Origin of the sequence: Brevibacillus brevis (assembly GCF_022026395.1) — a bacterium.
In the GTDB taxonomy this organism is placed as follows: Bacteria; Bacillota; Bacilli; order Brevibacillales; family Brevibacillaceae; genus Brevibacillus.
The window spans coordinates 4,158,715-4,205,000 of the sequence record NZ_CP041767.1; the positions used below are offsets into that span (position 1 = coordinate 4,158,715).

Sequence of the window (46,286 nt, forward strand, 5' to 3'; positions counted from 1 at the left end):
AAAAATTCGATAAGGTTGGACACGCTAACCCTGGACAACGCAAAAGACCGCCAGAAAGCGCTGACGGTCTTTGCCTCTCCTTTTATAAAACAACTTCGATACGATCAACTATTTCTCCCTGTTCGTTCCATTTCACCGCACGGTAAACGCTATCATGGTAAAACGTGAACCAAGCGCCTTGCTTGATCCCGTTGATGATCCATTCTTCTTTTGCATAGATGGAGGTCATCGGGTAATCGTCGTAGGCCATCACCCATAATGGATTTTGGTGAGCGTGTGTAGGCATGATGTCCGCCAGATGCAAAAGCACCTGCCCCTCTGTCTCCATCCGGACGATAGCATGTCCCTGGCTGTGACCACCTGTATGATGAAGCGTGATTCCTGGCACAACTTCGTGCGAAGCTCCGTACGTCTTCACCTGATTCTCAATCGGACGCCAGTTTTCTTCCCAATATGTATTTTTCGAGCGAACATTCGGCTCTCTCATCTCCGCCCATTCCTGCTCCTGTACGTAGATGACGGCTTTTTGAAATGTAGAGACAAGTTGTCCATCACGTATAGAGACAAGTCCGTTGGCATGATCGTAGTGCATATGTGTCATTATGACAATATCAATACCGGCAGGAGTCAACCCTTTCGCGGCAAGGGATTCCACCACTCGAGACTCTTCTTCCAAGCCAAAATTGCGCTTCTGTTTTTCCGTTAGCCGATCATTCCCTATACCTGATTCAATCAAAATATGCTTGCCATGAGCCTGTACCAGGATCGGGTCGGCACGCAAAGGGATTTGATTGAGATCATTCGATGGGTATCTTTTGCTCCATAGCGGCTTGGGCACCACTCCAAACATGGCGCCTCCATCCAGCTTCGTGAGCCCCCCTCTCAGCCAAGACAATTGAAACTGACCTACCTGCCACTCGTTCCCTACCATGATCCTGACGCCTCCTCGATTGCTCGGAATGATGATTGAAGTTCGAAAGCGAAAAGCACCCCGTTCAGGGTGCCTACAGCTTTTCTGCTACACTTACAGTTCTAGTCGCCGGGGCGATTTCTAACAGGAGATCACTCGATACAGCCTGCACAGTGACATCTGAATCACTTCGTCTATGATGAAGCACGAGTTGCGCTACCTTTTCAGTCTCTCGGTAAACGCTGATTAATGTCTGTAATGGATTGGCACTCCCGCCCGCGATCAACTTAAACCCCGGGGCTATCGTAAACGTCCATCCCTCCACCTCTACTAACGGTGCTAACGAGTACAGGAAGTAACGTTTCCCTAAGAGAATGCCATTATGGTTCATCAAGGCGAGAGCCCCCAATCAAATGAATTTGAACAGTATAACTTCATTTTGCAAAAATTAGCGGTGGTTGAAAAGCGATTCGACAAAACTTCTAAAAAGACGACATACTTTTCTTAATCATATCCGATTCGCCTTGTTTTCGAAATAGAAAATCTTTTCAGCACCTTAAATCGCTCTTCCGACGGTCGCACCCTCCAAAATAGCTCGCTTGGCATCGAGCTCTCCCGCTTCTTTCGCCCCGCCTATGAGGTGCACAGGCAGCCGATCAAGCAATGCGTGGTATAGAGCATTGTTGGAGGTCGCTCCAGCCGCTACAATGACCGTATCAGCGGGTATCATGCGTTCCTCGCCGTTCTGAATAAAATATACCCCTTCTTCTGCAATCCGGCTATATTCAATTTGTGTCAGCATCTCCACGCCACGTTTCTTCAGGTTGGCGAGAACTGCCCAGCGCGTCGTCTTGCCCAAGCCCGATCCGACATGCTTCCCACGCCGCAGCATGCTGATTTTTCGTTTTCGCTGTTGTAGTTGCTGTACAGCTTTTCCATCCAGTATTCGATACTCCTGCAAGTATTCCGCTGCCTTCGGTGAGATCGTTTCGTCGTGCATCAGCAAATGGGACAAATCACACGCGATTCCTCCCGCACCGACGATGACCACTTGTCTACCTACCTTGGCGCGCTTTTCAAATACCGCATCATATCCCTTCACATGTCCGAGCTCCATACCTGGAATCTCTGGACGCCGTGGAATGACTCCCGTTGCCACCACAACTTCTGCAAAGCCCTCTTCGATCAAGGCTTCTGCCTCTGCCAGTGTTCCCAGCCTGATTTCGACACCAAGACGCGCAAGCTCTGTCTGATAATAGCGAAGCGTTTCATTAAATTCCTCTTTACCAGGCACCTGTTTGGCGTAGTTTAATTGTCCACCGATCTGTTTTTTGGCCTCCATGATGACCACCTGGTGCCCTCGTTCAGCCAGCACACGAGCTGCCTCCAAGCCGGCAGGACCCGCGCCGATTACAGCTACCTTCTTGCAGTTTTCCGCCGGAACCAACTGCCACTCTGCTTCTCTGCCGACGAGAGGATTGACCAGACAGGAGGCTACCTTCCCATCAAAAATATGGTCGAGACAAGCTTGATTGCAAGCAATACATGTATTTACCTCATCAAAGCGTCCTTCTTTGCTTTTCTGAACGATATACGGGTCCGCTAAAAATGGACGGGCCATCGAAACCATATCACTGCATTCTTCATACAAAATCTTTTCAGCCTGACGTACGTCGCTGATTCGATTGCTGGCGATAACCGGGATGTTCACGACCTGCTTGACTTGCTGGGCTACCCATACATATGCTCCACGCGGCACCATCATGCCAATCGTCGGTACTTGTGATTCATGCCAGCCAATTCCGATATTGAGAGCATCAACACCTGCCTCCTCCAGCATTTTGGCAAATTGCAATGTCTCTTCCATCGTCGTACTATCTGGCATCAAGTCCAATCCCGACATACGGTAGATGATCGGATAATCCGGTCCCACTGCTTGGCGGACACGCTTAGCCACCTCAATGCCAAAACGTGCTCTGCGTAAAAAGTCCCCACCCCACTCATCTTCTCGCTTATTGGTCACAGGGGACAAAAATTGATTGATCAAGTATCCTTCCGAACCCATGATTTCTACGGCATCAAAACCAGCTTTTTTGGCGCGGACGGCACCATCAGCAAAACATTGGATCGTAGATTCGATCTCCTCTGCGCGTAACTCTCTCGGCTTCCAACGGTTAATCGGCGCCTGCAATGGCGATGGGGCTACCGGGTCTAATCCTGTCGCTTCCTTGTACGCATAACGCCCGGCATGGAACAGCTGCAACGCAATTCTTCCATTGGCTTGATGAACCTCTTTCGTGATCAGGCGCAATTTCTCGATATCCTCGTCCTGGTATACATTGCAATACTCGTCGCCCATGCCGCCTTCTGGATGTACGGCAGCCCCTCCAGTCACGATCAGACCTGCCTCTCCATTTGCACGCTCTGCGTAAAAGGCAGCAAGCCGCGCTACACCATTCTGCAGCTTTTCAAATCCAACGTGCATGGACCCCATCATAATGCGATTTGCCAACGTCATCGAACCAATCTGAATCGGTTCCCATACTTTTGAAAGTTCCACGTTAAACGCCTCCCAACGAGTGAATGCTCATTCATTTTCATTATCTATACGATTCTCTCTCTCCTCCTCATATTCCTCCTTACTCGCCTTTCATGCTAAAAGCTCAGGACATTACGCCTGAGCTTTCCTTATGTACAACCTATTTTCTTATGTGCCGAGTTTGACGAGCATCCCCAAATCCCCGGAAAACCTGGCGATGGTTTCTGTAAATGCCATATCCTCCGCTTCTGTTCGCGGCATCTGCACGATAAAGTGATAATCCAGCACGACATTCGCTTCTGCCTGCATGCCAGACTCCACAAAGCGGCGCTTTTCTGTCAGTGAGCACTCAGCTACCAAGCTTTTTGCTTGCGTCCATAATTTTTGAATCTCCTCATCTTGCAAGCTATAAGGATAGACAATTTCCACCTCAATTTCACAGCTGTCCTCTTCCGCAAGTGGAAACAAATGAATGGTAGCCGTTGGTTGCTTCTCGTTCTCCGCCTCGGAAAATGTGATCAGAACCTCTTGCCCTTCCGATTCTTCCAACAAAGAATGATCAGAGCGCAAAACGATATCTGAGATCATTCCATGCATATGTAACTGTTGATTTAGTTTTTCCACCATAAATTGTAGCACGTACTTCTTTCCTCCTGTTTCACGATATCCTCTCGTAGCAGTATAGCATGACTTCTACAGATGCGAAAAACCCCTTCACGAGGAAGGGGTCGGTGTATTGTTCATATTTTTTTGATTCATGAATTCTGACAGCCACGCACGACGTACTTCTTTGTTTGGACAGTAGCCTAAAATGTAGCTTTCTCCGCGCATATATTTTTCCTTAATCCACTCTTTATGCTTGCGGAAAAAGGCGTGCTGGAAATCAATCGGCATCTGCTGATATTCTTCCAAAGCTGAAGGATTCTGGAGGAAAAAATCTTCATCGTACACAAACTCTTCATTTTGTTGGCGGCTGATCAGGTACACAAAAGCAATCACCAAGAACAGGTTCACCAAGAAAATCGTCATAGAAATCCCTCCAGTCAGTAATAATTATCTGATTAATCTGTCTTATCAGCATATTATTATTGTACCACGAAATTGGTGTTTTCTAAACCTTTTCCATAAACGAATTTTTAAAAATTTATATGAATCGACAAATAAAAAACACCCGCTCGTGATGAACGGGTGCTTTCGTACTTGTTAGGAGTTCGTGCTCGGACCATCTGTAGTTGAAGGACCAGCATCCTGATTGGACGGCGGGATGTCCGGCGGTGGAGTAGAGTTGTTGCCGTTATTACCTGTTGGTACAGTTTGTGTTGGATCAGTCGCAGGCGTCTGTGCTCCCTGACCTTGATTTGTCGACTGACCTTGCCCTTCTGGGTTTACGACATCAGGTGGCGGCATTGCGCCTTCATCTGCTGTACCATCTTGATTGCCTGTTGAATTTGTCGGCTCTTGTTCTTTCGGAGCCTCCGTTTTATGTTTTGCTGACGTTGACGCAGCTGATTCTGTCGTTTTCTTCTTAACGCTCTTCTTGTTGCTTGTCGCAACCGCTTCACCAGAACCGAGTATCGGGGAATTGTTAAACGCTACTGCACTCCCGGTCACTCCCATCTCAGACTGCAAGGAATCGCGAACAGACTCAAGCTTTTCTTTTTCGAGATACGTATATCCTCCCTGCCAATATGCCCCATTATCCAATGCAGTGACCGTAGAGGAATTAAATCCTTTGAAATCGTAGGCCAATCCTTTGATCTGATCTTTGGAAAGATCGGTATGTATATTCTTGGCACCTACGTCCATAACGTTAAATATCTTCGTCAAGCCTTCAAGAGAAGCCGCTTTGTCCACGACAGCCTTGATGACCTCTTGTTGGCGGCGGTTACGGTCGAAGTCACTGGAATAGTACTTCGTTCCACGGTTGTCATGACGATGTCGTACATAACCAAGGGCTTGCTCGCCATTCAATTTTTGAAGTCCTGGCTGGAGATTGATGTGTGTATCGTCAGTTGGATCATCGTATACCAGTCTGCGATCCACATTGACTTCTACTCCACCCAATTCATCAATGACCGCTTTGAAACCATCAAAATCAATGGCTACAAAGTGCTCAATTGGGATACCCAGTATTTCATTCAACGTTTTCTTTGTTAAAGAAATACCATCTTCGGTAACCGTCTGGTTATTGCGCTCTGCTTGCCTGCGTTCTGCTTCGCCATTGGCATAGACAGAATTGATCTTATGGTAGTCGCGATAGCCTGGGATCTTGACGCGTGTGTCCCGCGGAATCGATACCATGGTAACTTTCTTCGTCTTCGGGTTAGCAACTGCCACGATCATTACGTCTGTATTCATGGAACCTGTTTCAGGACGGGAATCAGAACCAAGCAATACAAACGACATTGGCTTATCCGAGTGGTAAACAGGATCGACATTTTGGGATACTGGCGAAGTAAATCCATTGTTTGTAGGGCTCGTTACTTCCGTCAGAGTGTCTTCAATTTTCCAATAAATTGCTCCAGCCACACCACCAACCAGCAGCAAGGTGATCAATGTGAAGGATATCACGAGTTTACGTATTTTTCGACTACGGCTCGGCTGTTTCTTTCGAGAAGCTGAAGCGCGTGTTTTCACAACAGTATCTGGCATATGAATCAGTCTCCTTGTTCGCGCACGCTTTTTGACAAAGTAAAGGGAGGCACGATTTTGAATTGTGCCACTCGACAATATGCACCACTTTTTTCTTCAGTTGGCAATACTCTGATTCAGGTATTGTACCATAACGTTGTCTGCATTTGTAGAAAAATGTTCCTTTAAACGAAAAGTCCCCCATCTTTTTGTCGATAAGGGGGACTTTAGTTTCACATATCACTTTTGGCTTATTGCAAGCCGCGTGGTGCCTGACTAAATCCCTGCACAGGACCTTCAGGACGTTTGTTTTTGGAGCGGTGTGAATCTCCGCCCTGTCGAACATGGCTCTCTTGTTTCCCGTTCACATCATTCGATTTCTTTTCCATGACATACACTCCTCCTCTGTACCAACTAACGGGTAGTGTACGTCAAGCTATGTATTTTCATTCCCTGTCGAGGAACTGTCTTTCTTTAGCGGCATAGTAATCTTTTCGTGCCAAAAGGACATCGATATCGTATCGTCCATTTCCTTTTGTTCGCATTTCGGCCAGAGCAACGCCGAAGGCTGCTTGTTCTGCAAGGGACAACGTTTTGTTTTGCGCATAAATGATCCCGGCAGCAAACGCATCTCCCGCAGACTCTCGAATCGGCATAGCCGGGGCAGCAAGCCATTTTTTCTCCCGTTCAGTGCACAGCCACAGCCCTGCCTCCCCACAAATGACCATGACCTGATGAATACCTTCAGCCACCAATTTTTTCGCGCATACTTCTACATCATTATAGGAATGAAGGGTTTGGCCACCTAACACTTCCAGTTCATCAATGCTCGCGACGAGTATATGAACGCCTTCAAGTAACCCTTTCCATTTTTCTGCTTTTTTCACAGAAACAGGGTCTACGATGACCTTTTTGTCGAGTCTCCTCGCTTCCGCCAAAAATGCCCGCATAACCTCGCCGGGAAGATTGGCATCAAGAAACAAGCCTGCAGCCTGAGGCAAGCACTTAAGACCTTGCTGGACAATCTCTGCTGGCCACTCTTCATTTAGTTCCATATCAGCAACAGCCGTGTACAATTCACCATCACGATCACGAATAGCCAAGTAGCGCCCAGTCGATTTCCCTGCGATTCGCAACATGCCATGGGTAGCCACTCCACTACTTGCTGTGACCTGTCTTAACCACTCGCCATCTGCATCTTCTCCAACCAAAGCAAACAGCTGCACTTCTTCTCCTAGCCATCCCAGATTTTCCGCCACGTTTCGAGCTACGCCGCCTGCCGCTTGATGCACTTCACCCGGATTACTTGTTCCGGGCAACAGTCTGGCAGAAGTGACTCCCTGCACGTCAACATTGGCTCCACCCACGCATAGCCAGTATTCTGTTATACCTTCCAGCATTCCAGCATTCCCCCTAGCCTTCTGCTCATGGTCTAGTCCATTGTGCTTCTCTCTTTTTTCGACAGCGTCTTCCTTTTTACCTACCTTTTTAAAAACTTCCTGACAGATCAAATCCTTTATATCCAACCATCATATTCCCAGCATTCATGGATGACGTCCTGTAGAATCCGTGCTACATTGAAAAAAATGAAAAAGTAAGTTACGAAAGAAAGGTTGGGATGAACTGACATGAGTGCCTCATCGACACCCATTCAATCTACACCTGCAGGGACTGCGGCACCGACTGTCTATCGCATGCTCTTTGCCATTAGCATTGCGCATCTGTTAAACGACAGCTTGCAAGCAGTCATCCCTGCATTGCTTCCTATTGTAGAGAAGAATCTAGCATTAACGTTTACACAAGTCGGAATGATTTTGCTTGTCATGAATCTTACTTCATCTGTTTTGCAACCATTCGTCGGTTACTTCTCCGATCGCAAATCGATCCCTTTATTGCCACCTCTGGCGTTGATCGTATCGGGATTGGGGATGCTTGCACTCGCTTTCTCTGGCAATTACTATTTCGTACTCGCAGCAGTCGCCTGTGTTGGAATTGGTTCAGCCATCTTCCACCCAGAAGCCTCACGCTTCGCCCACTTGGCATCTGGTCCTCGCAGAGGGCTGGGGCAATCTATTTTTCAAGTTGGGGGAAATGCTGGTCAAGCACTCGCTCCCTTGATGACGATCTTGGTCTTTGCGAACCTGGGACAGACAGGAGCTGCCTGGTTTCTGCTGCCCGGGCTATTAGCTAGCGGCATCTTGCTCTATGTTGCGCTCTGGTATCGTGGACAACAGCGTTTGAAAAAGGCCACTGCCGCACCTCTCACGTATACCAATCGAAACAAGCGGCTGATTGCTCTCGGCCTCCTGATTGTCATCGTCAGTGTGCGTTCCTGGATGAATGCTGGTTATCAAAGCTTTTACCAGTTTTATTTGATGTATGTGAAAGATATGGATTATGCCAACGCACAGCTTGTCATTTTTGGTTTTCTTTTCGCAGGAGCGATTGGGACATTTTTTGGTGGACCGCTGTCGGACCGGTTCGGAAAAAGGAATTTGCTCATCCTCTCCACACTCGGTTCACTGCCGCTGACATTGCTGACCCCTTACGTCTCCGGCTTTTGGGCCTTTCCATTACTGGTGATCAGCGGCTTTATCATGCTTTCCAGCTTCTCCGTCACGGTCGTATATGCCCAAGAGCTATTGCCTGGCAAAATCGGTACCGTATCCGGGCTGATTATCGGACTTGCCTTCGGAATGGGAGGCATGGGCGCTCTCGTATTCGGCTATCTCGCCGATCTCTACAGTCTGAGCTTTGTCATTCTGTTATGTTCGTTCCTCCCGTTGATCGGGTTTATGGGCTTTTTCTTGCCGAAAGACAAAACACTCCGCGAATGGGCTCACTAATCTATACCAATAAAAAGTCAAAACAAAAACCCGAGGACACACATCCTCGGGTTTACTTCATGTTAGGGAAGCTAGACCAATACACCTGTTGGTGCGCCCAGCACTTGGGCAATGACTGGCGGATACACTTCAGGCGTACCATACAGTCTCCAAGTACCATCCTCACCTTGACCGAACAAGCCATGGATCATCCAATCTGCTGACAGCATAGTACCCCAATCAACGCCAATAGACAGCTTGATTGTCTCGCCATTCGCACGTTTTGCCGTACAACCAGATGCAGTGATCTCTTGCACGAGCAAGGATTCTTCCGTGATATTTTTGAGCGCCACCGTGTTGCTGTAAAGATTTTGAGTCGCTTCTTTTTCCAGCACACCACGCAAGCGATAGGATTCCGGCAATGTTTCCTTCAACTCGGCGAACAGTGGCTGCATGACAGGATAAAGCGTGTATGGTCCTTGCTTATCCAGCCACTTGAAGAACGCCGTCAAAACAGACATCAGATTGGTTGCCAACGTTTTGGTCGTTGCGTCCGTGCGCGTGAAAATGTCGTGGACGAGGAAGTATACCAGGTCCTCTCTGCGCAACTGCTCCCATGTGAAAGATGGGCCAAACGCTCCTCTGACGAATGAACGGAAGTTGTTCATGACCTCATCGTACTTTTTGACGGTTGCTTCCGACTTGCCATCGGTCATCTCTTGCACGAAGCGATTGATGTCCGCAAGTCTGTCAGGATGTACAGTGTACACACTCTCCGGCAATCCCTCGATCAACGGACGGCGCAGCAGGTTATGCACATGCAGGCTGTCATTTGACAACGAGAGACGAGGACGAAGCATGTCCATTCGGATAAAGCGAGCCAATCCTTGTCCAACTTTATGATCCTGTTCCATTTGCTCCATCAGTTTGTGGAGTTTTTCATGCAGCTCCTCGTTTTCAGTAGCCGCAACCAAGAGCGGAGCCAAATCATCGAGCTGTTCATGGGAAGTAACCAGCCATTTTTCAGCAAAATAAGTTTGGACTGCCCACTGCAGCACTTTTGGTGGCAAAGTAGGCTGACTCGTGATAAACAGAGTTCCTTTGGATAAACGAGAGCCCGTTGAAGTAAGAACGCGGATCTCCTCTTCGTTCTCAAATGCAAGCAGCAGCAAAAGCTCTGCGACTTCGTCCAACTGCCGTGCATACCCTTCCAGAATCAGGCTGTCATCTTGCAAAATCACTTCTGCTTGTACTTCGTATAGCTCCAGCAAGGCATCCTTTAAATTCGGGAACAAATGCTCTTCCTTGCGTGTCGCATATACCCATGTCTCACGAGCACCATCCCGTTTTTTCAGCTCAAATGAAGGATTCGACTCGATTACTTTCAATAGCTGTTTACGGTCTGGCATAGCATAGGTACGACGCAGAAGCGATTCTTGCTTCGGCGCTTCCGACTCACTTGCCGCTTCACCAAATTGAACGATGAAATGATACAGCTCTGTCGTATAGCTTCTCTTGCCCGTATCTGTCTTCGCAGCTTCTACTTCTGGATGCTGTTGTAACCACTCGAGCAGGCTTTCCTTGACATGTGGCTGCAAGATGATGCTGCCAGAGAAGAGCATATCACGCAGACCCAGATTCAGCAGGCGCCCTACGATCAATTGTCCAGGGACAACATTCAACGTATTGGCACGAAGCAGATAGTGTTTTTCTTCCGAAATCGGGTGTTGAACCGTGATGACATCACGCTCCACTTCCACGATTTCATAAACATTCAGGTGCAATCCAGCAAACGCACGGCGAAGATCAGGCTCCATCCGACGTCCATGCTGTTTGATATAGTTCTCAAGCAGCGTGCTTCCACCTGTTTTGACGTCCAATACACACCAGTTGAAGAAATGGGCAGCCCATTCAGGACGTGCGACGCTCTCTTGGGTCAAGCCTACTTCTTCGGCAAAACGATTGCGTGCTTCTTGAATCGTCTCACTGGTTACGTTTGCGCCGACAAAATGATTCAGTCTTTCGACCCAGCCAGCGTATTCTTTTTGCAGCTTTTGCTCGTGGCGGCTACGCAGCTCCGTAATAGGAGTAACAACCCCACAGCATTTTTTGTATTTTTTTCCGCTCCCACAAGGGCACAGTTCGTTTCTTCCTACCGACATAGAGGGTTTGGATCTCCTTTCCATCCCACGCGGCATGCGCGGGGAATCATGCACAATCCCCCTATTTTACCGCATTACTCGTCATGTGTTCAAGTGTTCTCGCTTTGGTTCATGTGCGATACCCACATCCGTGTTGTTGCTTTCCCATTGGACAATAAATTGTTCCAGACGATTCATCAACCTGACGATGCGCTGCTTCTCGCCCATGCATGCTGAAATAGCAGAGAGTTGGTTCGTGGCAAAAAGCTCCACCACTTCCTTCTCCATTTCTTGAAGGCGAATCCGATAGCCCGCGATAACCTCGCGCAGGATGGCAAATCTCTGCTCTAACCGGATCGTAGCCTCAAGTTGACTCATTGTTGCTCACTGGTCGCTAGCACCTGTTGAATGCCAAGTACGATCTGCTCATGCTTATGTTTCTCTTTCATGAGCACTTCTATAGCTTGCATATTGCTTTGTTGAAAATGAGCGACAACTTCTTGGGACATTTCTTGGTTTCTTGTCTCCAAGCGGCTGATAGCTTCTTGCATCAGTTTTTGTACTTCCTCGAGAACTTGCTGGTTGGTAATGGTAGACATAGTAGCTTCCTCCTTAGTAAATAATCGTTCTTGTTGTTCTTCCACCTGGTGTAAGGGATTCGCTGGTTCTTCCGATGCAATTTCTTCTGAGACGGACTCGCTGTTTCCTATCGATACAGAAGGGGCAGCAACAGCAACCTCGAGGGCCGCCTGCTCTTCCTTGGAATCTTCGCTACGAGCAATGATGTACATGGTATCACCGTCAATGCGGAAGCGGTCATCTTGCGCTGGGAGAAAAGCAGCATCTGCAGCAATGCCTACTTCCTGCTCCAGAAAATGGACTAATGTGCGAGCAGAAACCTGCGTAATGCCATTGTCGCGGCAAAACTCATACACTTGGTCATTGCCCAAAGTCCACTCTGCCAAAAACCATCTGCTGTCGCCTTGATATTGCACAAAGCGAGGATCGCGTTCCAATTGCAGCATACGAAGAATCTGATTCCAACCAAACTGCGTTTGACGACGCAGCTCTGCGACAATTTGCTCAAGCTTTTTTGGTGTTTGGCTATCGCGCAAATAGCGATGAGCCAAGTCGTACACTTGATGCGGCTGGTGAGTGACCTCTACGATCGCCTCTGAGCTTCCAACTCGCACTGGAGACTGCTCCATGTTCAACACTTTATCCAGTATTGTCTTGCAGTCCAGATCCAAAAAAGCATTCAGCTCATTCGCTTCCATCCGGGAGCAGATCTCCGTACGTGGAAGGGAGCGCTCACCGGGCCGGAATACCTTTTTTACAATACTTGGTAGGGTATAAGTTGGCCGTTTCATTGCACTTTCTCCTTCTCGTGATCGGCATTGTTTGCCAAATCAAATGGGAATCAAGAAGTTATTCTACAAAAAGAAAAAAAATCCTACCTGCCTTGAAGTGTTTATGAATTCCGATAATGATGAAAAGGAAAACCCGACGTGGCTTCTACACCATATCGGGTATTGGTTATTGGGTAGCTTTCCATTCCAGCCAGGTTTCCTCCACCGCACCCGTTGCAGCATCAATCTGCAGAGACTTGGCATCGGCTGTCGGTAAATAGGCCAGCTGCGGCAGTTTCGCAGAATGCGTCCCTACCTTCGGATACCAGTAAGCCAAGCGCAGATTTGCTTCTTTGACATACGCATCCTTTGCTTTCTCACCCTTCACAATACCGTCTTTACTGAAGGTAGCAGGCATGGACGGCAGGTCATTTACTTGAGCAAGGACTACATTGCCCTTCTTTGCGTCCACTTCCAGGTAGAACAGTGGTCTCTTGGTAGGGATACCGTCAATCTCAGGGTGAAAAGCAAAGCTACTGATCGGCCGCACCAGATTTTGATCTGCCCAACCTGGCAGATTTTCTACAAGACTCGTCTCCTTTACAAAGAAGGATTGTTCTTTGGATGATAAGTATTTCTCCACAAATTGTACGGCGATGTTTTTTGCCTCATCATGCGTGAGCGGCTTCTCAAGCTCCTTTTCTACGGGACCGTCCAGTTTGAATTCAATAGGTGATTTTGTTTTACGGTCGAGCGTAATCCACGCGCTTTGATACGAATTCGCATTCCATTCATGGCGATCGATATCACTGTTTTTATACTTTTTGTCTTCTTTTACATTTTTGTACGTGCGTTGATTCAGCTTCAGGCCAAAATCCTTTTCGAGCATCTGCTCCATTTTTTTCGTATCTCGCCAGACGCCCATGTCTGCTGTTCCTTTGATTTTCATCGACTTATTCTCTGTTTTATAAACAGATGGAACTTCTTCACCAGACAGGGCATCTATCGTAGGCAATTGGTCAGGGACGTAAACAAGCTTGCCCGCTGACTCATCGTAGACCAATTCCAAGGATACCTTGTCTTGCCACTCCTTCATTGCCTTCTCTAGCGGTACAGCCTTGCTTGGGTCCGCTACTTCTTCTGCGGTTGGAAGCTTTAGCTTTTCTTGCTGAAAATGGACAACCTGACCCTTTGCGTCAACCATGACCCGCGCTGTCTCTTTATCCACCCATGTATTGTTCAACTGTGGGTAGACACTGACAACGGCCAGATGATCCAGCTCAGATGCGCGATCGAATGAAAGCATCGCTTGCGGGGAAATAACATGATCAACTGTTATGTAATTCCGGATAAAGTCCACAGCCTTTTGATAGGCTTCCTTTTGATTGATTTTGGTTGTTTTGTCCCGATTCACATCATACAGGACAAAACTGGTCAAATCTCCTTTTGCATTTGTGGAGATAGTGAGCGTTGTATTCGTGGTAATGACACTCTTTCGGTCCGAAAGATTAATGACATACCCCGAGTTGCTTGTCCCTCCGTATGAGTCCACATGAAGGTCTTTCATGAGAGGCACATAGTCCTCTTTCAATTCTGTTAACAAGTGGACGATGTCTTCTGGCAACTCAATCGGTTCCAGACTCGATTTGCCATCATACGCATAGGAAGACAACGGATGCAGAAGTGCCACTGGTGTCGTGACCATGCTGACTGCCAAGACAAGCATGGCAGCTCTGTTTCGCTTTTTCATAGGAATACCTCCTCATTACAAGACATTACTGTTAAGACGAGCTTCCTGCAAAAACGTTTCTGATTTATCTAAAAAAAGCCAACTGCTTCGTTTTGCTTGGCAGTTGGCTTTTTGTTCCATGGATTAATACCCGCGCCAGACTTTTCGTCTAAGCACGCCAGCATACGCCCATTCCTCTTCTTCCGGCATGTCCGCTAGTGTTTGGCTCAAAGCGTTCATTTTGCTGTCGATCTGGTCCAGGTAATGGAACATGACAGCTGTAGGCGTTTTTCCGGATACAGCACTTCCCCAGCCGTTCTCTACCTCTCCATGATGACTCAAAATGCAATGCTTCAAATGCAGAACCTCCGCGTCCCCTAAAGAAATATCGAGCTTGCGGCAAATGCCGCTTACCATCTCGACTCCCATGACCAAGTGACCAATTAGCTGACCTGGCGTGGTGTAATCCGGAGCGATGGGATCAGATAGCTCGTACAGTTTTCCAATATCGTGCAAGATGCAAGTCGCAATCAGTACATCCCTGTCTACTTGGGGATACAGTGGCAAGAGGCTCTGTGCCGCTGTCAACAGAGAGACGATATGCTCGAGCAAACCGTGATAATAGTTGTGGTGCATACGAACGCCAGCCGGATAATGGCGAAGGCGATCCTGAATCTCCTCTGTTGCCAACGCTTCTTGAATAATGGCCTTGAGCGTGGCACTCCGCAGGCTTTCGACTGCATGGGTAAGCTTTGTCCAAAGTTCATCTACTGGAACGGGCGAGATCGGAATAAGCGACTCCATCTGAACTTCGTCTGAAGCGGCAGCCGGTCTGATCCGTTGAATCACTAGTTGCTTTTTCCCACGGTACATTTGGACGGCAGCGTCGATCTTCACGACAGACTTGACGTTAATCCATTCCTTCATTTCTGCATTGACATCCCACAGCTTTGCCATGATCGTACCGGAGCGGTCTCCCAGCTCCAGATTTAAGTATTCACTCTGATTACTCGCTACGCCCGCTTCCTTGTTTTTGATCAGGCAAAAGGCGACAACACGCTCTCCCTCTTGATAATCCAATAAATATTTCATCTATTTGCCCATCCTAGCTTATTTTTTTCGGAACAGGGTTTCTTCCAGCTTTTTCACTATTTTTTTGCCGACCAAATCATCCGCTGATCGAATCACCTTCGTAATGACGGCCAAGAGGTCTTCTTCGCCATTCCAATGCTCGCGTACAATCGACTCATCGATATCCACCAAAATCTTGCGCAAAGCATAAACAGCCAGAATGACGTCGTCCAGAAGTCCGAATCCGCCGACTAATACCTCTGGAATAAAATCAATCGGCGTAATGAAGTAGGCAACCGCTACACCCGCTAACGCTTTTGATTGAACACCTACGCGCTTGTCCAGCAGAAGGCGGGCCAAGAGAACAAACAAATCTGGTGCAAGCAAAATAAAGTTGGCTACAGAATCATTGACTCCCTTGTCTTTAATGAACGCTTCGATTTTTTCACGCAATTTATCATAAAATCGCTGATGTTTTTCCGGTAATACTACAGGAACCAGTTCGGTTGGCTTGTGAACCACAGGCAGTAGATTTTCGTTGCGGTTTTCTTCACTCATTCTGATCCCTCCGTAATTGCTTTTTTACATTTGCCTTGTGCCTGAAATACGACCAGGCTGCGATCAATGCCAGCAAAGCGATAAAGAAGATCGCAAGGTTACGGGCAATCAAATCAAACAGCTCATCCCAGCGTTCTCCTAATTGCCAGCCCAGCGTCACGAAAAGCAAGCTCCAAAATAGCCCACCCAAATAGGTATAGAGCATGAAAGTCGGAAATGGCAATCGCGTGATCCCGGCAAAATAGGCCGTAAACTGGCGAACACCAGGGATGAAATAGCCTAACGGAAGCGCCCATTTACCGACGCGATTAAACCATTCTTCCGTTTTTTTGTAAACGGTATAGCCCATCCCCAATCGTTTTCCATATCGTTCGAGAAAAGCGTAACCTAATGTTCTGCCGATCCAGTATGCCACCGTCATCGCCGTAACAGAACCGAGAAAGCAGACGAAAAAAGTAGGCCAATAATCCAATTTTCCCGTTGAGACAAGAAATCCGGAAAAAACGAGCAGCGTTTCTTCAGGCAAGGGCATTCCCAAAATTCCCAGAAAGAACAATCCAAACAAGGCGCCATACCCATATTGCGAAATATAGTCACCAAAGGTTCCCATTACACCTTCCACGAATGTCACCACTTTTCCAGCAAGCTGCCCTCTTCCATTATGCCAAAAGAAAGGCGCATTCACAAATCAGAGCTCCTATGGCAACTATTAATTTTTGCCAATTGGGAGATACTCTACAACAACAACCAAAAAACGAATCCAGCTTCACCATTCGCCATACCCTTAGGGAATTTTGCGGACAAATGACTTGGGACAAACGAGGGATAGCACGGATGTGGAAAAAAGCATATCGAAAGCTAAAATTCGAATACTACAAGGTGCTGAGAATGAAAGGGGCTCCAGCTTTTGTCGCCCGCGGATTTTCGCTCGGAATCTTCATTGAGTTCATTACTCTGCCTACTTTTGGCATCGCGTTTCTGTTGCTTTTCCCGCTATGCAAGCTGTTTCGTGCCAGTTTGCCTGCTGGTTTGGTTGCGTTTGTCATCGGAAAGCTCATCTTACCGCTTTTCATTCTTTTCAATTACAATATTGGATACGTGTTGATCGGCAAACCGTTACAAGGGCATTCGAACCATCACGAGTCTGGGATGCAATGGCTTGTCTGGCTGAGGGAAAAAGGACTTGTCTTTTTCACCGGGAGTGCCATCATGGGGCTTTTTGTCGCGTTCGCGAGCTACTTTCTCGTTTTAACTGGCCTTCAATGGTATCGCCGCAAGAAACTACGGCGCTCATTACCTGAGGAAAGTCCTAATCCCTAATTGCTCGAACGAAAAAGACCGGTCCGACAATCGATGTCAGTCCGGTCTTTTTTGCTCGCAATGTTATGCAAAGTAGCCTTTATCGTGCAGGTGCTCCATGATTTCGGCAACAGTTTTGTCTTCTTTCAAGAGCTCCACGGTTACTTCCACTTGCTCTGGGGACAAACCGTTCGCTCCGAGGCTTTCCTTGATCAACACGTCGTTAGGGCGACGGAAGTACGTTTGCAACGTACGCTTCACACGTCCTTCCAGACTTGTTCTCAGCATCAATTCAGTCGTAGACATCTGTTCCACCTCTTTCCTAGAAAGATTTGCGTAACCCCTATTATCTTATAAAACCGTGGAATAATCAACCTTTCTGCGAAAGAGCTTCCTTGCATAGTTGATCCCAGTTTTGCTCATGGGAAGAACGGAGATGTTCATCGATCGATACACCATCATACGTCAGTTGGGAAAACTGTTCTTTGAGTACATCTTCCTCTACGTTATTGGCGATACCCTCGAAAACAACTGCACGTGCATCCAACAAATACTGGCGATCCCGTTCAATCCGATGCAGGATTTCCTCGCGTCCTTTGGCAGGTACTCCGTGCCCAGGAATGACTTCTTCCACTTCTCCTTGGAGAACCAACCGTTCGATCTTTTCCAGACTTTCTAAATAGGCACCGCTGTCATCGATAAACGGAAACTCCAAATTGGATAGCATGTCACCGACAACAAGCAGCTTCTGCTCCCGGAACAAGGTCGCCATCTGATCGGCTGTATGTCCTGGTACAGGCAAGAAAAAGACTTCCTGCCACTCTTGTGCATCGTCCACTAATTTCGTGAATGTCGGCATTCCTACTTCATACGATCTGACCACGTAATACGACCCGTCAAACTTTTTCGCTTTGTTTAGCTTACTCTCGATCCGTCCATCGGTCAGGATTTCCTTTTGCGCAATGACTGTGGCATCCGAAAACTTGCCTACTCCGACAACATGATCCCAATCTCCGTGAGTGAGGACAAGTACGAGCTCTCTTCCATTCCTCTCACTTTGCACATAGTCAGCAATCGCCTCTATCTCATGAGGAAAATAGGCCGGATCAAACAAGTAGAGACGTTGCTCGGTTGCTACGACTGCACTGGTCGTTTGCCATAGACAACTTGTAAACAGCTTGTAGGATTTTGCCATATCTATATGCCTGGCATGATATTGCGCTTATGCTCAGAGATTCGATGCAGGTAATCGATGCGTTCTTTGGCTTCCGGTCGAGTTTCCCCTGTAATCAGCAAACGATCCAGATCCTCATAAGTGAAACCCATCTCCTGTTCATCCGTCTGTCCTTCCCACAAATCGGCAGAAGGCGGCTTCGTGATGATTTCTCCAGGCACCCCGAGCTCAGCAGCAAGAATTCGCATCTCATGCTTCGTCAAGCTAGCTACTGGATTAAAGTCGGCAAGACCGTCTCCGCCTTTTGTCATATAACCAACATGAATCTCGCTGCGGTTGCACGTATCCGCTACCAAGTATCCTTTTTGGTTAGCGATGGCGTACAGCACTGTCATGCGCAAGCGAGCCTTTGTATTTCCCTTTGTTTTGTCATCAAGCCCAAGTACAGCCTCGATCGCAGGTACCAAAGCATCGTAGGCAGGCCCTACATCTACCGTGTGCAAATTCAATCCAATCGCTTCAGCAAGTCGCTTGGAATCTGTTTCATGAACGGTTTGCGAGTAAGCAGGCAACCAAATGCCAATGACGCGTTCTGAACCTAATGCACGCACACACAGCGCTGCTGTAACGGCACTGTCAATCCCACCAGAGATACCAACGACTGCACCGCCAAGGCCATTTCCGTCAATTTGCTCACGAATAAAGGCAATACGTTTTTCCACGTCTTCTTTTACATGAATCTGGTAGTTCGCCAGATGTTCTTGAAACTTGTCCACGCTACCTACCCCCAAGGTTGATTATTTCTTCCTCATCCTACCATGCCGTTTTCGGTGTGGCAATTGGCGCAGAACAGGACTACACTATATACTATAGAGAGTTCTTGACTAACGAGGAGAAGGAGAGAGTCGATGATTATCCTCAAGACACCTGAAGAAATTGAACTCATGCATGCAGCAGGTCAGATTTTGGCTGCTTGTCATCGTGAGATTGCCAAGATGATTCGTCCAGGCATTTCTACCTGGGAGATTGATCAATTCGTTGAAGAATTTTTGGCTGAAAATGGCGCGACCCCTGAGCAAAAAGGGTTTCATGGATATCCTTATGCCACATGCGGTTCAGTAAATGATGTCATCTGCCATGGCTTCCCGAAAAAAGAGCCTCTGCGTGATGGCGATATCGTTACCATCGACATGGTTGTTCGCAAAAACGGTTGGCTGGCTGACTCCGCTTGGTCTTATGAAGTGGGAACCGTGTCTCCGGAAGCGAAAAGACTGCTGGAAGTCACTGAAAAATCGCTGTATCTCGGTATTGAGCAAGCTGTCGTAGGCAATCGGATCGGCGATATTTCACACGCCATCCAAACGTATGCGCAAGCACAAGGCTACTCCGTCGTGCGCGATTTTACCGGACATGGTATCGGTCAGGAAATGCATGAGGAGCCGTTCGTTCCTCACTTTGGCCCTCCCGGGAGAGGTCAACGCCTCAAAGAAGGCATGGTCATTACCATTGAACCCATGCTGAACATCGGGACGTATCATGCAACGGTCGATGAAGATGGTTGGACAGCACGTACTCGCGATGGGAAGCTGTCCGCTCAATACGAGCACACCCTCGCTATTACCGCGAATGGACCTCTTATCTTAACAAAACAATAAGGATGTACGAAGAGCCCTTGCATTGTCAGGGCTTTTTCTTTTTCTCCCAATGTGCTCTGTCGCACATCCAAACGTTGACATCCCTTCTGCCGCTCCGTATGATTCAAGTACGCTTTGTTACTACTCAGTAACAAACTTATCCGACCAGCAACCGCTAAGCACAAGGAGGGTTCCATCCCATGTCCGATACAATCTCATCTAAGCAACTGCGAGATATCCCATTGTCTGTTCTCGATTTGGCACCTATTACGGAGGGTAGCAACGCTGCTGAATCGTATAAAAACAGTCTCAATCTGGCGCAACAAGTGGAAAAATGGGGCTTTACACGTTATTGGCTCGCTGAACACCACGCAATGCCCAGCGTAGCCAGCTCTGCCACCTCCGTTCTCATTGGTTACATTGCCGGCGGCACCAGCAAAATCCGTGTAGGTTCAGGCGGCATTATGCTGCCCAACCATGCTCCACTCGTGATCGCCGAGCAATTCGGGACATTGGAGTCCCTCTATCCAGGCCGGATCGACTTAGGTCTAGGACGGGCACCCGGGGCGGACCAGCGAACAGCACGTGCGCTACGCCGCGATTTGCGGGTTGGCGGAGAGGATTTTCCAGAGTTATTGGAGGAGCTGCGTGAATATCTTCGTCCACGAACAAGCGAGTCGGCATCTGCCATCCGCGCTATCCCTGGCGAAGGTCTGAACATCCCGATCTGGCTGCTCGGTTCCAGCGATTTCTCAGCGCGACTCGCGGGCATGCTCGGATTGCCGTTTGCTTTTGCTGGGCATTTTTCACCGAACTTCACCTTGCCCGCCTTGCAGACGTATCGCCATTGTTTCCGTCCATCGGAAGTACTGGATCAGCCATATGCCATGGTTGGGGTCAACGTGATGGCAGCCGATACGGATGAGCTCGCGAATCGACTCGCCACTTCCCATTACCAGGCATTCTTAAATCTCGTCCGCGGTGATCTCAAGCCAATCCAACCACCTGTGGACAATATGGATGAACTGTGGAGCGAATTCGAAAAACTGTCTGTCCAAGCTCAACTGCGTTCCTCCATCATTGGTAGCCCTGTTACCGTGAAAAGCAAACTGCAAGAGTTGCTCGATGCCACAGGAGCAGATGAGCTCATGATTACAACGCAAATGTACCATCATGCCGATCGTGTGCGCTCTTTTGAAATTGTCGCCGACGTCTGGAAGTCCTGAATGGGGGATGGTATATGACGGAAGCAAAACGGCCTCGCGTGCCTCGTGAAAAAGCACATGAGATCATCTTGAACGCTGCTGAAGAATTGTTTTATCAAGAAGGGATCCATGCCGTCAGTGTAGACGCCATCGTTGAGCGTGCCGGAATGAATAAAATGAGCGTCTATCGGCAGTTTTCCTCGAAAACAGACCTGATTCTCGCCTACATGAAGCGCAAGCAAGACGTTTTTTGGCAAGAGTGGGAAGAGAGCATCGCCAAACATCCCAATCGGCCACGAGAGCAACTTATTCAGTTTTTTGCTGATCTGGCTGCGCGCGCGTCCAACGAGCAATTTCGCGGCTGTTGCTTTATTAATATAGCTGTCGAGTTTCCTGATCCGGTTCATCCAGTTCGCGAGCTGGTTTGCTCCCATCAGAAACGAATCCGCGACGCTTTTTTGGAACGCACGACTGCCCTTGGCGCTGCGAATCCATGCGAGTTGGCCTATACGCTGATCTTGTTGATGGAAGGTACTTACGCGGATAGCCAGACGTACGGAACCGATAGTGCAGCGATCCGCATGGTTCCTGGCATCGTAGAAAAAGTTTTGGACCAAGCGCTTCCCCATTAAAAAAGTGGCTCCCTGCCTTCTTCCGGCAGTTGCCACTTCCTCTTTTTGTCGCTCATGAAAGATGCTTTAGCGCTGAGCACTGGTCGCATACTTTTCTTGTTTCGCCGTCATTGCTTCTAATTCTTTGACGTCTTGTTCCAAGTCATGGATGTCTTCTTCAATCAGTTTTTTCAGATGTTGCTTTTCCCGCAGGATTTTGCGGGTTTGCTCCAAACGCTGATTCAAATCGAACACGCCGAGATACACTGCTTTTCCCTCCCTATGTAGGTTTTCCACCTTATATGTTATGCAGCGATTTCCGGAAGTTGCCGACCATTTTTTTGGTGGGATCAAAATAGGTAAACGTGAAAAGAGACTTCCCGTGAGCGTAATGCCCAGGAAGTCTCTTATTTGCTTTAAAGCCCTTTGTATTTGCCCAATTCTTCGCGCAGGCGATACACTTCCTGTACCAAAGCACGCTTTTCCAGACGGTCAATCTCTTGATCCAAATCATTCATACGTGCATGTCCACTATATGGCGCATCATACATTGGGAAGCTGTCAGAAGCGTATGACCACTGCTGTTCTTTTGGCATGATCATTGCCATCAGCAAGTAAAGCAGAATCGGTACTCCTGTAAAAACAGTAAGAACGACAACTCCTATACGTACCAGCGTAGAGTCAATGCGCAAAAACTGCGCAACCCCACCACAAACTCCAAATAACCGTTTATCATGATGCGAACGATATAGTCGTCTTTCCATCATTGCTTCCACCCTCTCTACAGTATCCGCTTGCCTTGTATCTACAGGATACCCGATAGGCGATTTCGGTAAAATGGTCCGTAGAGGGATTTGTCCTCCGTCGCTGGACGGAGATCAATCATTTGACAGGTGGCTCATAAACGGGACGTGGACGATCAAACTGTTCGCCCAGCGTCGCATACGTATGACCCGCTAATCGGCTGACGGGTGCAAATGCTGTAGCATCAATCCGTCCTGCATGATACAACTCATCCACTACATGTACATGCACCACTTCCCCGATAATCAAATCCGAAGTCGTTGGACTCCCTAATTCCACAATCTGATGCAGCTTGCACTCAAAATGGATGCGGGATGCACGCAGCCTTGGCACCTTGACGCGAACGGATGGTGCGACTTCCAGCCCCAATGCCTCTACCTCACTGATCTGCGGTGGATAATCAGCAGAAGTCTGATTGACTGCATCCACATTGTGTACGTCCACCATATTGACCACGAATTCTCCCGTTTGCATGATGTTTCGTGCCGTATCTTTTGGGACACTTCCCGGCTTGCGCATGACCGCAACCGAGACCATCATCGGTTCAATGCTGGCAACATTAAAATAACTGAAAGGAGCGGCATTGACGATTCCTCCCTCCGCTAACGAGGTAACCCAAGCGATCGGCCGCGGGACGATACACCCGATCAAAAGCTTGTATTTTTCCTGCCGCTCAATCTCATGAATGGCGATTTCCATTGCGTTTTTGCACCTCTTTCTATTCCTTCGGTGGCAACCAGCTTGCCATGTATGCGTCATCCTCAATTTCCAACGCTTGCTTTGTGACGTGTAGCGGGTGGAATGTGTCCAGCATGACAGCCAGCTCCTGCGTTTCTTTTTTCCCAATGCTCGCCTCTACCTTGCCTGGATGCGGCCCATGTGGAATCCCCATTGGATGCAGGGTGATAGACCCCTCATAAATCCCTTTTCTGCTCATAAAATTGCCATCTACGTAGTATAACACCTCGTCACTTTCTACATTACTGTGATAGTAAGGCGCAGGGATCGCTTGCGGATGATAGTCGTACATCCGCGGAACGAATGAGCAGATGACAAAGTTTTGACCGGCAAAGGTTTGATGGACAGGTGGCGGTTGATGAATGCGTCCAGTAATCGGTTCAAAATCATGAACACTCAGTGCATACGGATACAAATAACCGTCCCACCCCACCACATCGAACGGATGGAAGTCAAAGAAGTAGCTGTAGACCACGGACTGGCGTTTGACTCGCACCTCGAAGTCTCCGCTTTCCACATGCGTCACCAATTTTTCCGGTACACGAATATCACGTTCACAAAACGGCGAATGTTCCAATAATTGACCATGCTCGTTGCGATAACGCTTTGGTGGCACGATCTCATTCTGGGACTCAATGACAAGAAAACGACTCTGCACAGACGGTACTATCCGGTAGGTCGTGCCAATCGGAATGACAAGGTAGTCGCCAGGCTTGTAAGTGAGCGTACCGAAAATCGTTTGCAGCTCTCCCTCACCTTGATGGACAAAAACAACTTCATCCCCATCTGCATTGCGATAAAAGTAATCCATCGGTTCTGTTGGTGCGCACACAGCCATGACGACGTCGTTATTCCCCAGCATGTAGCGACGTCCGAAAATCGGGTCTCCGCCCGGCTGAACATCAAACGTTTTAAAATGCTGATGCTTCAAATCAACCTGCTCCACATATTCCAAGCGGACGTCTGCATATTTGCGCGTCTCCCTCACTTGGGTAGGTGGATTGTGGTGATACAGAATCGATTGAATCCCAGAAAACCCTTTTGTTCCCATCACTTGCTCGCGGTACAGTCCCCCATCCGGCTTGTAAAACGTCGTATGCCGCTTTTTTGGAACTTCCCCCATTCGTTGATAAAAAGCCATACGTTCCTTCCTCCTTTTTTCATCCTTATTCACAAATCGTATTGCGAAGCACACCGAGGCGTTCCACCTCTAGCTCCACTACATCACCTGGCGCAAGCCAAGCATACTGCTCTGTTCCCAGCTCCAAAATGCAGCCAGTCCCTACTGTTCCCGATCCGATAACATCTCCGGGATACAAGAAGCAATCCTCCGAAGCACGGGCAATCATTTCTGCGAATGTATAGTGAATGTCCTTGAAGTTTCCTTTTGAATACTCTCTGCCATTAATGCGTGCCACCATTTCCAGATTGTAGCGGCTGCCCTTCTCGCCTGTGATGCGTACATCCGCAAGCTCCTCCGGTGTAACCAGCCAGGGACCCATGGACGTTGCGAAATCTTTGCCCTTGGCTGGCCCCAAGCCAACCTTGACCTCCTCCCGTTGTATATCCCGGGCGCTCCAGTCGTTTAAAATACAATATCCAGCGATGTGCTCTTCCGCTCGTTCTACTGGAATGTTTACTCCAGCTTTTCCAATCACGCAGGCAATTTCCAGCTCATAGTCCAGCCACTCGGTTGCTTTGGGTCTGCGAATATTCGCTTGCGTCCCCGTAAAAGCTGCTGCATTCGAAAAATAAAAGACGGGGAAATGGTACCATTCGGGCACCATCGGAAGTCCGCGTTTGGCTCGCGCTGTCTTCACATGAGCCTCGAAGGCGTAAAAGTCACGAAAGCTGGCGGGACGCGGAAGTGGCGAGCCTAGCTCGACTTGCTCCAAATCCCAGCCTTCCTCTGCCTCGTACGCGGTTTGAATAACGGGTAGCCAGTTTGCCCACTCCTCGAGCAAACCTAGCACTGTACTCGGCGCCCCCGGACACGCATGCGCAATATCTTTGACTTTTCCTTCGCGCACGAGCCCCGCTCGCCAAGCATCCCTTTCCCTTTCTCGATAGGAAACCAGCTTCATGAAACCCTCTCCTTCTCTTGGGCAATAAGAAAACCTATATCGATGCTTGCTCAAGGATGAGCGACCGCGTATTAGCGGAATGTTTTCCGTACTATCGGGAAGAAACCCGAAGAGGTGTATGCTTTCCGATATGACAAGAAAACCCAGCTCACCCCCAAGGCATTTCCGGCGCATGACAAATAAAAAAGGAAGCCCTCTTTGTCAAAACGATCCGAAACAGGCATCAGGCGCAAGCTGGGTCTCGTCTGCTACTGAAAAAAATCTTTGCGGGATTTTCCCCCGCAGACAGCCAGCTATTCTCTGTTATGTTTCCACATATTTGAATTGAATTTCTTCTATCATATCGAAAACGCTTACAGCTTTCCAGAGGGAAATGACGAAATTTTTCGCCTAAGTCATTTCCTTGCATGGATCATCGGGAAAAAATTGTTGAACTAGCTGTTCCATATCACTTGGCAGCGGCTCCTCCCAGCTCATCGCAAGACCGCTGCGCGGATGGACAAAAGATAGCCCCCATGCATGCAAAGCTTGTCTGCCGATATGCTCCCGTTCTCCTCCGTACAGATCATCTCCGGCGAGTGGGTGCCCTTTACTGCTCATATGTACGCGAATCTGATGCGTGCGCCCCGTCTCCAGCTTTACCTCGACAAAACTCATACCTTCCCCTCGGGCAAGCACACGATAATGGGTAACAGCCGTCTGCCCATCCGGTCTTACCTGTCTGGTGATAAACGAATTTTCCGCAAGGCCAATCGGCGCATCAATCGTACCTTCGTCTGACTCCACGATTCCTTGAACAATTGCTCGATAAGTCCGCTGCAACGTCCGGATCTGCTGCATACGACTGAATTGTTCATGTGCCCATTGATTCTTGGCTACGATCATCAAGCCTGATGTATCTTTATCCAAACGGTTCACCGCTCGGAACTTTCTGTTTTCGCCACGACTTTTCCAATAAGCGATCATCCCGTTTGCCAAGGTTCCGCTAGGATGATTTCCTGTCGGATGAACAACCAATCCCGCTGGCTTTGCAATGACCATCAAATCCTCGTCCTCGTAACGGATGGAGAGCGGCATATCCTCTGGCGCGACGGTCTCTTCCGCCTCTTCTTCAACCATGACTGCTATTTTATCGCCGGCTTGCAATTTTTCGTTTACAAATACGAGGACGCCATTCCGTGTAATGGAGCCTTTAAACTTGGCACGAATGAGCAAGCGCCGCGATACACCATACCGCTTTTGCAATACTTCTCGCACGGTTTGCCCTGCATCTGCCTCATCAACCGTGAAGCTAATTAATTCTTCCAGCATGTTGTCTCTCCTTTAAGTCTTCCCTTCTCCTCAGTATAGCAAAAAACGATCAGGCTGTTTGGCCACGACCGTTTGGATGTCTATCATATGTTGTCTTTCACTTCGATAACAAATGCATGACCTGCATCGCCTTGGGTCCACTGACCGCGAACATCGAACAAATACCAGCCCGGCTGTTCGGGTGCCTTCCACTGATTGCCGTTTTCCACTGCTTGCTCAACTTCTTTCACGCCGTCCCATTGGGTTACCTTGAGCGTATTTGCAGTTGGCTGCTGGGCAAAAGTGACAGTCAGCGTCGCCCCGGGCTTTACTTGCAGGGGTGCAGGCTTTTGCTCTGCGACGAGTTCCGGTGGTGCCGCCGTATCCTTGCAGATCGCCTCGCTATTATAGCTCCAGCAGGAAGATGCCGGCACCGTCGCAGCTGTTTTTCCGCGCCATTCAATGACTGGCTGTGGTGGTTCCGCAAGCTGCGCAGTCCCTTGCGCGGACGATCCATTCCCACACCCCGTCAATAACAGTGTCGCTATCAGAAATAGTTGACCAAGCCATTCTACCTTTTTCATCCAATCACCTCAAACCTATGACGCGAGAAAAAAGGCATTCGTTTCATCCGACTTGGCTCCGGTCGATCATTTCCTTATGATTGCCAAACACTTGTTGGAATCGAAAAAGAAGTAGAGACCTCTTTCAAATAATCATCGAGCTGCTCTGCCGGATTTTGGATTGGCTTGCCATGGCATACTTCCAAATGCCGTGGTCGCAATTGGCGGACGATCAGACTGCTTTTGAGTGCTTGCGCCATATCCGCCGTAAACATCGGCATGGGACGATGCAATCTGCCGTGTTTGGAAGTAAACAAATCTCCCGCCAAAAGCACTCCATCCTTTTCGTGAAAATAAACCACATGCCCCGGAGAATGACCGGGTGTCAAATAAGGTTGCAGCCCGCCAACGGCAGCTATATTTCCTTCGGCATCCTCTGGCAAAGGCTGCGCCAAGCCAGGCTGTACGTTTGCTTCCAGCTTTTTACGACGAGGATATAGCTCTTTCCCTTCCATATACGGAATCTCGATTCGATGCGCATAGACTGGTACAGATTCTGCCTCCGTGATTTTTTTTAACGCCCCAACATGATCCGAATGACCATGCGTCAGCAAAATTCGCTTGAGTGGGCCTGCATTCAACTGCTTGATAAAAGCCATAATCCGTTTCGCCATAAATGGCATTCCTGCATCGATAAGCGTAACGCCATCCTCCTCCCTGACAATCCAGACCCGCAAAGGAATCAACAACCACGCTTTGATACACCAAATGTTCGCTGAGATTTGCTCCACTCTGATCATTCTCTCGTCACTCCCTGTTCATTATTTTTTGACTGCCTGCAAGAAAAACATCTATGGATAAAGCGAATGTAGGGGCTAGCCTTTCCATTAAGCTGTCCAATGGTTCCTCGGAATGTGTATACGTACCGACGATGCCATGCAACATGTAGAAGTATATCCGTGCATGGGCAAGCGCTTTTTCTTCCTCTATCTCGCTTGGCAAGCAACGTCTTACAGCCTCCCTCAACAAACCAAACAATTGATTGCGCAGCGTTTGCAATTCTTTTTCCGGTTCCTCTACATCAATACGAGAGGCTTTGATCATGAAGAATAAGGTATACATGGTTCGATTGCGCAAGCAAAAGTGAATGAACTGACTGCTGATTTCCCGCAGAATCTCTTCTGGTGTTCTTCTTTGTTTGGACAGTGTTTCTTCCATTTGTAGAGCCAAGCTCTGCAAAGGTTCTTTAGACAGATGATGAAGCAGTGCTTCTTTGTCCTTGAAATAAATATAGAGGGTTGTATGGGAACAGCCGGCTGCTTTGGCGATTTCCCTGATAGATACCGTATCAAAGCCTCGGGTAGCGAAAAGGTCTGCTGCCGCCGTCAAAATGGCCCGTTTCGTTTCTTCCGAGCGTATTTCCTGTTTGCTTGCCATGCGAGATATTCAGCTCCTTACCTCTTTAAAAACTTTATAACCGATGGTTAGTAACCGTTGGTTATAATATAACCACTGGTTATAAAATCCGTCAAGACTAATTTTCCCACTTGCTGCAAATAAAAAAAACTCCCTTCTCGTCCTTGGACAAAAAGGGAGCTTACTTATGAAAATTGCTTATTTCGCAGCTTGTGCAGCAGCAATCGCAGCTTCGTAGTTTGGATGCTCACCAGCGGCAGCCACATACTCAGCGTGTACAACCTTGTCGTTTGCATCGATTACGAATACAGCGCGAGACAAGAGACGGAATTCTTTGATCGCTACGCCGTAAGCTGTACCGAAGCTCAGGTCTTTGTGGTCAGATACTGTTTTCACTTTGTCGATGCCAGCAGCACCGCACCAGCGGTTTTGCGCGAATGGCAGGTCAACGGAAACAGTCAGCACAGTAACGCCTTCCAATTTCGCAGCCTCTTCGTTGAAACGGCGAGTTTGTGCATCGCACACGCCAGTGTCAATAGAAGGGATTACGGAGATGATGCGAACAGTGCCTTTGGAATCTTCCAAAGTTACAGGGGACAGATCGCCACCTACTACAGTAAAGTTAGGAGCAGTATCTCCTACTTTGATTTCAGGACCGAGCAGTGTTACAGGACCACCTTTGAATACAAACGCGCCTTGACGCTCAACAGCAGTTGTCATGATTTCTTCCTCCTCACCAAATCTTTCAGTATGTACATCAATTATCATACCCTATCATTCACTTTTTTTCACTATGCCAATAGTAGAAATTACAGATTCACTTGCACTTTCCCGCTTCGTTTGGCTTGGACCTCAGCGATTCGCTTCACTTCATGCTCGTACTCCCAATCCGTTTTCGCATTCAGCTCATGACAGCGCATCAGCGCGTGATAGAGGGCAAATGCAAAGGTCACCTGCTTCATTTCGTACCGCGTTCCATAAGCTTTCGGCAATGCCGTGTTGATAATCTCAATTTGATATGTGGCTTTTTCCCGCTTGTCCCTGACTGGCACGATATACCCCATATGCTTTAGGACATGACCGTAATCGAATTGTCCTTCATCGTCAAAATCAATGGTGTCGTCCGATGTTGCCAAATACTCCAGCAAGGTCCCCATATCGAGCGTATCGAAGCAAGCGGGCTGTGGCATGGACAAAACTGAGCCGTCATTGTTTACAAAATAAATATGGTCGCGATAATGAAAGATCAGTTCATCTTCTGGAACTTCGTCGGCAAACATCCAGTGATTTTGCGGAATCAGGTAACGCCAGATTTGTGCGGGTTCACAATGGAGTAATTCCATGGCAGGGTCCCTCCTTTTCCCTACCAGTTTTGGCAAAACTAGCACTGGCTATTCAGGCAGCTCCTGCATGTAGCGTCGCCAATTTCCATCCGCAATGTGCACCCCTGTTTGCTTGACCAGGTCTTGATCCAAATAACGATAAACAAAGACATTCACGACCTGACCTGTTCCTTCCATGGTCGCTGGAATGATGATCCGTTCATATTCATTGCGCGGATCACCCTCGCCATAGTACGTCTCCAGCTCGTCCAGTCCAGCTAGCGCTTGCTCGTACACGTCAGGGGCAAACGTAACGATCTCCCCCACAACCTCCTGCTCTCCTTTCAGCAATCCCGGATAGCCTGCCGGTAAATGATAGATCTCACCTTGAATCGTCGCAGATGTTGCCTCATGTTGATACGGTTTCACGTAATTCCTATGATTTCCAAAGCCCGCCAAAAGTGTGCCGTACACAAATACAGGCAGCTTGTCGTTCTGATTGTTCACGCTCATCCATCCTCCTGTGATCGAAAAAAGTGTGTCTTGCGTCGAGAAAATTTTGTATATTTGTTCTATATATAATTTTAATACGTCTTTTTTTCCGAGACGTTAGGGGGAGAGAATAATGAAAAAGAGAAAAATCAATCGCCTACTGGTAGCAAACCGCGGTGAGATCGCCATTCGAATCTTTCGCGCAGCAACGGAGCTCGGCATACGTACGGTAGCCGTATACTCCGAGCAGGACAACGTTTCTATCCATCGCTTCAAGGCTGACGAGTCTTACTTGGTCGGAGCGGGAAAAGGGCCTATCGAGGCTTACCTCGATATCGAGAGTATCATCGAAATTGCCAAGCGCAACGATATTGATGCCATTCACCCAGGCTACGGATTTCTTGCTGAAAATGCTGATTTTGCAAAGCGCTGCCAAGAGGAAGGCATTATTTTCATTGGACCATCCCCTGAGCTGATCGACAAATTCGGGGACAAGGTAGAAGCACGTCGTCTGGCGATTGAAGCGGGAATCCCAGTGATTCCAGGCACTCCTGAGCCAATCGAAACACTCCAAGAGGCGCTTCTCTTTGCCAAAGAATACGGCTACCCCATCATTATTAAAGGCGTATCTGGCGGCGGGGGCCGTGGCATGCGCATCGTTCGCAGTCAGGAGGAATTGCAAGATTCGTTAGATCGTGCCCGTTCCGAGGCCCGCTCTTCCTTCGGCAATGCCAAGGTGTATTTGGAGCGATACTTGGAACAGCCCAAACACATCGAGGTCCAAATTCTCGGTGACAACCACGGAAACATCGTCCATCTGTATGAGCGCGATTGCTCTGTTCAACGGCGCCATCAAAAAGTGGTCGAAGTAGCACCGAGCCTATCTTTGGATGACAAGCTGCGTGAAGATATTTGCCAGGCTGCTCTCACACTCATGAAAAAAGCCGGCTATTCGAACGCTGGTACTGTCGAGTTTTTGTTAACGCCGGACAAGCGTTTTTATTTCATAGAAGTCAATCCACGCATTCAAGTAGAGCATACCATCACGGAGCTCATCACTGGAATCGACATCGTTCAGTCGCAGATTCGTGTAGCCGAGGGTCATGCCCTCTCCGATGAAGAGATTGGCATCAGTGGGCAGAACAATATCCAAATGAGTGGTTTTGCCATCCAATGCCGTGTCACGACAGAAGACGCAGAAAACAACTTCCTGCCAGATGCTGGTCGCTTGTCCGCTTGGCGTTCCGGTGGCGGTTTCGGAGTAAGGCTCGATGGAGGCAATGGTTATCCAGGCGCGATCATTACACCGTTTTATGATTCGCTACTGGTCAAAATCTCCACGTATGGCGCGAGCTTTGATCAAGCCGCTCGCAAAATGCTCCGCACATTGCGAGAGTTCCGTATTCGTGGCGTGAAAACGAACCTGCCGTTTTTGGAAAATGTCGTGACACATCCTGATTTTTTGAGTGGCAACTACGATACGTCGTTTATTGATACCAAACCAGAGCTGTTCGTTTTCCCTGGCCGTCAAGACCGGGGTACCAAATTACTATCTTATATCGGAGACACGATTGTCAACGGATATCCCGGTCTCCAGAAATCGGAGAAAAAGCCGCACTTCGACTCGCCCCGCATCCCGCGGACACCATTTACCCAGCCATATCCGGACGGTACGAAGCAAATTCTGGATAAAGAAGGTGCCGACGGTCTGGTACGGTGGATTCAGGCGCAGAAACACGTGCTCGTCACAGACACGACTTTCCGCGATGCCCACCAGTCTTTGTTTGCTACGCGTGTGCGTACCTACGATCTCGCTTCCATTGCAGAGGCGACAGGCAAGCTCGGTTCTGGCCTCTTCTCGTTGGAGATGTGGGGCGGCGCCACTTTTGACACAACGATGCGCTTTTTGCAGGAATCTCCCTGGGAACGGCTGCAAATCCTTCGCCAGCGCATACCAAACGTCCTGTTCCAAATGCTCTTGCGCGGAGCAAATGGCGTAGGCTATACCAACTACCCGGATAATGTGATTCACGCTTTCGTCAAAGCCTCTGCTGAAAATGGCATTGATGTCTTCCGGATCTTTGACAGCCTGAACTGGCTTCCCGGGATGCAAACAGCCATTGAAGCCGTTCGTGAATCCGGCAAAGTGGCCGAGGCAGCGATTTGCTACACTGGAGATATTCTGGACCCGACCAAGACCAAGTACACCTTGGCCTACTATGTCGATCTGGCAAAGGAATTGGAAAAAGCAGGTGCCCATATTCTCGCAATCAAGGATATGGCAGGTCTTTTGAAGCCGTATGCTGCTTATTCGCTTGTCTCTGCTTTAAAACAAGAAATCAGCATTCCGATCCATCTGCACACGCACGATACATCAGGGAATGCTGGCGCCATGCTTCTGAAAGCCATCGAAGCAGGCGTGGATATCGTCGATGCTTGCGTCAGTTCCATGTCTGGACTCACTTCCCAACCAAGCTTGAACGGATTGATCGCAAGCCTTGCCCACACGGAGCGTGAGACTGGTTTATCTCTTGAATCGTTCAACAAGCTGTCTGATTACTGGGAGGATGTACGTCCGTACTACCAAGGCTTTGAAAGCGGCATGAAAGCGAGCAACACGGAGGTCTACGTACACGAAATGCCAGGCGGACAATACACCAATCTGGAGCAGCAAGCCAAAGCGGTTGGACTGGAAGGTCGTTGGGACGAAGTGAAGCACATGTATGCTGTCGTCAATCAAATGTGCGGCGACATTGTAAAAGTGACCCCTTCTTCCAAGGTCGTCGGTGATATGGCACTGTTCATGGTCCAAAACAACTTGAATGAAGAAAACATTTGGGAGAAAGGAGCACGCCTCGACTTTCCGGATTCCGTCATTCAATTTTTCCAAGGGTATCTTGGCCAACCGCCTGGCGGATTCCCTAAGAAGTTGCAGGAACTCGTGCTAAAAGGTCGCGATGCCTTTACTGCTCGTCCTGGTGAATTGCTCGCACCCATTGACTTTACGCAAGTTGCTGCTGAGCTGGAAGCCAAAATCGGACGTGAGCCCAGTCATTTAGACGTCCTGTCTTATATCATGTATCCGCAAGTCTATTTGCAATTTGAACAACGCCTAAAGGAATACGGTGACTTGTCGGTATTGAATACGGGAACATTCTTCTACGGATTGCGTCCGGGTGAGGAAACCGCCATTACGATCGAGCGCGGTAAAACGTTGATTATCAAACTGGTCGCAGTTGGAGAGCTTCATCCAGATGGCCGACGCATCATCTATTTTGAACTGAATGGACAGCCACGTGAAATCTTCATCCGAGATCAATCGGCAAAAGTCTCTGAACTGATCCGCCGAAAAGCAGAAGCGCAAAACCCTGCCCACCTCGGTGCCTCCATGCCAGGAAAAGTGCTCAAGGTGCTTGTAGCAGAAGGTGACAAGGTTCGTAAAGGCGAACATCTTTTGGTGAGTGAAGCGATGAAAATGGAGACGACGATTCAGGCTCCACTCGACGGAAAAATTAAAGCCGTCTATGTGAAAGCAGGCGAAGCCATTCAAACTGGCGATCTGCTCATTGAAATGGAGTAGGCATCGTCTATAATAAGAGATAGTAAATTGTTCCTGGGGATTCATTCCATTAGATTTTGAGGAGGTGACCGACATGAAAACGAATCGAGTCAGCCATGTTCCATTTACGCAGCGGGTAGGCCGCTATCATTCCCATATGCTTCAGGCAAAATTAAGCACGCCAGTCAATCCGATTCTCAGTTTTAATTTGCAGCCGTTCTACACTCGTCAGCAGCAATGGACAACGGAGCTTTCCGATTCCTTATCGCGTCTGTACCGGTTTTCCTCAGATTTGGAGAAGAGTGCAGGAGAATTTATTGCCGCGGGGAAAGACAGCGAGGCTGAAACTGACATTGAGCAATTACAGGAACGCACACACTCGTTAGTAAGTAAATACAATCGCCTGCAGCTATTTCTTGCAGAAAAAGCAGATACCTTGGCGACGCAAAAGCTGGACGCATTCGCTCAAGTGGCAAAAAACGCAGAGGAAAAACTCCAATCCTTTGGAATCAAGCTGTTACCAGATGGACAACTGGAAATGGACGATGAGAAATGGTTGGAAGCTGTACGGACCCGCTATGTGGACTATACAAATTCAATGGAGCGTGTAGCTCAAGCATTCAGAGCAGGTACATTGGGATTGCAAAGCAAACCCTTTGGTTCCTTTTCACGTTACTACGAGGAAGCAATGGCCCTCCATCCTTATATCGCCTCCTCCAGCTCAAGCCTTCATTATCAGCATGTTGCGAAGACAGGTTTGTATGTAAACGAAGTCTGGTAATGCCATACGCCTACTACCGAAAAAACAGGTATGCCCCTTTTATGGAGCATACCTGTTTTGTGCTTTTCTTACTTTCGATCCATAAGGTCTTCCAAATCTTGTTCTTCTGCTCCGGCAATAATCGTATTGGAATAAACAGTGGGTTCATCTGATTTGGTAAACATCCCCTGAACTTTATCCACGATTTGCGGAACAGAATCCAAAATCCGGTCGTAGAGATGGGTCGTATTTTCAAGCGGAATCGAACGAATTCCTTGTTTGCCAACGACCAAAAAGGCTACAGGTGTGATGGAGACACCGCCCCCACTACCCCCGCCAAACGGGTGACTAGCAGGTTCAAATTGTTGATGGTTTTGATGCCCATTATGATGGTGATCGTATTGGAACTCACTACCCCCGGCCGCGAAACCAAATCCTACCTTGGAGATTGGAAGAATGACACTACCGTCAGGTGTCTCAACGGGATCACCAATGATTGTATTCACGTCCACCATTTGCTTGAGGTTTTCCATCGCTGTTCTCATCAGGCCTTGAATCGGGTGGTCTGCCATTTTTGTCGCTCCTCCTTCCTGTCTGTGTCATGTTTTATCATTCCCCCAACAAATCCGGAGCATGTACCTTGCACAAAGGAATAAATATGTTTGCTGCCACATTTGTATTTAGGCGCGCGTAGGCGAAGTCTGCCATTTTCGTTGCTTGCTTTTTCGAATCCGCAGAAATACTTTTAGCGAAGAGAAAACGAAATGACCCAAATAAAAATGCAACACCGCATGAACCTTCGTATGTAGAAGTGCTTGGTTCCAAACAGGTTGTACACTGATGGCAGGCATCGTCTGTAAAGAGATGGAGTGGGAGAGGATCCCTACAACCAGGCTTTTCACTCCCCAGACTATTCCTGTCAGCGCCCCTGTTTCAGCAGCCTGACCTGTTCCCAGCAATGTATGCCATTCTAACTTCGTACAACGAATTTGTCTGAACAAATCTTTTATCAAAGGCAGCAAATCACGTACTCTTTCCAGCACATCCCGATAATTCCGATACCATATTTTCACTTGCCTCCGTGTAAAATCTTTGACCCTCTCCCGAAGCTTGCTTCCCTGTTGGATGGTTTCTACCTTCGCGACAAGCTCAGGACCAGCTTCTGTCATTTTCACAAGGAGAATGGGTATTTCGTATTTCCTGCGAATGATTCCCCAAGCTGCTATCGTAATATCCAATTGATCATTATCGCCCTCGCGACTGTACAAACACGTCAATTGTATTGGCGTGATCACTAATAGGACAATGAAACCAAGCAATCCTAACAACACCCATACCATCAAAAAATCCCACCCCTTCCACGTTAGTATGAGTGGAAAGAGCAGGAAATATGTTCAGTATTTTTATTAATCAAGCACGTATACTTTGACGCCTTTTTGCAAGCCGTGATTTTCAGCTTCGTTCAACGTTGGAAGATACAGATCCACATGTCGTTGCTTTACCGCACCACCGATATCAGCTGCCACTGCATAACCGTAGCCATCGATGTACAAGTGTGTACCAAGCGGGATGACATTTGGATCAACCGCGACAACACCTTCGCGCAGTGGATACTCCAGATACGACATAATCTTGTCGTTCTTGTAGCTGTAAGCAGTCGTCTGTACCGTTAATTCCTGGCGAAAAGGTGTACCGTTTGCGAGGGCTTTTGATGTTCTCGGCTTATTCGGAAGCAAGTGAAGGGCAGCGTATGTGGCTACTTCGGCTCTCGTCATATACTTGTTCGGCTGTAATGTACCGTCCTCGTAGGCACTCATTAGCCCGTTTTGCATGGCGTAAACGAGTGGGCGCTGCTCTTTTTCTTTCACGTTGTTCCCATCCGGGTATTGGTTCAATGTCTGAATCGTCGTAGACCACTTCAAGTTATTGACTGCTCCGCTGTCCCCCATCGTTCTTACCAGAATAGAGGCGAGCTCCGCTCTTTTTACTGGGGCATCTGGATGCAAATACAGGTGATTCCCCTGCTTTTGCCCATGGACAATTCCCAGTCGATAAGCTGTCTCGGCATAGGACGACAGCCAGCTGTTTGCTGGTACGTCCGCAAAGGATGATTGCTTGTTACCCAGAGGTTCAATTCCTTTCGCATTCACAAACATCGTGAGCAGTTCACCCAATGTCACGTTGTCATCAGGTCGAAAATATTCGTTTTGACCAATTACGTCGGCTATGTATAGTTGTTTGATTTCTTTTTCTGCCCAATGGCCACTAATGTCTACATAAGGTGTTTCGTTCATGTGAGCTGTTTCTGCCTCGACTACTGGTGTAACTGGTGTGCCTATAAGCAAAAAGGCTGCCAGCGAGGCAAGGATCATCCGTTTCTTCATCATCAACCTCCATGGGGAAATATGCGATTCCTTTCGTATCATTTTATCGAACTATTTTGCAAAAACAATGAACAATAGTTTCCAGTAAAAAGGAAAGCCCTCGAACAGCAACATGACGAAGACTGTTTCAAGGGCTGCATGAACAATGGTTAAATGGCAAAAATGTGTTTGCCGATCTTCTTCACTTGGGTACGAGACCAAATCCAATCGGAGGTCGCCGTAACAGGGTTAAAGTAGTAAAGAGCATGGTTGGTTGGGTCCCATCCTCGTACAGCATCCCAAGCTGCCTGGTAAGCAGTCTTGTCAGGAGTCAACCAGAATTGTCCATCATCTACAGCGGTAAACGCTAATGGCTCAAAGATGACACCCGCAAGTGTATCGGGAAAGTTTTTGGACTGGACACGGTTCAACGCGACCGCTGCCACAGCTACTTGGCCCTCATAAGGTTCTCCACGAGCTTCGGAATAGACCAGCTGCGCCAGCATCTGCATCTCCGCTTTATTTACTGACACTTTCTTGAGAACGCGCCATGTATTTGGACCAGTGATACCGTCAATCTGTAATCCGTATGCTTTTTGAAACTGTCTGACGGCCTTTGCTGTATTTGCTCCGTAAATGCCATCCAATTTGCTATCATAGTAGCCCAGCATCTGCAAGCGATACTGCAAATCCCATACATCCCCGTTCACACTACCACGCTGAATCTGTGTGGCTGCCAGGGAGTCGGCCGGGAAAATAAATGCTACAGCCATAAAGGCAGCAAGCAAGGTTGTTACTACTTTCTTGCTCCACCACATAAATTGTACCCTCCTTTACCCAACCCATTCTACAAGTTGGCGAAAGTAGGTTCAATTCAAGTATTTTGGCATAAGTGGAAACATATGCCTGATGCTATCCTTTTGGTCGGAACAAGACTGCCGTGATAAATCCAAAGACGATGGCAGCCGAAATCCCCGCGCTCGTCACTTCAAAAATGCCAGTGATGATGCCAATCACTCCATGCTTCTCGGCCTCCGCCATTGCCCCGTGTACGAGTGCATTTCCAAAGCTCGTGATAGGTACGGTTGCTCCTGCTCCAGCAAAATTAACTAGTGGCTCGTATAGACCGAGTCCGTCTAGCACTGCCCCTGTGACAACAAGAGAGGACATCGTATGGGCAGGTGTGAGCTTGACGACATCCATGAGAAATTGACCGATTAAGCAAATCGTTCCTCCTACGAGAAACGCCCACAAAAACATCATGGTATCACTCTCCAAGTTGCTCCGACTCAACAGCCACGGCATGCGCGATGCAAGGAATGCTTTCTCCCTGCTGGAAGGTCAGCGGGGATAAGAGGGCTCCCGTGGCAACCAGCAAGATCCGCTTCCATTCTCCTTGCTTCATCCGCCGAAGTAGATGCCCGTAGGTCACTGTCGCGATACAGCCACATCCGCTCCCCCCTGACCACACATTCGGATTTTCTCCATAAATGAGTTTCCCGCAATCGACATAACGCTCTAGTGGGATGTGCATGTGATGCTTGGGCAACAGATCAGATAAAATGGCATGGCCCGTTCGTCCTAAATCGCCTGTTACGATCAAATCATAATGGTCGTGAGGGAGCTGAAAGTCACGGAAATGCGACTCAATCGTGGATAATGCGGCTGGAGCCATCGCCGCTCCCATATTAAATGGATCTGTCAATCCCATATCGACGACATGCCCGATGGTAGCTCCCGTAATCCGCAGCCCCTTACCCTGACTGGCTACAACAGCAGCCCCTGCACCTGTCACTGTCCATTGTGCTGTTGGGGGCTTCTGGGAGCCGTACTCCGTTGGATAACGATATTGCTTTTCCGCAGCCCCATTGTGACTGGAGGTAGCAGCCAAGACGTAATCAGCAGCTTGACTATTCACCATGAGAGCAGCCAAGGCCAAGCCTTCCATTGCTGTTGAGCACGCGCCGAATATCCCCAGAAACGGAATCGAAAGCGTCCGGGCCGAAAAGCTGGCAGATATGATCTGGTTCATTAAATCCCCGGCAAGCATAAAGTTTATTTGCTCTTTGGTGAGCCCCGCTTTCTCTACCGCTTTCGAGCACGCTTCTTCTAGCAGGACCTTCTCTGCCTTTTCCCAGCTGTCTTGCCCAATCATCAAGTCACCGTGCAGGATATCAAAGTCGTCGGCTAGCGGTCCCTTAGCCTCAAAAGGCCCACCAATTGCAGCGTGCCCGAGAATGACAGGTTTTAAAGGAAAGACCCAAGACTGATGACCTTGGCGCATCCGTCAGCCTCCCATCGTAAACAATGTTTTGATCAAGCCAACGACGAATGCCGCCGCCACTCCAAACACAATCACTGACCCTGCCAGCTTGAACATGTTACCACCGACCCCCAGCACAAATCCTTCGCTGCGGTGCTCGATGGCCGCAGAGGCAATCGAATTGGCAAAACCTGTAACTGGCACACTCGTTCCTGCCCCAGCCCATTGGGCAATCCGGTCGTATAGTCCTAGACCGGTCAAAAGGGCAGAAAGAATAATCAAGACAGCTGCTGTAGGATTCCCAGCGGTTTTCTCCGTAAAATCGAAGTAGTGAATGAACATTTCTTGTATCCCTTGTCCGATCACACAAATGCCACCACCTACTAAAAAGGCACGGGTAAAATTGCGCAAAAGCGGTCGCGGAGGCTCGTGCGTTTTTGCCAATTGCTGATATTCTTGCTGGACGGGGGTCAGCTTTTTCTTTTTTTGATCCGCCATGCCACTCACTCCTTTTTACCGTATCATGAACGGTTTTACTTGATCGATTATCTGTTGGAGCTTTTCCGAATCGGTTTGGTAGGTACGTTTCATTTGTTCATTTTTTGTATTGAGTGCATATAGTTCCAGATCCGCCTGGCATTTTTTCAACGTAGCAAAAGCCAGCTTCGTCGCTTGGGCACCAGGAACCATCAGTTTATCGTCATACAGGTCGAGATAGAGCTCTCCACCTTTGTCTACTTGGCCGAGGAACACATTTTCCAAAGCCACTCCTGCTTTTTGCAGCTCTGTGCGAACCCATCTGCGATTTAGACCTGCTGTTGCCAGGGGCTCGTCCATGATTATCCCATCCATAATGACCACTTGATTCTCTTCCGAAGGAGCCACTGTCAATTCAAGATGTTTGGGGGTTACGGGCTGACTCTCTGATTTTAAGAGGACACTGACCTCCCCGCTTGTTTCCATTAATGCAAACTCTACATCGGCTACTCGGAACACGTTTTTGATTCGTAATTGTTCCATCAAGTCTTCCGCGGTCAAGCGTTCCTTTTTCAGATTGTCTTCCAAAATCTTGCCTTCCTTGATAAGAACCGTTGATTTCCCTTCAAATAGGTCGCGGAGAAACTTGCTCTTGAGTGAGAGCCACTCCATTAAATAAGGAAAAAGCGCAAAAATCCCCATGGCGATTAAACTATGGTAGACCGGCCCATCCATTTCGGTTGCCATAAAAGCAGCAATCGAACCGATGCTGATACCGACGATATATTCGATGTATGTAAGTTGTTTGATTTGCCTTTTCCCAATGATCTTTGTCAAAAGAAATAAGTAAGCAACAGCGCCTATTGAGCGCAAAAGGATTGATAACCAATCAGGCATAAGCCACCTCCATCACCTGAGGTGATTTTTTGATTGTAAAACCAAGAGAGAGGAAGTCCCTCTCCCTTTCCCAACACTTCCACTAGAATCCCTTAAACTGTGGTTCTTCCTTTTCCAGCTCCGTTACACGCTGCTGGAGGTTATCTACGATGGATTGCGTTTGCTCTGCTGCTTGCGAATACAATTGCTTCGCTTTCTTGTTTTGCGTGCTAAGAGCAAACGTTTCAAAATCTGCTTGTGCGCCTTTCAAGCTGGCAAGCGTTTGTTTCACTTGTGCTCCTACTGTCATATCCACTCACCTCCTAACACATATAGAATCCGCCTCCACCCATTATTTATGCGGTGCTCTCCCTCATTTTCTTCTGTCAATAATTTCCCTTTTGCTGGAAAAATAAAAAGAGAGACACCATGGGTGCCTCCCTTCATCCAGCTTATTAGATTAGCCACGTCCAGCCAATTGTTGCTCAGCAAAGGAGACAAGACGTTTTGTAATCTCTCCTCCAACTGAACCGTTTTGACGGGAAGTGGTGTCTGCTCCGAGCTGAACGCCGAATTCGGATGCGATTTCGTATTTCAGTTGATCCAGAGCTTGGTTTGCTTGAGGAACCAGCAAGTTGTTACGAGATCCGCTGTTGTTGTTAGCCATCTATATCACCTCCTCGTCGTTGGTAAGTTTAATATGTGTGAAGTTTTGCTTGTTCATGCGTCCTTTTTTTCTTCCAATTTTAGTCTGTTCATTGAAGAAGGGCTTGTGCAATTTGGTAAGCTGCGTCTGGTCTCCCCAGCTTGTCCAAACATCCTGCAAAAGCGTCCCTTTTTTCAGGCTGACGCCATGATCTGATGATTTCTTTGATTTCAACCGGTGTTTCAGCCAAGATCGCTGCTTGTTGCTCGAGTAAAAAGGAACAATTATGCATTTCCTGTCCGGGCAATGGGTGGAATAAAATGAGCGGTGTCTTAAGAGCAAGTGACTCCGCGCACGAAATGCCGCCTGGCTTCGTTATATAGGCGTCAGCTGCTCCAATCCACTGCCACATTTGCGGCTCAAAACCTTTCAATATAAACCGATGGCCTTTGCTCTCTGTACTTAGCAAGCCCGCTAGGCGTCTGTACAGGCTTGTATTCTTCCCTGTCACGACTACCATCTGCAATGGTTGCTCTTCCAACAGCAACTCTCGTACGACCTGCTCCACTCCACCATGACCGCCTTCTCCTCCACCAATCAACACGGTGAATTGATCTGGCACGAGTCCAAGCTGTTTTTTCCAAGCCGCTTTGTCGGTATGAAGCGCTGTAGTAAAGGCAGGCCGAACTGGAATGCCATAAACATGGATTTTTTCAGGGGAAATCCCATAGCGCTCGATTAGCATTTGTCCAATTTGCTCATGTGCCACCATGTACGCATCAATTTCTGGATGAACCCAAAACCGATTAATATGGAAGTCCGTGGGTACACAAACGAGCTGGAAAGGCTTGGACACCCTTCTCTTCGCTTCTGCCAATGCGGACAAGCAGTATGCATGCGTAGCGATGACGACATCCGGCATCTCTTCTTGCAACAGTTGATTGATTAATCGAGCGGATAGCCACCATCCGAGTGGTTTAGTCAATGCACTGCCCAGCATTTCTTCTTGTTCATAGATGCGTTGCCAGACTGGTTGGCCGTAGCGAAGCATATTGCGATAAAAAAAATGAGAGAGTACACGTAAGCCTGGACTGGCGGTTTTCAGTCCTCCCACCACTCGTGCCGATCGTGCACCCTCACTTTCCAGTAAAACCTCTTGCAAAGCTTCGGCAGCCATGCGATGACCACTTCCTGCCCATTCCTCTGTCACTAACAGAAACCGCTTTGCCATTAATAGGACTCTCCTAGAGGCTGCTTACCGTCAGCATATCGATTGAGTAAAAATTCCTTGGACATATAAACACGCTTTAGGGGCATTTCATAATTCAATGTTTGCAATCGTCGCTTTCCATTGGGATGCACGATTCTGAGCATGAGACGCAAGTACCATCGCTTGTATCGAAAAAACCAGGTCATGGGTACATCCGAGATCGAGAAGCCCAAGGGTGTTACCCCTTTATGTAGCATAGTCGTTCCCACTATCCCTTTTATTTGATCCTTATTTTCCATCGAATTCAGGAACGCGGCCAGCTTCGGCAGGGATTGGAGGATATGTCTTCGCAAAAGAAGTGCCACGCGCAGTTCATCCTTCACTTCTTTGCACAGGGTAGCAAAGTAATAATTGTGTATATGTAACTTCAAGATCAAATCCCCGTCATGAATGGTGCAATTATCGGTAGTAACGAGTGGCTCTCCCCGATAGCGTAAAACCACAACCCGAAATATATTTTTCCCTTTCTCAATATAGGTAAGTCTGGTGCAGCGCTGGTAGATTTCATCCCAGTATCCCCATAGCATCAAGAGGCTTGTATTCATTTCGAAAAAGTTCCTTTCCCGCTATGTTTTCATTAAGCTGGATGTGACCACTTACATTTTCGCAAAACGGTCATGACCTTTGTTGTAGTATGCCCAAGAATGGGCAATCTTCATCACCTTTTCACGTCCTTTTCATGCGCCCCCAAAACATGACCACGACGGCAGCAAATACGGGCAGCCACATATGGTTGAGAAGCAAAGGATTCACCCACTTCCAGACATACGGATCCTGAAGACACATCTCCACTGCTGTAAAGGTAAGAATTCCGCCCCCAATGATGACCATACTGGGAAAACGATTCATCATGCGGGCAATCCACACACTTCCCCACATTAATAACGGAATGCTCATCGCTAACCCCAGCAAAACTAACCATAAATCGCCATGTGCCGCTCCACCAACTGCCAAAACATTGTCCAAACTCATGACAAAATCTGCTACTATGATGGTCCTGACTGCCTGACCAATTGTCTGATTATGCGATACGTCTGCGAGCTCTTCATTCTCGCCCAGCATCAGTTTACACGCGATCCATAGCAATAATATTCCCCCGATTGCCTTCACGAGAGGAATATCCAACATCCAGGTAGTCATTGTCGTTAGCACAATCCGCAAGAGGATTGCACCCATTGTCCCATATAAAATTGCCCGTTTTCTCTCATTTCTCGGGAGTCCGCGGCAGGCCATACCTATGACCACAGCATTGTCGCTGCTTAATACCAGATCGATCATGAAGATGTGTACAAGACCCAGCCAAAAATACTCGCCCATCCCTGCCTCCCTGGTCCAATAAAGTTCGTCCATTCTACTTTATGCGACTGGAATCGGACTCATGATTGAATATTTTTCCGAAAAAAGGCGGTTTTCAGCGGATTTTGTAGATAAAAACTTCCGAAAAAAATACATTTTATTGCGAAATCAGGCTAATTATACCTTGTCTAAATTAGGCATTTTCCCTTACGATTTTAGTGGGGTGGATAAGAGATGGTGGAGACTGTGACGCTAAACCTTTATGACGTTTCAAGAAAGATTTTAGACTTAACACCAAGTATCACCACAATATGGCTGCAAGAAATTGTTCGCAGCATGGAAATTCCTGTAACCATTCCTCGCGATTTTGCAGAAAAACGAACAGTGCTCTTGGCTCGCTATCTGGTTGAGGATGTAGATCATGACATGCAGACTTGGGCATTAGATATGGGAGAGTGGCTTCGTTCTCAGGAATTCCCCTTCTCCTCCATTTTGCGCACATATCAATTGTACCGGAATGTATTCTGGCGGGTTCTCCAACCAGAATTACAGAGATGGTCCCTCTCTTCACAAGAAATGCACTATTTGGAAAGCCAACTGGGTAAGGCCATGGATGAAAGTGTCTTCTGGGCTGTCTATCACTTTGAACAAATGATGAATAAAGAGCTCGTCCAGAAGGAAGAAACGATCTCCTATTTGCATAACGACAAACTGACCATGCTCGGAAAAATTGCCGCCAATATGGCTCATGAGCTGCGCAATCCATTGTGCGCCATTGAAGGGTTCCTAAAGCTGATCGGCGAGTCTACACGGGAACAGGCCCAGCTTCAGACGTATATCCAAGTCGTCATGCATGAGTTTGAGAATTTACATCGGCAACTGACCGGATTCCTCAGCTTTTCCAAAAAACCAATTCTCGATGAAATTTTTAAAACCGTTCAAGTAGAAGAACTGCTTGAAGAAGTAGAGATGCTGATTACCCCTCGCCTCGTGGGAGAAAACATACGTTTTGAAAAACAAATCCACCCCTGCTTACTCGCATGTTATGAAGAAGGCTTGAAGCAAGTTGTCGTCAATCTATTAAACAATGCCATTGACGCCGTGCAAAATCGCACAGACAAGTATATTCATGTCATTTCCACTTCTTCTGATGGATGGCTCTATTTGAGTGTGGAAAACAACGGCGAAAGGATTCCACCCGAGATCGTCGAGAATCTTTTCCAACCATTCTTTACGACTAAACAAAATGGGACGGGTATTGGCTTGTCCATCTGCAAAAATATTATCGAAAAGCATCAGGGCACGATCCATTGTGATTCCAATGAAAAACGCACACGCTTTATCGTTTCTCTGCCGATTGCAAATGCCCAGGAAGTTGGTCCGCGAATGGAAGCTCTCTAGGTCGCTCTTTTTTGAACCACGCAAAAAAGCCCCCTGACAATGCAGGAGGCAAGGCAAGAGATCCGTTACCAACTTCATCGGTAAGCGATCTTAGTTTTACTGTACACGAAAACATATGTTGCTACCATAGAAAACGTCAGACAGCTTTCGACAAACTTTTATACCTGTATTGAACAAAGGCTTATCTATTCAACTGTTGGATAAGCCTTCATACTTTTGCCTCAAGTAAAAATAGGCCTGCTTTCCTAGACACAAAAAAACAGAGAACCTATTGGCTCTCTGCTTTATGTATGGAGCGGGTGATGGGAATCGAACCCACGCGACCAGCTTGGAAGGCTGGAGTTCTACCATTGAACTACACCCGCATCAAAATAGATGCTGGTGCCGAGGACCGGACTTGAACCGGTACGGGAGAAACTCCCGACAGATTTTAAGTCTGTTGCGTCTGCCCATTCCGCCACCCCGGCAAACCTGTAAAACGTGGGCAAATCATGGTCGGGAAGACAGGATTCGAACCTGCGACCCCTTGGTCCCAAGCCAAGTACTCTACCAAGCTGAGCTACTTCCCGACAAATTATCATCTTCACTTTTGTAGTAAAGAAGCGTGCCCTGAGAGATTCGAACTCCCGACCTTTTGATTCGTAGTCAAACGCTCTATCCAGCTGAGCTAAGGGCACATGTTATGGAGCGGACGAAGGGTCTCGAACCCTCGACCTTCGCCTTGGCAAGGCGACGCTCTACCAATTGAGCTACGTCCGCATTATAAGAAGAAGTTGATTGGTGCGGTCGAGAGGACTTGAACCTCCACGGTGTTGCCACCACTAGAACCTGAATCTAGCGCGTCTGCCAATTCCGCCACGACCGCATTTTCCCATCCAAGTAGTCAGAGGTGTTAACAAGCTGACTTTCACTTTTCGGGTTGATGAAAACTGGTGAGCCATGAAGGACTCGAACCTTCGACCCTCTGATTAAAAGTCAGATGCTCTACCA

Annotated in this window: 51 protein-coding genes and 7 tRNA genes (1 of these 58 running past the window's edge); 8 read left to right on the top strand and 50 right to left on the bottom strand. The window is 48.0% G+C overall.

Features of this window, described 5'->3' with window-relative positions:
* Positions 1–82: 82 nt before the first annotated feature.
* From FO446_RS19690 to FO446_RS19725, 8 genes are all read right to left on the bottom strand, one after another.
* The gene (locus FO446_RS19690; RefSeq protein WP_237898879.1) at positions 83–931 is read right to left on the bottom strand and encodes a YtnP family quorum-quenching lactonase; all 849 of its coding nucleotides are present in this window, start codon (positions 929–931) and stop codon (positions 83–85) included.
* A gap of 73 nt (positions 932–1,004) precedes the next feature.
* Entirely contained in the window at positions 1,005–1,301 is a 297-nt protein-coding gene (locus FO446_RS19695) for a hypothetical protein (protein WP_173612308.1), read from the bottom strand.
* A gap of 165 nt (positions 1,302–1,466) precedes the next feature.
* Entirely contained in the window at positions 1,467–3,470 is a 2,004-nt protein-coding gene (locus FO446_RS19700) for an FAD-dependent oxidoreductase (protein ID WP_237898882.1), read from the bottom strand.
* 147 nt (positions 3,471–3,617) lie between these two features.
* Positions 3,618–4,088, bottom strand: coding sequence for a hypothetical protein (locus FO446_RS19705; RefSeq protein ID WP_237898883.1), 471 nt, complete (start codon positions 4,086–4,088; stop codon positions 3,618–3,620).
* Between the two features lie 75 nt (positions 4,089–4,163).
* Positions 4,164–4,478, bottom strand: coding sequence for a hypothetical protein (locus FO446_RS19710; protein WP_007717017.1), 315 nt, complete (start codon positions 4,476–4,478; stop codon positions 4,164–4,166).
* A gap of 174 nt (positions 4,479–4,652) precedes the next feature.
* Positions 4,653–6,101, bottom strand: a complete 1,449-nt coding sequence (locus FO446_RS19715) for an LCP family protein (RefSeq protein WP_237898885.1) — start codon at positions 6,099–6,101, stop codon at positions 4,653–4,655.
* Between the two features lie 230 nt (positions 6,102–6,331).
* On the bottom strand, positions 6,332–6,469 hold the full coding sequence (locus FO446_RS19720; RefSeq protein WP_007717021.1) for a hypothetical protein: 138 nt from the start codon (positions 6,467–6,469) through the stop codon (positions 6,332–6,334).
* A gap of 57 nt (positions 6,470–6,526) precedes the next feature.
* Positions 6,527–7,480 (bottom strand): carbohydrate kinase family protein, encoded by a 954-nt coding sequence (locus tag FO446_RS19725; protein WP_221868814.1) that lies wholly within the window; start codon positions 7,478–7,480, stop codon positions 6,527–6,529.
* 228 nt (positions 7,481–7,708) lie between these two features.
* Between FO446_RS19725 and FO446_RS19730 the strand changes: the two genes are divergently transcribed.
* On the top strand, positions 7,709–8,926 hold the full coding sequence (locus FO446_RS19730; protein ID WP_221868813.1) for an MFS transporter: 1,218 nt from the start codon (positions 7,709–7,711) through the stop codon (positions 8,924–8,926).
* 71 nt (positions 8,927–8,997) lie between these two features.
* Here the strand turns inward: FO446_RS19730 and FO446_RS19735 are convergent, their stop codons facing one another.
* The 7 genes from FO446_RS19735 to FO446_RS19765 form a co-directional block, all read right to left on the bottom strand.
* Positions 8,998–11,067, bottom strand: a complete 2,070-nt coding sequence (locus FO446_RS19735) for a YecA family protein (protein ID WP_221868812.1) — start codon at positions 11,065–11,067, stop codon at positions 8,998–9,000.
* Positions 11,068–11,148: 81 nt separating this feature from the next.
* Entirely contained in the window at positions 11,149–11,424 is a 276-nt protein-coding gene (locus FO446_RS19740; protein WP_173612276.1) for a hypothetical protein, read from the bottom strand.
* Positions 11,421–12,416 carry a hypothetical protein gene (locus FO446_RS19745; RefSeq protein WP_173612275.1) on the bottom strand — a complete coding sequence of 332 codons (996 nt, stop codon included), beginning with the start codon at positions 12,414–12,416 and terminating at the stop codon, positions 11,421–11,423. The genes FO446_RS19740 and FO446_RS19745 overlap by 4 nt, the downstream gene beginning before the upstream one ends.
* Positions 12,417–12,582: 166 nt before the next feature.
* Positions 12,583–14,145: a YcdB/YcdC domain-containing protein gene (locus FO446_RS19750; protein WP_237898886.1), complete on the bottom strand. Its 1,563-nt coding sequence runs from the start codon at positions 14,143–14,145 to the stop codon at positions 12,583–12,585.
* 123 nt (positions 14,146–14,268) lie between these two features.
* Positions 14,269–15,216 carry a 3'-5' exoribonuclease YhaM family protein gene (locus FO446_RS19755; RefSeq protein WP_173612273.1) on the bottom strand — a complete coding sequence of 316 codons (948 nt, stop codon included), beginning with the start codon at positions 15,214–15,216 and terminating at the stop codon, positions 14,269–14,271.
* Positions 15,217–15,234: 18 nt separating this feature from the next.
* Positions 15,235–15,753, bottom strand: coding sequence for a YkvA family protein (locus tag FO446_RS19760; protein ID WP_173612272.1), 519 nt, complete (start codon positions 15,751–15,753; stop codon positions 15,235–15,237).
* Positions 15,746–16,363, bottom strand: a complete 618-nt coding sequence (locus FO446_RS19765) for a DedA family protein (protein ID WP_255688732.1) — start codon at positions 16,361–16,363, stop codon at positions 15,746–15,748. The genes FO446_RS19760 and FO446_RS19765 overlap by 8 nt, the downstream gene beginning before the upstream one ends.
* 224 nt (positions 16,364–16,587) lie before the next feature.
* Between FO446_RS19765 and FO446_RS19770 the strand changes: the two genes are divergently transcribed.
* Entirely contained in the window at positions 16,588–17,073 is a 486-nt protein-coding gene (locus tag FO446_RS19770; RefSeq protein ID WP_237898887.1) for a DUF2062 domain-containing protein, read from the top strand.
* Between the two features lie 63 nt (positions 17,074–17,136).
* Here FO446_RS19770 and FO446_RS19775 read toward each other — a convergent pair whose 3' ends face one another.
* From FO446_RS19775 to nadE, 3 genes are all read right to left on the bottom strand, one after another.
* Positions 17,137–17,358, bottom strand: a complete 222-nt coding sequence (locus tag FO446_RS19775; protein ID WP_017250368.1) for a hypothetical protein — start codon at positions 17,356–17,358, stop codon at positions 17,137–17,139.
* Between the two features lie 64 nt (positions 17,359–17,422).
* Positions 17,423–18,247 carry an MBL fold metallo-hydrolase gene (locus FO446_RS19780; protein ID WP_173612270.1) on the bottom strand — a complete coding sequence of 275 codons (825 nt, stop codon included), beginning with the start codon at positions 18,245–18,247 and terminating at the stop codon, positions 17,423–17,425.
* 2 nt (positions 18,248–18,249) lie between these two features.
* On the bottom strand, positions 18,250–19,002 hold the full coding sequence (gene nadE / locus FO446_RS19785; RefSeq protein ID WP_221868810.1) for an NAD(+) synthase: 753 nt from the start codon (positions 19,000–19,002) through the stop codon (positions 18,250–18,252).
* Between the two features lie 132 nt (positions 19,003–19,134).
* Between nadE and map the strand changes: the two genes are divergently transcribed.
* The 3 genes from map to FO446_RS19800 all read left to right on the top strand — a co-directional run bounded on the left by map (position 19,135) and on the right by FO446_RS19800 (position 21,697).
* A complete protein-coding gene (map, locus tag FO446_RS19790) occupies positions 19,135–19,881 on the top strand; it encodes a type I methionyl aminopeptidase (protein ID WP_173612268.1) in 747 nt (248 codons plus the stop codon).
* A 179-nt stretch (positions 19,882–20,060) separates the two neighbouring features.
* Positions 20,061–21,086, top strand: coding sequence for an LLM class flavin-dependent oxidoreductase (locus tag FO446_RS19795; protein ID WP_197243633.1), 1,026 nt, complete (start codon positions 20,061–20,063; stop codon positions 21,084–21,086).
* Positions 21,087–21,100: 14 nt separating this feature from the next.
* Entirely contained in the window at positions 21,101–21,697 is a 597-nt protein-coding gene (locus tag FO446_RS19800; RefSeq protein WP_221868809.1) for a TetR/AcrR family transcriptional regulator, read from the top strand.
* A gap of 66 nt (positions 21,698–21,763) precedes the next feature.
* On the opposite strand, the gene FO446_RS19805 is transcribed toward FO446_RS19800, so the two are convergent.
* The 12 genes from FO446_RS19805 to FO446_RS19860 form a co-directional block, all read right to left on the bottom strand.
* On the bottom strand, positions 21,764–21,943 hold the full coding sequence (locus FO446_RS19805) for a hypothetical protein (protein WP_047068559.1): 180 nt from the start codon (positions 21,941–21,943) through the stop codon (positions 21,764–21,766).
* 149 nt (positions 21,944–22,092) lie between these two features.
* Positions 22,093–22,443, bottom strand: a complete 351-nt coding sequence (locus FO446_RS19810; protein ID WP_173612265.1) for a PspC domain-containing protein — start codon at positions 22,441–22,443, stop codon at positions 22,093–22,095.
* A 115-nt stretch (positions 22,444–22,558) separates the two neighbouring features.
* Entirely contained in the window at positions 22,559–23,179 is a 621-nt protein-coding gene (locus FO446_RS19815) for a flavin reductase family protein (protein ID WP_173612264.1), read from the bottom strand.
* A gap of 19 nt (positions 23,180–23,198) precedes the next feature.
* The gene (locus FO446_RS19820) at positions 23,199–24,359 is read right to left on the bottom strand and encodes a homogentisate 1,2-dioxygenase (RefSeq protein WP_173612263.1); all 1,161 of its coding nucleotides are present in this window, start codon (positions 24,357–24,359) and stop codon (positions 23,199–23,201) included.
* A 25-nt stretch (positions 24,360–24,384) separates the two neighbouring features.
* On the bottom strand, positions 24,385–25,302 hold the full coding sequence (locus tag FO446_RS19825; RefSeq protein ID WP_173612262.1) for a fumarylacetoacetate hydrolase family protein: 918 nt from the start codon (positions 25,300–25,302) through the stop codon (positions 24,385–24,387).
* A gap of 390 nt (positions 25,303–25,692) precedes the next feature.
* The gene (locus FO446_RS19830) at positions 25,693–26,613 is read right to left on the bottom strand and encodes an RluA family pseudouridine synthase (protein ID WP_173612261.1); all 921 of its coding nucleotides are present in this window, start codon (positions 26,611–26,613) and stop codon (positions 25,693–25,695) included.
* 83 nt (positions 26,614–26,696) lie between these two features.
* Positions 26,697–27,176, bottom strand: coding sequence for a hypothetical protein (locus FO446_RS19835; RefSeq protein WP_173612260.1), 480 nt, complete (start codon positions 27,174–27,176; stop codon positions 26,697–26,699).
* A gap of 74 nt (positions 27,177–27,250) precedes the next feature.
* Positions 27,251–27,955 (bottom strand): MBL fold metallo-hydrolase, encoded by a 705-nt coding sequence (locus tag FO446_RS19840; RefSeq protein ID WP_221868807.1) that lies wholly within the window; start codon positions 27,953–27,955, stop codon positions 27,251–27,253.
* A gap of 7 nt (positions 27,956–27,962) precedes the next feature.
* A complete protein-coding gene (locus tag FO446_RS19845) occupies positions 27,963–28,592 on the bottom strand; it encodes a TetR/AcrR family transcriptional regulator (protein ID WP_173612258.1) in 630 nt (209 codons plus the stop codon).
* A gap of 177 nt (positions 28,593–28,769) precedes the next feature.
* On the bottom strand, positions 28,770–29,291 hold the full coding sequence (gene tpx, locus FO446_RS19850) for a thiol peroxidase (protein ID WP_015892342.1): 522 nt from the start codon (positions 29,289–29,291) through the stop codon (positions 28,770–28,772).
* Between the two features lie 89 nt (positions 29,292–29,380).
* Positions 29,381–29,914, bottom strand: a complete 534-nt coding sequence (locus FO446_RS19855) for a hypothetical protein (protein ID WP_237898889.1) — start codon at positions 29,912–29,914, stop codon at positions 29,381–29,383.
* A 48-nt stretch (positions 29,915–29,962) separates the two neighbouring features.
* A complete protein-coding gene (locus FO446_RS19860; protein WP_221868806.1) occupies positions 29,963–30,406 on the bottom strand; it encodes a gamma-glutamylcyclotransferase family protein in 444 nt (147 codons plus the stop codon).
* A 112-nt stretch (positions 30,407–30,518) separates the two neighbouring features.
* On the opposite strand from FO446_RS19860, the gene FO446_RS19865 reads away from it, so the two are divergent.
* Positions 30,519–33,965: a pyruvate carboxylase gene (locus FO446_RS19865; RefSeq protein ID WP_237898897.1), complete on the top strand. Its 3,447-nt coding sequence runs from the start codon at positions 30,519–30,521 to the stop codon at positions 33,963–33,965.
* Positions 33,966–34,038: 73 nt separating this feature from the next.
* Positions 34,039–34,725 carry a hypothetical protein gene (locus FO446_RS19870; protein ID WP_221868804.1) on the top strand — a complete coding sequence of 229 codons (687 nt, stop codon included), beginning with the start codon at positions 34,039–34,041 and terminating at the stop codon, positions 34,723–34,725.
* Positions 34,726–34,793: 68 nt separating this feature from the next.
* Here FO446_RS19870 and ytfJ read toward each other — a convergent pair whose 3' ends face one another.
* From ytfJ to FO446_RS19935, 13 genes are all read right to left on the bottom strand, one after another.
* On the bottom strand, positions 34,794–35,276 hold the full coding sequence (gene ytfJ / locus FO446_RS19875; protein ID WP_173612254.1) for a GerW family sporulation protein: 483 nt from the start codon (positions 35,274–35,276) through the stop codon (positions 34,794–34,796).
* A 108-nt stretch (positions 35,277–35,384) separates the two neighbouring features.
* Positions 35,385–36,044, bottom strand: a complete 660-nt coding sequence (locus FO446_RS19880; RefSeq protein WP_173612253.1) for a DUF2953 domain-containing protein — start codon at positions 36,042–36,044, stop codon at positions 35,385–35,387.
* 66 nt (positions 36,045–36,110) lie between these two features.
* Positions 36,111–37,091 (bottom strand): S-layer homology domain-containing protein, encoded by a 981-nt coding sequence (locus tag FO446_RS19885; protein ID WP_237898906.1) that lies wholly within the window; start codon positions 37,089–37,091, stop codon positions 36,111–36,113.
* A 146-nt stretch (positions 37,092–37,237) separates the two neighbouring features.
* Entirely contained in the window at positions 37,238–37,885 is a 648-nt protein-coding gene (sleB, locus tag FO446_RS19890) for a spore cortex-lytic enzyme (protein WP_232773785.1), read from the bottom strand.
* A 94-nt stretch (positions 37,886–37,979) separates the two neighbouring features.
* A complete protein-coding gene (spoVAE, locus tag FO446_RS19895; RefSeq protein ID WP_007717126.1) occupies positions 37,980–38,330 on the bottom strand; it encodes a stage V sporulation protein AE in 351 nt (116 codons plus the stop codon).
* Positions 38,331–38,334: 4 nt separating this feature from the next.
* A complete protein-coding gene (spoVAD, locus tag FO446_RS19900) occupies positions 38,335–39,351 on the bottom strand; it encodes a stage V sporulation protein AD (RefSeq protein WP_173612251.1) in 1,017 nt (338 codons plus the stop codon).
* 3 nt (positions 39,352–39,354) lie between these two features.
* Positions 39,355–39,828 carry a stage V sporulation protein AC gene (spoVAC, locus tag FO446_RS19905; protein ID WP_173612250.1) on the bottom strand — a complete coding sequence of 158 codons (474 nt, stop codon included), beginning with the start codon at positions 39,826–39,828 and terminating at the stop codon, positions 39,355–39,357.
* 15 nt (positions 39,829–39,843) lie between these two features.
* Positions 39,844–40,704 carry a DUF421 domain-containing protein gene (locus FO446_RS19910; RefSeq protein WP_173612249.1) on the bottom strand — a complete coding sequence of 287 codons (861 nt, stop codon included), beginning with the start codon at positions 40,702–40,704 and terminating at the stop codon, positions 39,844–39,846.
* An 82-nt stretch (positions 40,705–40,786) separates the two neighbouring features.
* On the bottom strand, positions 40,787–40,993 hold the full coding sequence (locus FO446_RS19915) for a DUF1657 domain-containing protein (RefSeq protein WP_007717150.1): 207 nt from the start codon (positions 40,991–40,993) through the stop codon (positions 40,787–40,789).
* A 150-nt stretch (positions 40,994–41,143) separates the two neighbouring features.
* Positions 41,144–41,350 (bottom strand): alpha/beta-type small acid-soluble spore protein, encoded by a 207-nt coding sequence (locus tag FO446_RS19920; protein ID WP_047068578.1) that lies wholly within the window; start codon positions 41,348–41,350, stop codon positions 41,144–41,146.
* An 88-nt stretch (positions 41,351–41,438) separates the two neighbouring features.
* Positions 41,439–42,560 (bottom strand): MGDG synthase family glycosyltransferase, encoded by a 1,122-nt coding sequence (locus FO446_RS19925; RefSeq protein ID WP_173612248.1) that lies wholly within the window; start codon positions 42,558–42,560, stop codon positions 41,439–41,441.
* The gene (locus FO446_RS19930) at positions 42,560–43,144 is read right to left on the bottom strand and encodes a YkoP family protein (protein ID WP_173612247.1); all 585 of its coding nucleotides are present in this window, start codon (positions 43,142–43,144) and stop codon (positions 42,560–42,562) included. Before FO446_RS19930 ends, FO446_RS19925 begins: the two co-directional genes overlap by 1 nt.
* 121 nt (positions 43,145–43,265) lie before the next feature.
* Positions 43,266–43,916: a TerC family protein gene (locus FO446_RS19935; RefSeq protein WP_173612246.1), complete on the bottom strand. Its 651-nt coding sequence runs from the start codon at positions 43,914–43,916 to the stop codon at positions 43,266–43,268.
* 213 nt (positions 43,917–44,129) lie between these two features.
* Between FO446_RS19935 and FO446_RS19940 the strand changes: the two genes are divergently transcribed.
* Positions 44,130–45,296, top strand: a complete 1,167-nt coding sequence (locus FO446_RS19940) for a sensor histidine kinase (RefSeq protein WP_173612245.1) — start codon at positions 44,130–44,132, stop codon at positions 45,294–45,296.
* A 291-nt stretch (positions 45,297–45,587) separates the two neighbouring features.
* Here the strand turns inward: FO446_RS19940 and FO446_RS19945 are convergent.
* The 7 genes from FO446_RS19945 to FO446_RS19975 all read right to left on the bottom strand — a co-directional run.
* Positions 45,588–45,661, bottom strand: a tRNA-Gly gene (locus tag FO446_RS19945).
* A 14-nt stretch (positions 45,662–45,675) separates the two neighbouring features.
* Positions 45,676–45,763, bottom strand: a tRNA-Leu gene (locus FO446_RS19950).
* Between the two features lie 25 nt (positions 45,764–45,788).
* Positions 45,789–45,865, bottom strand: a tRNA-Pro gene (locus tag FO446_RS19955).
* Between the two features lie 34 nt (positions 45,866–45,899).
* A tRNA-Arg gene (locus tag FO446_RS19960) sits at positions 45,900–45,973 on the bottom strand.
* A gap of 6 nt (positions 45,974–45,979) precedes the next feature.
* Positions 45,980–46,055, bottom strand: a tRNA-Gly gene (locus FO446_RS19965).
* Between the two features lie 19 nt (positions 46,056–46,074).
* Positions 46,075–46,161 (bottom strand) — tRNA-Leu (locus FO446_RS19970).
* Between the two features lie 65 nt (positions 46,162–46,226).
* A tRNA-Lys gene (locus FO446_RS19975) sits at positions 46,227–46,286 on the bottom strand; it runs 16 nt beyond the window's last position.

What these genes read in the sequence shown, in the direction of transcription:
- FO446_RS19690 (WP_237898879.1), bottom strand. Translation starts at nt 931, where the DNA reads ATGGTAGGGAACGAGTGGCAGGTAGGTCAGTTTCAATTGTCTTGGCTG.
- FO446_RS19695 (WP_173612308.1), bottom strand. Translation starts at nt 1,301, where the DNA reads ATGAACCATAATGGCATTCTCTTAGGGAAACGTTACTTCCTGTACTCG.
- FO446_RS19710 (WP_007717017.1), bottom strand. Translation starts at nt 4,478, where the DNA reads ATGACGATTTTCTTGGTGAACCTGTTCTTGGTGATTGCTTTTGTGTAC.
- FO446_RS19715 (WP_237898885.1), bottom strand. Translation starts at nt 6,101, where the DNA reads ATGCCAGATACTGTTGTGAAAACACGCGCTTCAGCTTCTCGAAAGAAA.
- FO446_RS19720 (WP_007717021.1), bottom strand. Translation starts at nt 6,469, where the DNA reads ATGGAAAAGAAATCGAATGATGTGAACGGGAAACAAGAGAGCCATGTT.
- FO446_RS19725 (WP_221868814.1), bottom strand. Translation starts at nt 7,480, where the DNA reads ATGCTGGAAGGTATAACAGAATACTGGCTATGCGTGGGTGGAGCCAAT.
- FO446_RS19730 (WP_221868813.1), top strand. Translation starts at nt 7,709, where the DNA reads ATGAGTGCCTCATCGACACCCATTCAATCTACACCTGCAGGGACTGCG.
- FO446_RS19735 (WP_221868812.1), bottom strand. Translation starts at nt 11,067, where the DNA reads ATGTCGGTAGGAAGAAACGAACTGTGCCCTTGTGGGAGCGGAAAAAAA.
- FO446_RS19740 (WP_173612276.1), bottom strand. Translation starts at nt 11,424, where the DNA reads ATGAGTCAACTTGAGGCTACGATCCGGTTAGAGCAGAGATTTGCCATC.
- FO446_RS19745 (WP_173612275.1), bottom strand. Translation starts at nt 12,416, where the DNA reads ATGAAACGGCCAACTTATACCCTACCAAGTATTGTAAAAAAGGTATTC.
- FO446_RS19750 (WP_237898886.1), bottom strand. Translation starts at nt 14,145, where the DNA reads ATGAAAAAGCGAAACAGAGCTGCCATGCTTGTCTTGGCAGTCAGCATG.
- FO446_RS19755 (WP_173612273.1), bottom strand. Translation starts at nt 15,216, where the DNA reads ATGAAATATTTATTGGATTATCAAGAGGGAGAGCGTGTTGTCGCCTTT.
- FO446_RS19760 (WP_173612272.1), bottom strand. Translation starts at nt 15,753, where the DNA reads ATGAGTGAAGAAAACCGCAACGAAAATCTACTGCCTGTGGTTCACAAG.
- FO446_RS19765 (WP_255688732.1), bottom strand. Translation starts at nt 16,363, where the DNA reads ATGGGAACCTTTGGTGACTATATTTCGCAATATGGGTATGGCGCCTTG.
- FO446_RS19770 (WP_237898887.1), top strand. Translation starts at nt 16,588, where the DNA reads ATGTGGAAAAAAGCATATCGAAAGCTAAAATTCGAATACTACAAGGTG.
- FO446_RS19775 (WP_017250368.1), bottom strand. Translation starts at nt 17,358, where the DNA reads ATGTCTACGACTGAATTGATGCTGAGAACAAGTCTGGAAGGACGTGTG.
- FO446_RS19780 (WP_173612270.1), bottom strand. Translation starts at nt 18,247, where the DNA reads ATGGCAAAATCCTACAAGCTGTTTACAAGTTGTCTATGGCAAACGACC.
- map (WP_173612268.1), top strand. Translation starts at nt 19,135, where the DNA reads ATGATTATCCTCAAGACACCTGAAGAAATTGAACTCATGCATGCAGCA.
- FO446_RS19795 (WP_197243633.1), top strand. Translation starts at nt 20,061, where the DNA reads ATGTCCGATACAATCTCATCTAAGCAACTGCGAGATATCCCATTGTCT.
- FO446_RS19800 (WP_221868809.1), top strand. Translation starts at nt 21,101, where the DNA reads ATGACGGAAGCAAAACGGCCTCGCGTGCCTCGTGAAAAAGCACATGAG.
- FO446_RS19810 (WP_173612265.1), bottom strand. Translation starts at nt 22,443, where the DNA reads ATGATGGAAAGACGACTATATCGTTCGCATCATGATAAACGGTTATTT.
- FO446_RS19815 (WP_173612264.1), bottom strand. Translation starts at nt 23,179, where the DNA reads ATGGAAATCGCCATTCATGAGATTGAGCGGCAGGAAAAATACAAGCTT.
- FO446_RS19820 (WP_173612263.1), bottom strand. Translation starts at nt 24,359, where the DNA reads ATGGCTTTTTATCAACGAATGGGGGAAGTTCCAAAAAAGCGGCATACG.
- FO446_RS19825 (WP_173612262.1), bottom strand. Translation starts at nt 25,302, where the DNA reads ATGAAGCTGGTTTCCTATCGAGAAAGGGAAAGGGATGCTTGGCGAGCG.
- FO446_RS19830 (WP_173612261.1), bottom strand. Translation starts at nt 26,613, where the DNA reads ATGCTGGAAGAATTAATTAGCTTCACGGTTGATGAGGCAGATGCAGGG.
- FO446_RS19835 (WP_173612260.1), bottom strand. Translation starts at nt 27,176, where the DNA reads ATGAAAAAGGTAGAATGGCTTGGTCAACTATTTCTGATAGCGACACTG.
- FO446_RS19840 (WP_221868807.1), bottom strand. Translation starts at nt 27,955, where the DNA reads ATGATCAGAGTGGAGCAAATCTCAGCGAACATTTGGTGTATCAAAGCG.
- FO446_RS19845 (WP_173612258.1), bottom strand. Translation starts at nt 28,592, where the DNA reads ATGGCAAGCAAACAGGAAATACGCTCGGAAGAAACGAAACGGGCCATT.
- tpx (WP_015892342.1), bottom strand. Translation starts at nt 29,291, where the DNA reads ATGACAACTGCTGTTGAGCGTCAAGGCGCGTTTGTATTCAAAGGTGGT.
- FO446_RS19855 (WP_237898889.1), bottom strand. Translation starts at nt 29,914, where the DNA reads ATGGAATTACTCCATTGTGAACCCGCACAAATCTGGCGTTACCTGATT.
- FO446_RS19860 (WP_221868806.1), bottom strand. Translation starts at nt 30,406, where the DNA reads ATGAGCGTGAACAATCAGAACGACAAGCTGCCTGTATTTGTGTACGGC.
- FO446_RS19865 (WP_237898897.1), top strand. Translation starts at nt 30,519, where the DNA reads ATGAAAAAGAGAAAAATCAATCGCCTACTGGTAGCAAACCGCGGTGAG.
- FO446_RS19870 (WP_221868804.1), top strand. Translation starts at nt 34,039, where the DNA reads ATGAAAACGAATCGAGTCAGCCATGTTCCATTTACGCAGCGGGTAGGC.
- ytfJ (WP_173612254.1), bottom strand. Translation starts at nt 35,276, where the DNA reads ATGGCAGACCACCCGATTCAAGGCCTGATGAGAACAGCGATGGAAAAC.
- FO446_RS19880 (WP_173612253.1), bottom strand. Translation starts at nt 36,044, where the DNA reads ATGGTATGGGTGTTGTTAGGATTGCTTGGTTTCATTGTCCTATTAGTG.
- FO446_RS19885 (WP_237898906.1), bottom strand. Translation starts at nt 37,091, where the DNA reads ATGATGAAGAAACGGATGATCCTTGCCTCGCTGGCAGCCTTTTTGCTT.
- sleB (WP_232773785.1), bottom strand. Translation starts at nt 37,885, where the DNA reads ATGTGGTGGAGCAAGAAAGTAGTAACAACCTTGCTTGCTGCCTTTATG.
- spoVAE (WP_007717126.1), bottom strand. Translation starts at nt 38,330, where the DNA reads ATGATGTTTTTGTGGGCGTTTCTCGTAGGAGGAACGATTTGCTTAATC.
- spoVAD (WP_173612251.1), bottom strand. Translation starts at nt 39,351, where the DNA reads ATGCGCCAAGGTCATCAGTCTTGGGTCTTTCCTTTAAAACCTGTCATT.
- spoVAC (WP_173612250.1), bottom strand. Translation starts at nt 39,828, where the DNA reads ATGGCGGATCAAAAAAAGAAAAAGCTGACCCCCGTCCAGCAAGAATAT.
- FO446_RS19910 (WP_173612249.1), bottom strand. Translation starts at nt 40,704, where the DNA reads ATGCCTGATTGGTTATCAATCCTTTTGCGCTCAATAGGCGCTGTTGCT.
- FO446_RS19915 (WP_007717150.1), bottom strand. Translation starts at nt 40,993, where the DNA reads ATGACAGTAGGAGCACAAGTGAAACAAACGCTTGCCAGCTTGAAAGGC.
- FO446_RS19920 (WP_047068578.1), bottom strand. Translation starts at nt 41,350, where the DNA reads ATGGCTAACAACAACAGCGGATCTCGTAACAACTTGCTGGTTCCTCAA.
- FO446_RS19925 (WP_173612248.1), bottom strand. Translation starts at nt 42,560, where the DNA reads ATGGCAAAGCGGTTTCTGTTAGTGACAGAGGAATGGGCAGGAAGTGGT.
- FO446_RS19930 (WP_173612247.1), bottom strand. Translation starts at nt 43,144, where the DNA reads ATGAATACAAGCCTCTTGATGCTATGGGGATACTGGGATGAAATCTAC.
- FO446_RS19935 (WP_173612246.1), bottom strand. Translation starts at nt 43,916, where the DNA reads ATGGGCGAGTATTTTTGGCTGGGTCTTGTACACATCTTCATGATCGAT.
- FO446_RS19940 (WP_173612245.1), top strand. Translation starts at nt 44,130, where the DNA reads ATGGTGGAGACTGTGACGCTAAACCTTTATGACGTTTCAAGAAAGATT.